Source organism: Paraglaciecola sp. (genome assembly GCF_051252315.1).
Lineage (GTDB): Bacteria > Pseudomonadota > Gammaproteobacteria > Enterobacterales > Alteromonadaceae > Paraglaciecola.
Genome location: NZ_JBPOFP010000026.1, coordinates 1 through 47,243, shown reverse-complemented (window position 1 = coordinate 47,243; position 47,243 = coordinate 1). Strand labels below are relative to the sequence as shown.

The 47,243-nt window shown below is 38.3% G+C and carries 43 protein-coding genes; 33 read left to right on the top strand and 10 right to left on the bottom strand.

Going from position 1 to position 47,243, the window contains the following annotated elements; translation table 11 throughout:
- Nucleotides 1-295: 295 nt before the first annotated feature.
- Both ACSHXM_RS07305 and ACSHXM_RS07300 read right to left on the bottom strand, forming a co-directional pair.
- On the bottom strand, nucleotides 296-1,006 hold the full coding sequence (locus tag ACSHXM_RS07305; RefSeq protein WP_435688094.1) for a pirin family protein: 711 nt from the start codon (nucleotides 1,004-1,006) through the stop codon (nucleotides 296-298).
- 51 nt (nucleotides 1,007-1,057) lie between these two features.
- Complete coding sequence (locus tag ACSHXM_RS07300) at nucleotides 1,058-1,504, bottom strand: DoxX family protein (RefSeq protein ID WP_435688093.1); 447 nt, start codon at nucleotides 1,502-1,504, stop codon at nucleotides 1,058-1,060.
- A 120-nt stretch (nucleotides 1,505-1,624) separates the two neighbouring features.
- Between ACSHXM_RS07300 and ACSHXM_RS07295 the strand changes: the two genes are divergently transcribed.
- A complete protein-coding gene (locus ACSHXM_RS07295; protein ID WP_435688092.1) occupies nucleotides 1,625-2,521 on the top strand; it encodes a LysR substrate-binding domain-containing protein in 897 nt (298 codons plus the stop codon).
- 23 nt (nucleotides 2,522-2,544) lie between these two features.
- Here the strand turns inward: ACSHXM_RS07295 and hemN are convergent, their stop codons facing one another.
- Nucleotides 2,545-3,915, bottom strand: coding sequence for an oxygen-independent coproporphyrinogen III oxidase (gene hemN, locus ACSHXM_RS07290; RefSeq protein ID WP_435688091.1), 1,371 nt, complete (start codon nucleotides 3,913-3,915; stop codon nucleotides 2,545-2,547).
- 191 nt (nucleotides 3,916-4,106) lie between these two features.
- On the opposite strand from hemN, the gene ACSHXM_RS07285 reads away from it, so the two are divergent.
- A complete protein-coding gene (locus ACSHXM_RS07285; RefSeq protein WP_435688090.1) occupies nucleotides 4,107-4,799 on the top strand; it encodes a hypothetical protein in 693 nt (230 codons plus the stop codon).
- 2 nt (nucleotides 4,800-4,801) lie between these two features.
- Here the strand turns inward: ACSHXM_RS07285 and ACSHXM_RS07280 are convergent, their stop codons facing one another.
- From ACSHXM_RS07280 to ACSHXM_RS07265, 4 genes are all read right to left on the bottom strand, one after another.
- The gene (locus ACSHXM_RS07280; RefSeq protein WP_435688089.1) at nucleotides 4,802-5,320 is read right to left on the bottom strand and encodes a CBS domain-containing protein; all 519 of its coding nucleotides are present in this window, start codon (nucleotides 5,318-5,320) and stop codon (nucleotides 4,802-4,804) included.
- A gap of 598 nt (nucleotides 5,321-5,918) precedes the next feature.
- Nucleotides 5,919-6,989, bottom strand: coding sequence for a methyl-accepting chemotaxis protein (locus ACSHXM_RS07275; protein WP_435688088.1), 1,071 nt, complete (start codon nucleotides 6,987-6,989; stop codon nucleotides 5,919-5,921).
- Nucleotides 6,990-7,353: 364 nt separating this feature from the next.
- Entirely contained in the window at nucleotides 7,354-7,683 is a 330-nt protein-coding gene (locus ACSHXM_RS07270; RefSeq protein WP_435688087.1) for an EscU/YscU/HrcU family type III secretion system export apparatus switch protein, read from the bottom strand.
- Between the two features lies 1 nt (nucleotide 7,684).
- The gene (locus tag ACSHXM_RS07265; RefSeq protein ID WP_435688086.1) at nucleotides 7,685-10,174 is read right to left on the bottom strand and encodes a flagellar hook-length control protein FliK; all 2,490 of its coding nucleotides are present in this window, start codon (nucleotides 10,172-10,174) and stop codon (nucleotides 7,685-7,687) included.
- A gap of 170 nt (nucleotides 10,175-10,344) precedes the next feature.
- On the opposite strand from ACSHXM_RS07265, the gene ccmA reads away from it, so the two are divergent.
- The 17 genes from ccmA (at nucleotide 10,345) to ACSHXM_RS07180 (ending at nucleotide 28,353) form a co-directional block, all read left to right on the top strand.
- Nucleotides 10,345-10,974: a cytochrome c biogenesis heme-transporting ATPase CcmA gene (ccmA, locus tag ACSHXM_RS07260; RefSeq protein WP_435688085.1), complete on the top strand. Its 630-nt coding sequence runs from the start codon at nucleotides 10,345-10,347 to the stop codon at nucleotides 10,972-10,974.
- The gene (gene ccmB, locus ACSHXM_RS07255; RefSeq protein WP_435688084.1) at nucleotides 10,974-11,639 is read left to right on the top strand and encodes a heme exporter protein CcmB; all 666 of its coding nucleotides are present in this window, start codon (nucleotides 10,974-10,976) and stop codon (nucleotides 11,637-11,639) included. The genes ccmA and ccmB overlap by 1 nt, the downstream gene beginning before the upstream one ends.
- A complete protein-coding gene (locus ACSHXM_RS07250) occupies nucleotides 11,639-12,427 on the top strand; it encodes a heme ABC transporter permease (RefSeq protein ID WP_435688083.1) in 789 nt (262 codons plus the stop codon). Before ccmB ends, ACSHXM_RS07250 begins: the two co-directional genes overlap by 1 nt.
- Nucleotides 12,428-12,429: 2 nt before the next feature.
- Nucleotides 12,430-12,642 carry a heme exporter protein CcmD gene (gene ccmD / locus ACSHXM_RS07245; RefSeq protein ID WP_435688082.1) on the top strand — a complete coding sequence of 71 codons (213 nt, stop codon included), beginning with the start codon at nucleotides 12,430-12,432 and terminating at the stop codon, nucleotides 12,640-12,642.
- Between the two features lie 14 nt (nucleotides 12,643-12,656).
- Complete coding sequence (ccmE, locus tag ACSHXM_RS07240) at nucleotides 12,657-13,151, top strand: cytochrome c maturation protein CcmE (protein WP_435688081.1); 495 nt, start codon at nucleotides 12,657-12,659, stop codon at nucleotides 13,149-13,151.
- Nucleotides 13,152-13,153: 2 nt separating this feature from the next.
- Entirely contained in the window at nucleotides 13,154-15,202 is a 2,049-nt protein-coding gene (locus ACSHXM_RS07235) for a heme lyase CcmF/NrfE family subunit (protein ID WP_435688080.1), read from the top strand.
- Entirely contained in the window at nucleotides 15,199-15,771 is a 573-nt protein-coding gene (locus ACSHXM_RS07230; RefSeq protein WP_435688079.1) for a DsbE family thiol:disulfide interchange protein, read from the top strand. The genes ACSHXM_RS07235 and ACSHXM_RS07230 overlap by 4 nt, the downstream gene beginning before the upstream one ends.
- Nucleotides 15,771-16,217, top strand: coding sequence for a cytochrome c-type biogenesis protein (locus tag ACSHXM_RS07225; RefSeq protein WP_435688078.1), 447 nt, complete (start codon nucleotides 15,771-15,773; stop codon nucleotides 16,215-16,217). Before ACSHXM_RS07230 ends, ACSHXM_RS07225 begins: the two co-directional genes overlap by 1 nt.
- A complete protein-coding gene (gene ccmI / locus ACSHXM_RS07220) occupies nucleotides 16,214-17,479 on the top strand; it encodes a c-type cytochrome biogenesis protein CcmI (RefSeq protein ID WP_435688077.1) in 1,266 nt (421 codons plus the stop codon). The genes ACSHXM_RS07225 and ccmI overlap by 4 nt, the downstream gene beginning before the upstream one ends.
- On the top strand, nucleotides 17,479-18,243 hold the full coding sequence (locus tag ACSHXM_RS07215) for an MlaA family lipoprotein (protein ID WP_435688076.1): 765 nt from the start codon (nucleotides 17,479-17,481) through the stop codon (nucleotides 18,241-18,243). Before ccmI ends, ACSHXM_RS07215 begins: the two co-directional genes overlap by 1 nt.
- A gap of 291 nt (nucleotides 18,244-18,534) precedes the next feature.
- The gene (locus ACSHXM_RS07210) at nucleotides 18,535-23,646 is read left to right on the top strand and encodes a choice-of-anchor V domain-containing protein (RefSeq protein ID WP_435688075.1); all 5,112 of its coding nucleotides are present in this window, start codon (nucleotides 18,535-18,537) and stop codon (nucleotides 23,644-23,646) included.
- An 11-nt stretch (nucleotides 23,647-23,657) separates the two neighbouring features.
- Nucleotides 23,658-24,995 (top strand): DUF1501 domain-containing protein, encoded by a 1,338-nt coding sequence (locus tag ACSHXM_RS07205; protein ID WP_435688074.1) that lies wholly within the window; start codon nucleotides 23,658-23,660, stop codon nucleotides 24,993-24,995.
- Nucleotides 24,996-25,000: 5 nt separating this feature from the next.
- Nucleotides 25,001-25,489 (top strand): thermonuclease family protein, encoded by a 489-nt coding sequence (locus tag ACSHXM_RS07200; protein ID WP_435688073.1) that lies wholly within the window; start codon nucleotides 25,001-25,003, stop codon nucleotides 25,487-25,489.
- A 48-nt stretch (nucleotides 25,490-25,537) separates the two neighbouring features.
- Complete coding sequence (locus ACSHXM_RS07195) at nucleotides 25,538-26,029, top strand: TlpA disulfide reductase family protein (RefSeq protein WP_435688072.1); 492 nt, start codon at nucleotides 25,538-25,540, stop codon at nucleotides 26,027-26,029.
- A complete protein-coding gene (locus ACSHXM_RS07190; RefSeq protein ID WP_435688071.1) occupies nucleotides 26,026-26,235 on the top strand; it encodes a DUF4266 domain-containing protein in 210 nt (69 codons plus the stop codon). The genes ACSHXM_RS07195 and ACSHXM_RS07190 overlap by 4 nt, the downstream gene beginning before the upstream one ends.
- A 41-nt stretch (nucleotides 26,236-26,276) precedes the next feature.
- Nucleotides 26,277-27,452 carry a DUF3570 domain-containing protein gene (locus ACSHXM_RS07185; protein WP_435688070.1) on the top strand — a complete coding sequence of 392 codons (1,176 nt, stop codon included), beginning with the start codon at nucleotides 26,277-26,279 and terminating at the stop codon, nucleotides 27,450-27,452.
- 31 nt (nucleotides 27,453-27,483) lie between these two features.
- Entirely contained in the window at nucleotides 27,484-28,353 is an 870-nt protein-coding gene (locus tag ACSHXM_RS07180; RefSeq protein WP_435688069.1) for an FAD:protein FMN transferase, read from the top strand.
- A 114-nt stretch (nucleotides 28,354-28,467) separates the two neighbouring features.
- Here the strand turns inward: ACSHXM_RS07180 and galE are convergent, their stop codons facing one another.
- The 3 genes from galE to ACSHXM_RS07165 form a co-directional block, all read right to left on the bottom strand.
- A complete protein-coding gene (gene galE, locus ACSHXM_RS07175) occupies nucleotides 28,468-29,481 on the bottom strand; it encodes a UDP-glucose 4-epimerase GalE (protein WP_435688068.1) in 1,014 nt (337 codons plus the stop codon).
- A 3-nt stretch (nucleotides 29,482-29,484) separates the two neighbouring features.
- Nucleotides 29,485-29,784, bottom strand: coding sequence for a DUF6170 family protein (locus ACSHXM_RS07170; protein ID WP_435688067.1), 300 nt, complete (start codon nucleotides 29,782-29,784; stop codon nucleotides 29,485-29,487).
- A gap of 150 nt (nucleotides 29,785-29,934) precedes the next feature.
- Entirely contained in the window at nucleotides 29,935-31,431 is a 1,497-nt protein-coding gene (locus ACSHXM_RS07165) for a peptide MFS transporter (RefSeq protein ID WP_435688066.1), read from the bottom strand.
- A 310-nt stretch (nucleotides 31,432-31,741) separates the two neighbouring features.
- Here ACSHXM_RS07165 and ACSHXM_RS07160 point away from each other — a divergent pair, with 310 nt between their 5' ends.
- From ACSHXM_RS07160 to ACSHXM_RS07095, 14 genes are all read left to right on the top strand, one after another.
- Nucleotides 31,742-34,468, top strand: a complete 2,727-nt coding sequence (locus tag ACSHXM_RS07160) for an SLBB domain-containing protein (protein ID WP_435688065.1) — start codon at nucleotides 31,742-31,744, stop codon at nucleotides 34,466-34,468.
- 41 nt (nucleotides 34,469-34,509) lie between these two features.
- On the top strand, nucleotides 34,510-34,923 hold the full coding sequence (gene gspG, locus ACSHXM_RS07155) for a type II secretion system major pseudopilin GspG (protein WP_435688064.1): 414 nt from the start codon (nucleotides 34,510-34,512) through the stop codon (nucleotides 34,921-34,923).
- On the top strand, nucleotides 34,923-36,572 hold the full coding sequence (locus ACSHXM_RS07150; protein WP_435688063.1) for a GspE/PulE family protein: 1,650 nt from the start codon (nucleotides 34,923-34,925) through the stop codon (nucleotides 36,570-36,572). Before gspG ends, ACSHXM_RS07150 begins: the two co-directional genes overlap by 1 nt.
- The gene (locus ACSHXM_RS07145) at nucleotides 36,572-37,774 is read left to right on the top strand and encodes a type II secretion system F family protein (protein WP_435688062.1); all 1,203 of its coding nucleotides are present in this window, start codon (nucleotides 36,572-36,574) and stop codon (nucleotides 37,772-37,774) included. Before ACSHXM_RS07150 ends, ACSHXM_RS07145 begins: the two co-directional genes overlap by 1 nt.
- Before the next feature lie 6 nt (nucleotides 37,775-37,780).
- Nucleotides 37,781-38,206, top strand: coding sequence for a prepilin-type N-terminal cleavage/methylation domain-containing protein (locus ACSHXM_RS07140; protein ID WP_435688061.1), 426 nt, complete (start codon nucleotides 37,781-37,783; stop codon nucleotides 38,204-38,206).
- Nucleotides 38,193-38,639, top strand: a complete 447-nt coding sequence (locus tag ACSHXM_RS07135; protein WP_435688060.1) for a prepilin-type N-terminal cleavage/methylation domain-containing protein — start codon at nucleotides 38,193-38,195, stop codon at nucleotides 38,637-38,639. Before ACSHXM_RS07140 ends, ACSHXM_RS07135 begins: the two co-directional genes overlap by 14 nt.
- On the top strand, nucleotides 38,636-39,319 hold the full coding sequence (locus ACSHXM_RS07130) for a PilW family protein (RefSeq protein WP_435688059.1): 684 nt from the start codon (nucleotides 38,636-38,638) through the stop codon (nucleotides 39,317-39,319). The genes ACSHXM_RS07135 and ACSHXM_RS07130 overlap by 4 nt, the downstream gene beginning before the upstream one ends.
- A gap of 4 nt (nucleotides 39,320-39,323) precedes the next feature.
- The gene (locus tag ACSHXM_RS07125) at nucleotides 39,324-40,196 is read left to right on the top strand and encodes a general secretion pathway protein GspK (protein WP_435688058.1); all 873 of its coding nucleotides are present in this window, start codon (nucleotides 39,324-39,326) and stop codon (nucleotides 40,194-40,196) included.
- A 1-nt stretch (nucleotide 40,197) separates the two neighbouring features.
- Nucleotides 40,198-41,307: a hypothetical protein gene (locus ACSHXM_RS07120; RefSeq protein ID WP_435688057.1), complete on the top strand. Its 1,110-nt coding sequence runs from the start codon at nucleotides 40,198-40,200 to the stop codon at nucleotides 41,305-41,307.
- Between the two features lie 98 nt (nucleotides 41,308-41,405).
- A complete protein-coding gene (locus ACSHXM_RS07115; RefSeq protein WP_435688056.1) occupies nucleotides 41,406-41,879 on the top strand; it encodes a hypothetical protein in 474 nt (157 codons plus the stop codon).
- Nucleotides 41,879-42,427 carry a hypothetical protein gene (locus ACSHXM_RS07110; protein ID WP_435688055.1) on the top strand — a complete coding sequence of 183 codons (549 nt, stop codon included), beginning with the start codon at nucleotides 41,879-41,881 and terminating at the stop codon, nucleotides 42,425-42,427. The genes ACSHXM_RS07115 and ACSHXM_RS07110 overlap by 1 nt, the downstream gene beginning before the upstream one ends.
- 27 nt (nucleotides 42,428-42,454) lie before the next feature.
- Entirely contained in the window at nucleotides 42,455-44,485 is a 2,031-nt protein-coding gene (locus tag ACSHXM_RS07105) for a secretin N-terminal domain-containing protein (RefSeq protein ID WP_435688054.1), read from the top strand.
- A gap of 324 nt (nucleotides 44,486-44,809) precedes the next feature.
- Complete coding sequence (locus tag ACSHXM_RS07100; protein WP_435688053.1) at nucleotides 44,810-46,156, top strand: hypothetical protein; 1,347 nt, start codon at nucleotides 44,810-44,812, stop codon at nucleotides 46,154-46,156.
- A gap of 192 nt (nucleotides 46,157-46,348) precedes the next feature.
- A complete protein-coding gene (locus tag ACSHXM_RS07095) occupies nucleotides 46,349-47,227 on the top strand; it encodes a glycosyltransferase family 2 protein (RefSeq protein WP_435688052.1) in 879 nt (292 codons plus the stop codon).
- Nucleotides 47,228-47,243 lie beyond the last annotated feature (16 nt).

The following is a 47,243-nucleotide window of genomic DNA, read 5'->3' as shown; positions in this document are numbered from 1 at the left end:
CAAATCAGATTTTTGGTTGATGTCTACCACAGTGTTGAAGAGTTGAAGGTTATTGATATCAACTATTTTAAGGATTGGTTTAGCAGAGGCTAACCCTGTCGTTGAAAACCCAAGAACACTAAGCAAATATATGAAAAATAGTAATTTTTTTATTTGTCTATATTCGTTTTTTCTCATGAAGAGCTTTAGTTTTGACAGTATTTTAAAATCATAACTTTACATCCAACCAGTGTCCAATTTATCGTATCATTATCCGTTTACCTAAAAGTTATTTGGTCCTGTGTGAAGACTCGCCTTAGTTTGGAACATCCAGTATTAATACTTCTGCGTCTGTTTTAGCTAATATAGTTAGGCTGGTTTGTTCGGTTACTTCAGCGCCATCCCCTTGGTTCATCTCAATATTTTGTGTTTGATTGATTAGCTCAACTTGTCCTTTTGAAACTAAAACATATGCTTGATGAGAAAGTGATTGAGTCAGTTGATAACCTTTACTTATTTTCCCGCCATATATGCGCGTATCTTGATATATGAATAAAGCTTGGCCTTTGTCTTCTTCATAACCCGAAACTAATAAGGGCAAGCCGCGTTTATTGAACTGAGTAGGAAAAGGTTTGGTTTCCCACCTAGGGGTTACGTTATTGATATTTGGCTCAATCCAAATTTGAAACAAAGTAAGAGGTTCATTTGTTTGGTTGTATTCAGAATGTTGAATACCTGTACCAGCGCTCATCACTTGTACTTCGCCTGCCTTCGTTACTCCTTGGTTGCCCACACTGTCTTGATGAGATACTTCACCGCTGCGGACAAAGGTAATGATTTCCATATTGGCATGTGGATGAGTGGGAAAACCCGTTTTCGGTTCAATTTTATCATCATTAATCACTCGTATACTGCCAAAACCCATACGATTAGGATTGTAGTATTGGCCAAAACTGAAATGATGGTTTGCTTGTAACCAACCATGATTGGCCTTACCTAGTGATTGGAAGGAATTGTATTTAATCATAATTTTATGTTCCTATTAGGCCTAGTAATAGGCCTGTAAACTGAAAGATATTTATTTTACTCGCTGATAAATTAGCTGGTCTAAAGAATATTTCCCACCGCCTTGTAAGACTAAGGTTATGGTCAGTGCAAGTAGAGTTAATGCATATTCGTAACCATTATTACTCATGAACAAACCATGACTAATATGTGCGGTTAAAATTGCTACTAGCATAGTAAATGCCAATGCTAATGCTGATGGACGTGTTAAAAGCCCCACGATTAAAAGTAATCCTCCGAAAAATTCCACACTGCCAGCTAATACTGCCATTAAATAACCAGGAGCCAGGCCAATGGAAGCCATATATTGTCCAGTGCCTTCTAGCCCATAACCACCAAACCATGCAAATAATTTTTGTCCGCCATGAGCGGCAAATACTACTCCGGCAACTAAACGTAAGGGGAGTGTCGAAACCATATTTTTGCTGCTTAAGATGTTCTTATATATTGAATTATTCATTTCTATTTTCCTGTTGTTAATCTGAATTTTTTAAAGCACAGAAATAATAGAGCTGAACAATTATTGAAATAAGATGTATATTTTGTTTAATATGTTCAAAATAATTGAACATTTGAAGCCATGTATCATTCTCCTATAACGTTAGAAGCTTTATTAGTCTTAGATGCCATCGAAAGTCGAGGCAGTTTTGCTGCAGCTGCGGAGCAACTTAATAAAGTCCCTTCGGCTTTATCGTACATAGTGCAAAAATTAGAAGAACAACTCTCTGTTACCATTTTTGTAAGGCAGGGAAGACGTTCCGTTTTAACGCCAGCTGGTCGCCATTTACTTGATGAAGGACGTAAGCTAATTGGTGCAGTAAGCAAAATATCTGAACAAACCCAAACAATTGCTCATGGCTGGGAGCCGAAAATACGTATTGCCTATGACTCTATCATTGACGCTGAATATTTGTATGCGCCTATAAAGCAATTTTTGGCAGAGCACCCAAATATAGAAATTGATTTGTCTGAGGAGGTAATGAACGGCACCTGGGAAGTGTTAAAAGAAGACAAGGTGGATTTAGTCTTGGGGGCTCCAGCTCCAGCTCCTTTGCATCAAGGTTTTAGAACCTCTTCCATTGGCAATATTAGCGTCGTTTTAGTTGTGGCAAAAAAACATGAGTTAGCTCGTTTTAAGCAGCCAATAAATAAGTTAGATATTAATCACTATCGAACAGTAGTGGTGCATGACTCTGCAAAAAATGATGTGCCAAGATCAAGCAACATAATTGAGCAAAGTCGACGTTTTTATGTCTCAAGTGTCGAACAAAAAATTCGCTCAATAGTACGAGGAATTGGAGTAGGGTATCTACCAAGACAAAGAATACAGCCTCTATTAAATAGTGGTGACCTGGTTGAAGTAAAGGTTGATGAAGGTGAATTATCCGTCGAATTATTTACAGCTTGGAAGTTAGCGAATAAAGGTAAGGGCATTCAGCGCCTGATTGAAATATTAGAGCAAACGCCATTGATCTAACCTCAATGCAGGTTGGTACTACTCTAAATCACTCGTGAAAACCTCTGTTGGTTGATGTGTTGATTTAAGTATATGTCGAATGACATACATATATTTCTGACTAGTAATCTTGCACTTGGGGATATTTGAATATTTTCAACTCTGTTGATTAATAAGTTGTCTTTTTCAAAAGTGTCTAGACTTGATAATTCTTCAGCAAAATATTGATCGAACTGAATATCAAATAACTTAGATACTTGCTGTTTATCTACAAATAAGTTGCACATTAATTCACTGATCACATATTGTCTAATCAAGTCGTCTGCTGCTAATGTCAGACCTTTTACAACAGCATGATTATCTTGTTCAATATGCTGATAATAGTCTTTTAATACTTTGTTGTTTTGACTGAAGGTATTATCCACGGAGCTGATAGCCGAGACGCCAAAACCTAACAAGTTGCAGTTTTTTAACGTGGTATAACCTTGGAAGTTTCTGTGTAAAACGCCATTTTTTTGAGCTATTGCAAGTTCATCGTTTGGTTTTGCAAAATGATCCATACCAATCAATTCGTAACCTAGTGAACTAAGTGTAACGATAGCTTGTTTCATTAATATGAATTTGTTGTCTGCTGAAGGCAGCCATTCATCCTTTATTTTTCGTTGAGCAGCAAAACGACTGGGTAAATGTGCATAGCTGAATAATGAGATCCTATCGGCGTCTAAGGTTTTGGCATCGACGAGTGTTTGCTTGAAGGTTTCTTGAGTTTGGTGGGGCAAGCCGTAAATAAGGTCGATGTTTACTGAATCAAATCCAAGTTTTTTGGCTCTTTTTATTAACTTTTGAATAAACGCAAAGGATTGTGGGCGATTAATGGCGTGTTGAACTTTGGTATTTGTGTCTTGAACTCCAATGCTGACGCGATTAAAGCCTAATGAATATAGGTGGTCGAGTAAATCTAATTCTATTTCTCTTGGGTCTATTTCAATACTCATTTCAATGTCATTTGAAAAGTTGTACTTCGATTTTAGTAAATTAACAATTCTGCTCAATTGCTTAGCAGATAAGTAACTAGGTGTCCCTCCACCAAAATGTAACTGACGAATAGTTTTGTTTGAACATATCTTGGCTCTATTTGTAATTTCCTGACTTAAGTAATCAAGATATGTGTCTGCTTTATGCTTTTGACGAGTGACAATTTTATTGCAACCACAATAATAACAAAGGCTGTGGCAAAACGGGATATGCACGTACAAGGACAAGTTAGGATTGTTGGATTGACTTAGTGCAGAAGTAAATTTTTCGTTGGTAAACTCGCTATTAAACTCTAAAGCAGTCGGGTAAGAGGTGTACCTTGGTCCGCTAGTGTTGTATTTTTTAAGTAAGCTTTGATCGAAAAAACTGCAATCTGTCATTGTTATTGTCATTAACCTTAATTTATTTAAGGTTATTCTAACTGTTTTTAATTTATTAGGTGTAATTTATTTAAAATAGACAAGGACTTTTGAGCGAATCCCTTTTGTGTCTGAAAAACTGTTTTAATGATATTGTAAGTTAATGGTTACTGTTTTACGGATAGTTACAGTGTTTTAGAAAGGAGTACTCTGTGTTTAAACGATATTGTTTTATTCTGCTGTCTATTTTATGGACGCTTGGTGTGAATGGAGCGGAAGAAGAGCCAAACACTAAGCCATTAATAAAGTTGGTGGGTTTAGATATTCCATATGTACGAAATCATCTCCATAAAATAATTACCAACGCTTATAGCCAGCTGGGTTATCGCGTATCAGTTGATTATGATAATACTTCTAGATCTCAGGTTTTATCGGATTCTGGGTTTTATGATGGAGATATAGGGCGAGTAGAGTCATTCAGTCAGAAGTTTAAAAATTTGGTTAAAGTTGAAGAGTCCTTGGGGAAAATTCAGATTTTTTTAGCCTGCACGAGTAATGTACCTCATTGCGAAAATTCAGTTCTCGATAACCCCAATAACTCATTAGTAACCATGCACGGTAAGCAAGCTTTTGATGATGTTATTAAAAATAAACCAATAAATATTATTAGAATATCTCAGATAGATAAGCTGACCGAGATGTTAAAGAAAAATAGAGTTCGTTACACTCTCGTTATTAAGCATGTAGAATCTGGAAAATTCTTATTGGATGTTTCTAGTTTAAAAGTCTCCTCTGAATATTTACATGAAGAAAACGTATTTCATTTTATTCACAAAAGGCATGCTGCTCTTCAAGCTCCATTAGCAAAAGCAATTCGCCATGAAATTAAAACTGTCGGTTGGTAGCGTTAAGATTTTTGCAGCATTCTCAAAATATCCATACCCGTTAGAACTCCGATTAGTAATCCCCTTTGAGTCACAAAAAGACGGTGGATGTTTTTCTCAACCATTAGTTTATACGCAAGGTCGAGGTTGGATTCTTGGTCTATTGATAATACTTGCTTAGTCATTATGCTGTTAACGGTACAGTATTCGTTTGCCCGTTGCTGAATTCTGGTGATTTCAGTTTCGTCAGCTTCTTGGCCAAACGGACCACAGTATTCACGAATAAGCTTTTGAATTTGTTGTTTATCAGGATCAGAACTTTCAAATTTAATAATGTCTGACTGAGTGACTACGCCAACTAACTCTTCGTCTGCAGCAATAACAGGTGCGCCAGAAATATGATGTTTTCGGAAGAACTGTGACAGGCGCTTTATGGACCAGCCTTCATAAACCGTTAGAATCGTTTTTGACATGACTTCTGAGATCGGTATTTGAGCCAGATTGGTACTAATTATTTGCTTAATATTTTGATTATTAGTCATTTTTATTCCTAATTCACAATTTAATTATTTAGAGTGTAGTCAAATAAATTTACTCAAGCCAACTGAAATAAAGGTATTAGTACTTTGAGTCTTAAGGGGGGGCCTTAGGCTAATTTGAATACTGATATTATTTTGGATTTTTCTATGTGATAATTTTTTGGTTAGCTTGTATAAAAAGGAAGTCGTAAATGAGTGTTGAGATATGTTTTAGGTTCTTGAAATTAAATAAATTGCAAGCCATTACTTTATGCTGGGAAATTGAGGGGGCTAGTTACACTCTCAATGATGGGTGCGATACATTTGAGGCTAGGGTCCCATTACTTGAAGATAAATTCGACGATATTAACTTGTTTTTTATTAGGCAAAAAATTCCTATGCAGGATTGTGACTTATTAATAAATTCTACAAAGCAGTCAAATTCGATTGAAATCCCAGTCCCTATAAAAATTAATCGGTTTTTAAAAGATATCGACTGTAAATTAACGTTAACTTGTGCAAGTTAATTTATGAAAAGTAATAATGCCGTTAAGACAGTTAAATTGATAAAAATACAGTTATTACCTAAATATTTAGATAATAACTGTGGTTTTAAATTGGATTAAGATATTTCATCTAATAATTGTAAAACTTGGCCGCTGGCCTGTTCCATTTTTTCTAGATAGTCTAGGCACTGTTTTGTATTGCCATTCTTCTGGTGAGAAATAGCTTCTAAACCAAATTGGTGGACGTCTGCATGAGGCTTTTCGATTGCTTTAAAAGGTGAGGAGTTGGAATGTTGACTTGCTCCTTCTCCATAATACCATTTACCAAATCGACAACTTCTATGATCCGATAAGGAATCGGCAGATTGATTAGAGTTACTTAACACTAATTCGTACACATCGCCTTTAAACACCACATGATCTAACTTAATCGTTTGAATAAAGGTTCTATCAACAGCAGTAGTGATTGAATCTTTCATAGTACTAATGTTTGCGTTTATACCACCATAACTTTCGTTTAATCCTGAAATGGTTGATGATAACTCAACATTAGATTCTTCAAGTGCATTGGCAAATTTCACACCCGACTCTGTATCTTGTTTTATTCTAGCTATAAGTCCGCCTACTTCTTCGGCAGATTTACTGGTGTTACTTGCAAGGCTTCTAACTTCGTCAGCAACTACAGAGAAGCCTCGACCCGCATCACCTGCTCGAGCTGCTTCAATAGCGGCGTTTAGGGCTAGTAAGTTGGTTTGATCTGATATTTTAGAAATGGTTTCAACGAAAGAATTAATGCTGTCAGCAATTGCCTCCAAATTGGCCATGCTTTGCGACATGTTTTGCATTTTTTCGGTAATTTCTTCCATGCCACTCGCAATATTGCTGATCGATTCTTGACCCGAACCAAGAGTTTCATTTAAGTGTTCAATTGATTGAGATTCGGTATGAATTTGCTCGTATGAATAAGCAACCGATTCTCTTATGCTGGTAATTTGTTGAATACAAGAGAGTAAATTTGGCCAAACTTGGTTATTTAGGTCTAATTCTTGTGTTTCATTTACTGAAGCTTGTAGTGCAGAAATTTGTTGAACATATTGTTGATTTTCCTGTTCAAGTAAATTTTTTTCTCGTACCACATTTGCTAATTGTTGCTCTAGTGCTAGGTATTTGCTTTTACTCACCAACATTATTAATGGCTCCACAATATGTACTGTTAAAATATTTCTTTTATTTACTAAAGAGTATCTCTAGCTTTTGCCTAATATTATTTCGTACTACCTAAAATTTTGTATAAATCTACACACTTTTGTGTGTCTACAATATCTCTAGGTCACTTAAGAAGAATCTTATATTTAATATCACTTTACGTTAGATTTACTTTTCCACAACATATTTATTTTTATTTTAACGAATAAGTCAAGAAGCGTATAAATAACAAAGCGAATCCTTAATAGATATTTCGGCTGACAATCAAATAACTGAAATTAATGATTAAAATAAATTTCAGTAATTCATTAACCTTAGTTTATTTTTTGTAAAACGTTGGTTGAATTATACTTTTTTAGACACTTTTCCATGAGTTTTAGCCCAACTGTCAGGAATTTTCCCTTGTAATACATAAGAAAATGCAATGAGTTCTGCTATCACGTGATAAAGCTGGTCTGGAATCTCTTGGCCTAAATCTAATGTCGCTAAAAAATCACTGAGATAAGGATCTTGATGAATAAGGACACCATTTTGCTGAGCTAGCGTAATAATTTCTTCTGCTAATTCCCCAAATCCTTTGGCAATAACTTTAGGTGCATCTTTGTTGTTATCCTGTTGGTATTTCAATCCAACGGCACTCTTTGTTTTGTTTGTAGAAGAAGCTTGTTTTGTCATGTCACACCTTAGTTTGAAATACGTGATAGGGACGTTGTTGTAATGACACCGGGATTTTTCCAAGCTGGCATTGGCTTTTATTTACTTCAATTCCTAATGATTTAAGTTTTCTTTTGAATAAGGGTAAATAGTTCATGACTTGTAACTTGACCTCTTCATTCGAAGCATAAAAGTTAAGCTCTAGGTTGTCAGGTCTAAGTTTCGCTTTAGTTAATAACTCACCTAGTTCACCTACACTTAGTTTCATTGTCAGTTGCCAAGTTTGATTGGCGTTTTGCTCCGCATCTTTTTGTTCAGACTGTTTTTCTTCTCGTTTAATCAATAATTCGACATCTTTAAATATTCCGCCCATGACAGTAGGTAAGTTGTAATAAAGACTCTCTTGGCCTTGTAACATTTGCTCAGCATTGCTTAATTTATTGGCTTGGTGTCCAGACAATAACCTGCCTATTTCTCGCATTAGTTGGTGTTTTTGTTCTAATTGCGAAAACTCATTTAGGCTTTTTGCCGTCATTTTGTTAGGTGCTTTAGTCATGCTGGGCAAGATCGAGTTTAAAGTTCGAGCTACCAATTCACTGCGAGTATTTTGGTTCTTGGCTAATCGTGCCCCGAGAGATACTTGTAATAGTGCCACTAAACCACTCACTAGTCCTGATTGGTTGGCAGGTGAAGTTAATTGGTTAGCTGATAAATTTAATGCCGGAGAGCTGAGTAATTGTCTAATATTTTGAGGATCTGTTTCTTTGCTTTGAGGTAATGCACTTTTGGTTTGTTGTAAAACCTGTTCCACAAATTGTTTATTGCTTAGGTCTGAGGATGTTTTAAAAAACTCTCCATCAGTTAAGGTTTTCTCTATGTTTATCAGCGTATTACTCGGAGTTTCAGCTTTAGCTTGTACTATTCGAGATAATTGTTGAATCAACTGGTGTTGTTGATTCTTATCCGTTAAAAATTTAGGCGTGATAACACTGTTGGTTCTAGGTTCTAGCTGTACTCTTTGTAGTAATGATTCCGCTAGTTGTTTTAGATCGGGTTTTAACTCTGCTTGTGTGACATTAGGTGCCGCTTTTACAGCATTAGCCAAAGCAGCATTATTATCGGTTTTTACTATTTGGTTTTCTGCTGTCGATTGATTTGGAATGGCTTTGTTTGCCGGTACATTCACATCATTATGGGGCTTTATAGGCGGTGTGTCTGCTTTGGCCGATAATACTCTTTTGGCGTTATCACCTAACTGTTTAATGGCATTAACCAAAATTTGTTGTGGTGTCACTTTGTCACTTGTATCGGGTGTGATTTTAGGGTTTACAGTGCCATCCAATGATGGATTGTTTGAACGCGTAGTGGCTTGCTCTGCATAACGTTGTTGATTAACTAATTTAATTATTTCTTTCTGATTGGGTAATTTTAGTGGTGCAAGTGCTTGTGCGATCTCTTTGTTGATTGGAATGGTCGCAATAGGTTGGTTACTTTCTATCCTGAGTTGTTGTTTGTTTGTTGAACTTAACTCTATGCTCAATTTGTCAATCGACTGATTTTGCAAAGCTTTTACTAATGACTGAATGTCAGCTGATTTATTTTTTGTCAGCAATTGTATTGTTTGTTTTAGCGGGAGCTCTAATTGAGTTACTAAACTTTTAGTGTCACGAACTGCAAAGGCTTTAATAAGTTCAACGCTGTCTTTTTGAGGTACCAAAAATGATTGTCTTTGGTTTTTATCACTAAGTGCTGTTGGGGCTGTAAAATTGCTTGTGCTTGTGCTTGTGCTTGTGGGTTGTGCGTTTACTTGCCAACTTGCCCCGGCCGGTTTTAGTGTTAATACAAGTTTTTCTCCAGGACTAAAAACAGGGTGGGATCGTTTGGGAATATTGAGTGTAATCGGCTGAGTATTGCTAGCAACTTGTAGTTTTAGTATTGAGCTCTCTTTAGCGACTTTTGGCAAGTCAGTGTGAGATCTATCGGGCGCCGTTATGTTTATTTTTGTATTTGGTTGTAACGTCTGTTGCAATTGAATGGTATTAGCTTGGCTTGTGTTTATAGAACTACTCAATACAGTGGCATTGGTCGACAGTGTTTTTTGTAAATTTGCTCCTAGTGCATTAACCAAACTAGCAAATATTTGTTTAGGTGGAAGTTGGAGTAATGATTGAATTTGTTGGTTAGATAAATTTATTAGTTTTTGTTGGTTGACTGAATTAGCAGAATAAAACTCTAGTTGTGGTGAACTTACTATTGATGCTTTAAGTGTATGCGTTTGATTGTTGTTCAACTTACCTTGGATGTTTGCTTGAGGTAAAATCGCTGGCTTATTGAGTAACCCTTTAGTTCGCGTTAGGTTGAGCAAGTTACCACTTAAATGTTTAACCATGACTTCAATAGTTTGGTTGGCTATTTCGGATGAAGCAGCTAATTGACTCAACTGATTTATTTGAGTTGACTGGCTTTGAGTTTGAGGTAAAACCGTATTTGGCGTTTGAGGGATATCAGGCATACACAGGTTATCGGCCTAAATATAAAAGATTGAATCAGTGTACACTAAAAACAATTAAGCCCTAGTTAAACAAAGACAATTTGTTACTAATTTACATTGAGTTAAGTAGGTTAGGGCGAAATGCTGTGATATTATCCATGCATATATAAAACCCATAATTGAGGATTCGCTTGGCGGTACTTTCTACGCATAATTTGTCAGTCATAAAACGCGACAGATTATTATTCGAACAGGTGAATTTATCAGTGGATTCTGGCTCTTTGTTGTATGTAAAAGGACCTAATGGTGCAGGAAAAACAAGTTTATTACGGGTATTGACTGGACTCGTAGAGCCAGAAGATGGAGTTGTGTTTTATCAAGGTGAAAACATCAAAAGCTGTATTGAACTTTATTCTGAAAGCTTAGTGTATTTTGGTCATAAACTCGGTATCAATAGCAGCTTAAGTGCAGTAGAAAACTTACGTTATTGGTGTGACAGCCATCAAGTTGTAGTAAACACTTCAATAATTTATCAAATATTAGAGAAGTTAAATTTAGTTGGTTTAGAAGATATTCCAGTGGCGAATTTATCAGCGGGGCAGCAAAGGCGAACTGCGTTGGCTAGATTTTGGTTAAAAGATCACGCTAAATTGTGGATATTAGACGAGCCATTCACCGCGCTAGATACTCAAGGTATAAAGGTTTTGAGTGACAAACTGACAGATTATTTGTCGAATGGTGGAGCGGTGATCATGACATCACATCAAATGTTGGAATTAGATTATCCCACTCAAGAATTGACGTTGGAGTATCGGATTTAATGGCTGCACTTAAAGCATTATTAAAGCGAGACTTATCTTTGGCTTATAGACAAAGAGCTGAGTTGATGCAGCCATTGTTGTTTTTTATTTTAGTGATTAGTTTATTTCCTTTAGGGGTGGGACCTGAGCCCAATACTCTGCAATTGATTGGCCCTGGGGTTATTTGGGTTGCTGCCATCTTATCTTCGTTATTGGGTTTGGAACGCCTGTTTAGAGATGATTTTCAAGATGGCTCATTGGAACAACTCATATTGTCAGGAGTGCCACTCGCCGCCGCTGCATTAGTTAAAGTATTTGTGCATTGGCTAAGCAGCATTATACCTCTTATTTTGATTTCACCTTTATTGGCATTGTTTTTACACTTAACAGAACCCATGTATTGGGCTTTGGTTATCAGCTTATTAATTGGTACGCCAATTCTAAGTTTAATCGGGGCGATTGCGGTTGGCTTAACGGTGGGGTTAAACCGAGGTGGTGTTTTGTTGGCTTTATTGTTGTTGCCTGTGTTTATTCCGTTACTTATTTTTGCTACATCTGCAGTTGAGTCTGCGGCAATGAATTTACAATATAGCGGGCAAATTGCCATTATTGGCGCCATGTTTCTTTTCTCTTTAGCTTTGGCTCCTTTTGCCATAGCTTACGCACTTAGAGTGAGTCAGACCTAATGTGGAAGTGGTTACATCCTTACGCAAAAACAGAAAGAACCTATCAATTATGCCAACGGTTATTACCTTGGTTTAGTATTTTAGGCCTAGTGGGTTTAGTTGTAGGAGCAGCTTGGGGATTGGCTTTTTCTCCAGCTGATTACCAACAAGGCGACTCATACCGTATTTTCCATATCCATGTACCCACTGCAATTTTATCTAAAAGTTTATACATGGGCATGGCTGTTTCTGCATTTGTGGGTTTGGTGTGGCAAGTCAAAACTTCATATATGTCTATGATGGCTATTGCAGCAGTAGGAGCTGTTGTGACATTTGTTTCATTATTGACAGGTGCCGCATGGGGTAAGCCTATGTGGGGAACTTGGTGGGAGTGGGATGCCAGAATGACCTCTCAATTAGTGTTGCTGTTTTTATTCTTTGGAGTGATTTCACTATATAAATCTTTTGATGATAAACAACAAGCCAGTAAAGCCGCAGGGGTGATGGCCATTGTTGGTATCATCAATTTACCCATAATTCATTATTCTGTTGAGTGGTGGAATACATTACATCAAGGAGCCACCCTGATGAAAATGGACAAACCATCTATGCCACTTGAAATGTTATTGCCATTTTTTGTGTCTTTATTTGGATGGTCAATGGCGTGTGGAGCGATTGTGTTAATACGTTTGCAAAACGAAATTTTAAGACGAGAAATTAAGCGCCCATGGGTGGTTTCTCTTGCACAAAAACATACCGGTATAAATGTTGATGAAGCCTCGTCTCAACCCGCGAAAAAACAGGATTAATTATGTATTTTGATAACATGCAAGATTTTTGGCGTATGGGTGGGTATGGTTTATATGTTTGGTTGTCATTTGGTATTGGTTTAACTAGTTTAACCTTGTTATGGCTGGACTCAATATTTGCCAAACGAAAATTAATGGCTCAAATTTTAAATGAACACGCCAGACAAGTTCGCATAAAATCCGCTAAAGAGAAACAAGCTGAAACATCAGTGTAATTCGGAAAAACAAGATGAATCCTAGACGTAAAAAACGATTGATTACAGTATCCGCAATAGTGTTGATATTGGGCGCTGCCATTGGACTAATGTTATATGCACTTAGTCAGAATATAGATTTGTTTTATACCCCAAGTGAAATTATTGAAGGTAAAGAGGGGGTTATACCAGAAGTAGGGCAAAGGCTCAGGATAGGTGGCATGGTAGTGCCTGGTTCGGTAAAACGGAACGAAGAAACCTTAGATGTAAGCTTTGACTTACAAGATACCGGACCCATTGTAACCGTCAGTTATCAGGGATTATTGCCTGATTTGTTCCGCGAAGGACAGGGGATTGTTGCCACAGGGGTGTTAACTAAAAAAAATCATATACAAGCTCATGAAGTTTTAGCCAAACATGATGAAGAATACATGCCACCTGAATTAGCTGAAAAAATGAAAGGTATAAAACATGTTAATCCTAACCAAGCTAATCCTAATAACGAACAGCAACAGGGAGCTAAATACTAATTATGTTGGCTGAATTAGGTAATTTTTCATTAGTGATGGCATTGGTAACCGCTATTTTGTTATCAATTTACCCGATGTGGGGAGCCTATAAAAATCACCCTCAAATGATGGCAATGGCAAAACCACTCGCTATAGGTATGTTCTTATTCACGGGTTTTTCTTATTTCTGTTTAACCTACGCGTTTGTAACTGACGACTTCAGCTTGGCTTACGTGGCTAATACCTCGAGTACATCGCTGCCAATTCAATATAAGTACACAGGGGTATGGGGTGGACACGAGGGTTCATTTTTATTGTGGGTGATGATCTTTTCCACTTGGACAGTAGCAGTTGCACTGTTTAGCAAAGCCATCCCAGTCAGAATGGTTGCTAGAGTATTAGCTGTGTTAGGCGCAATAGGCATAGGCTTTTATTTGTTTATGTTACTGACCTCTAACCCTTTTGATCGTTTATTACCTTTTTATCCCATTGACGGCAAAGACCTAAATCCACTATTGCAAGACTTTGGCATGATCATTCATCCACCTATGCTTTATATGGGGTATGTTGGTTTTTCAGTGGCATTTTCTTTTGCCATTGCTGCGTTGATTTCTGGTCAGCTAGATTCGACTTGGGCTAGGTGGTCTAGGCCTTGGACAATTGCCGCTTGGTCTTTTTTAACATTAGGTTTGGCTTTAGGTAGTTGGTGGGCATATTACGAACTTGGTTGGGGGGGCTGGTGGTTTTGGGATCCTTCTGAAAATGCTGCCTTTATGCCTTGGTTAGCGGGTACGGCTTTAATGCATAGTTTGGCAGTAACTGAAAAGCGTAAAGTGTTTAAATCTTGGACTGTGTTTTTAGCCATATCAGCATTTTCATTGAGTTTATTAGGTACTTTTTTAATACGTTCTGGGGTGTTGGTTTCGGTACACGCTTTTGCTAGTGATCCTAGTCGAGGATTGTTTATCTTGGGGTTATTAGCGGTAATTATTGGCGGTTCGCTATTTTTATATGCTTTACGCGCCTCACAAGTTAAAAGTAATGGTCAATATAGTTTAGTGTCTCGTGAAGTCTTATTAATGGGCAATAACGTATTTTTAACAGCTGCGACATTGGTTGTGTTGTTGGGAACGTTATTTCCATTGGTGCACAAAGAATTAGGTTTAGGCTCTATTTCGATAGGCGCGCCATTCTTTAATCAAATGTTCACCTATCTTATTGTTCCTTTTGTTTTCTTTATGGGAATTGGGCCGCTTTCTAGATGGAAGAATCAAGCACCAGAAGCATTATATAAACAGTTATTTATTGCTTTGGGTATCAGCTTGAGTGGTGCCATCTTGATCAACCTAAATTATGAACAAGCGAGTTATATGGCTGCGCTGGGCTTAGTCATGAGTTTTTGGATAGTGGTGACCACTATCATGGAAGTGCAACAAAGAATTAGTAAGCCGGGTTCGAACGACGGTGTTGATTTTTCTGAACTGACAAAACTCACTCGTAGTCATTGGGGAATGGTGCTTGGTCACCTAGGTTTTGCCGTTGCTTTAATCGGTATGGCCTTAGTCAGTGCTTATAGTGATGAGCGAAATGTACGAATGACTGCAGGCGATAAAATTCTTGTACAAGGTTATGAGTTTGTATTTAAAGGCGTAACCGCTCATCAAGGACCTAATTACTCTGCTGATTTAGCAAAAGTAGAGGTATTGCAAGACAATCAAAAAATCGTGACGCTAGTCGCTGAAAAGCGTTTTTATCCCATTCAAAGAAACGTTATGACCGAAGCAGGAATTGATTCTGGGTTTACTCGAGATCTATTTGTAGCCTTGGGCGAGCAATTAAAAAATGGTGATTGGTCGATTCGAATTTATGTCAAACCATTTATCACATGGATTTGGGGGGGCGCCTTTATAATGGCTTTAGGTGGTGTTTTATCTATATCTGATAGGCGTTATCGCATGGCTAAATTAGCGCAAAAAGGCAAAGCCAAAAAAACCGAGGCCCCAAAAGTCTATCAACCGACTGAGCAAACAGGTCATTCTCAAACGAAACCGGTATCGGAGCAAGTATCTTGAAAAAAACGGCTTTTTACTTAATTCCGCTCTTTATTTTTTTAGGGTTATTGACCTTTCTATATCAAGGTCTTTTTTCAAACCCAAGAGAACACCAGTCTACTTTGCTCGATCATGAGGTGCCTGAGTTTGTATTGCCAGATTTAATGAACACCCAAAAAACGTATACCCAAGAAGTATTTAAAGGCAAAATTACCTTACTAAATGTTTGGGGAGTCTGGTGTACAACTTGTGCAATTGAATTGCCTTACCTTAAACAATTACAAGTTGAGGGAAAACATATAGTCGGTTTGTATTATGACCAAGATATTGACCCTGATTTTGGCATTAAAACAGTACAACGTGTGCAGCAAGAAGTGAATCAAACGTATAGCCAATTAGGTAATCCATATGCCTTTAATATTTTTGATGTAAAACGAAACTTGTCATTAGATTTAGGGGTAACGGGTGCTCCTGAAACATATTTGATAGATAAACAAGGGAAAATACGTTTACATCATATTGGTGATTTGAACCCTAGAGTTTGGACTAATAAATTTGCTGCTGTATATGCACAACTGGAGGCAGAATAATGTTTAAGCCAGTTTTAATAATTTTGGGATTCTTGTTTACTATCACTTCGAGTATGGCCATGGAAGATAAGTTTAAATTTGACGATCCAAAACAAACAGCCTTGTTTTTAGAGCTCACTAAAGTACTTCGTTGCCCTAAGTGTCAAAATCAAAATATAGCCGATTCTGACGCCATGATAGCGGTCGATTTAAAACGAAAAGTACATGAATTAGTTAAAAAGGGACAGACTAAACAGCAAGTAGTGGACTTCATGAAACAAAGGTATGGTGATTTTGTTTTTTATGAACCGCCAGTTAATTCAATGACAATCTGGTTATGGTTATTACCTTTGTTTTTTGTTGTGGGAACATTAAGTTGGATAGTTCGAAGCCGCAAAAAGAGTGTGCCACAAATTGATAATAGCCAGCTAAAAAAAGCCCAAGAAATTTTGGAGCGTGAAGAGTGAGTGATTATTACATTGGGGTAAGTTTGTTAATTTTGTTAGCAGTACTTATCGCTATTTTACCTTGGGTTCGAAAACGACAGTCTATACAAGAACATAGTTTGACGAATACAAATTTGATCCGTCAGAGAATGTTAGAGCTTAGTGCAGAACAGCAACAAGGTTTATTAACCGAAGAAGATAAACAACAAGCTGAAAATGAACTTAAACTTGCATTGCTAGATGAAGTCAAAGAAAAAGACAAGCTTCAATCTGGTGGTAAGTGGATGTTGTTAATCGGTTTAATGATTAGTTTAGCTGTGGGTGGAGCAACTTATTATCAAGCTAGTCAGCTAAATAAAGTTAAACATTGGCAAGCAGTGCAACTCAAAACCAGTGATTTAGGGCAACGTATTTTACAAGGAGATGAAAATCTAACTTTGGAAGATATGCAAGACTTTGCTTTAGGTCTTAGAAGCCGCTTGTTAGAAAAGCCAGAAGACCCTATCGGTTGGATGTTACTAGGCCGTGTTTCTGGCGCACTTAATCGTATCGATACTTCGATTGAAGCTTTTGAGCGTTCTCTTAAATACGATGCAAATAATACTGGCACGTTAGCAAGCTATGCTCAGGCTTTGTTAATGACCGGGCAAGAGCAAAGAATTTCACATGCCAAAAAAGTATTGTTGCATATATTGTCATTAGAGCCTGATAACACCAGTGCTATGGGCATGTTGGCTGTGGTTGCTTCTGAGTTGGGTGACAAAACGTTAGCGGTGCAAAACTGGCAGAAGTTACTTAATTATGTCGACGAGTCAGACCCTAATTATGCGGCGATTAATCAACGTATTGCTCAACTAAATGGTGAATCACAACCCGCGGCTACTCCTCTAGCCAATAATCCTGAAGCAACTAGTGATGAGTCTAGTGGGGCTGATAAACGTGTGGAAATTACAGTTGATATCGCGCCAGAGCTAAAAGCAAAGTTACCTGAAGCCGGGTTTTTGTTTGTGTTTGCTCAAGCCGCATCGGGGACTAATAGAATGCCTGCCGCTGTGGTTAAGATGCCCTTGGGTGAATTTCCTTTAGTGATAGAATTGTCAAACCAAAATGCCATGATGGGGACGTATACTTTGTCGCAATTAGAGAGCGCTAAATTGGTAGCAAGAGTGTCTGTTGACGGTAATGTTGCTCAAGCGGCTGGTGAATTTCAAGGCGAGAAAATAGTGGATTTGAGTGCCACTGAGTTGAATAAAGAAAGTATTTTAATAAGTAGGGAATTGTAATGAATAGGACGTTTATTTTTGGTTTTATATGTGCTTTCTTGTTGTTAACTGGGTGTGCCAGTACAGATAAAAACCAACAACAAGTGGCAGTTTACGAGGATCCTAAAGATCCTTTTGAGCCGGTGAATAGAGCGTTGTGGGACTTTAACTATGATGTACTTGATGAATATATTTTAAGACCTGTGACGATTGCTTATGTTGATTATATGCCACAGTTTGCTCGTACAGGTTTGTTAAATGCAGCTGAAAACCTTGAAGAGCCATCTTTTGCAATTAACAACTTATTACAAGGTAAACTGGATGGAACCTTTATAAGTTTAGGCCGATTTTTATTAAATTCTACAGTGGGCTTGTTGGGCACTATTGATGTTGCCAGTGAAATTGGATTGCAAACCAAAGAAGAAGAATTCGGTGAAGTATTAGGTAAGTGGGGGGTGCAAACTGGCCCGTACCTAATGATACCAGCCATGGGTCCAAGTGATGTGCGAAGTTCAGTAGGTGATGTTGTTGACAGTGCCTATTCGCCAATTGATAGCTTAAACCTATACCTGTCAGTACTGCGTACCAGTATTAAAGCCATTGAAAGTCGTGCATCTATTATTGAGCAAGAACAACAACTGGCCAATTCTACTGATCCTTATGCCTTCGTTAAAAGTGCCTATTTTCAAAATTTAGAATATAAAGTGAATGATGGCGAAGTGGAACAATCTGAAGAAGAAGCCGCCCTTGATGACGACTTAGATGCTTTTTTGGATGATCTATAACCGACAATCATAATTTAAATTTAAAGGCTATTTACGTCCTATCCTTTATAAAGAGTGAGGTAACATTTTGTAATTCGTGTACCTCACTCCGCTTGCCATCCTACTTTTCAAAACAAATATTATTAATTTTTTAACCTGAGTTTACATTCAATTTAAGTGACTCGGGATTTGTCTGATTATTAGAGACAATATTTAGATATCCATGTAATATTCGTAAATTGGTTAAAATTATAGCAGTCACTATCATTAGCTCTGCTATGATTTCTTAGTTGCGTATTATGGAATTGCGATATGGTTAAACTGAAATTTTTATTAGTCTTGTGTGCGTTGTTTTCTTCTGAGTTATTAGCCAGTGTAAATGGTCAAACAGGTCGTTCGGGCAAACAAGGATTGACTTGTAATACGGGTTGTCATTCCGGCAGTGATTATCAATCTAGTTTAACTTATGACGGTGCTATGACGGTAGAGCCAGGTCAGAGCATAGACATGGCCTTGTTGTTAAAAATCTCCCCTCCTTCTTCTGTTTTTACCCCAATGGCAGGCATTAACATTGCTGTCTCTAGTGGTAGTTTAAATAGCGGTAGTGGCTTGCAAAAAGTATCGGGCGAACTCACCCATACGCCTGACAGTATAAGTAGCCTTTCGAATAAAGAAAAAACCTGGGGTTTTAGTTTTCAAGCGCCGAGTACAGAAGGCACTGTGACCTTGTATGCCTGTGCTGAGGCTGTGAATCGCGATTTTATTAATTTAAACGATGATTCTAAAGCGGCCTGTATTCAACAAAATATTACGGTAGTAAGCTCTGCAGAGCCAGAGCCAGAGCCAGAGCCAGAGCCAGAGCCAGAGCCAGAGCCCATCGCGCCCTCGGTTCAAGGTGATGTTGACCATGATAGCCGAGCGGATTATTTAATTTATCGTCCAGAGACCCAAACGTATTATGGGAAGTCAGTGGCTTCACTGCAAACTACTCACGCTGAGGTAATGGGGCAAAGCAGTTATTCGGTACCGTTGTCAGGTGATGTGGATGGTAATGGCAAAGAAGATATCGTGGTGTGGAGTCCCGAGAGTGGTCAATGGGAAGTGACGTTAGACTCAGGTCAAACAGATAGTTTTATTTTAGGTCAACAAGGTGATTATCCTTTCTTAGGGGATGTTGATGGAGACGGCAAAGTCGACCCCATAGTGCGTAGACCATCAAGCGGAAGTTGGCTGTATTTATTATCATCTCAAGGGCATGCACAAAAGTCTCTATCCTTTGGTTCAGTCGCCACAGATGTGCCAGTGCTGGGCGATTATGATGCTGATGGTCGTGTAGACTTTGCTATCTGGCGCAGTGGTATTTGGTACATGCGTTGGAGTAGTGATGGTAAAACCCGTACTCAGTCATTGGGCACTCAAAGCACTGATATTCCCACGCCAGCCGATTATGATGGTGACGGTAAAACCGATGTGGGTATCTGGCGTCCTACGAGCGGCACTTGGTATATCTATCATTCCAGTACAGGTAAAAGACACGATACTCGTTTTGGCACCCAATCAACGGATATTCCGACCCCGGCAGATTATGACGGAGATGGTAAAGCCGACTTATCTATTAGACGCCCTACTAATGGCAGTTTTTATTATAAAAGTTCGGATTCAGGCAGTGTTGTAGCGGTCAGTTTTGGTTCGAATGCCACAGACATTCCGGTACTGGGTACGTGGAAGGCTAGACAGACCTTAGTGCAAGAGCTCACTCCAGCGGTTAAAGGTGATGTAGATAAAGACGACCGAGCAGACTATGTAATTTGGCGCCCGAGTACACAAACCTATTACAGTAAATCGAGTCAATCTGGCCAAGGCATACATAATGAGACCTTAGGTTTTGCCAATACAGGGGTGCCGTTACTAGGTGATATAGACGGCGATGGTAAAAACGACATAGTGGTATGGCAGCCAGAGTCAGGCAGTTGGGATATTCAATATGCGACGGGTGATTATGACAGTTTGACCTTAGGCCAAGTGGGCGATTACCCATTTTTGGGTGATGTAGATGGGGATGGTAAGGATGACCCTATTGTTCGCAGGCCGTCACAAGGCACATGGCACTATTTATTATCCTCAATTGACCATGTTGAGAAGTCTTTATCTTTTGGCGGTGAAAGTACGGACGTACCAGTACTTGGGGATTATGACGGTGATAGCAAAGTCGACTTCTCTATCTGGCGCAGTGGCAAATGGTATATGCGCTGGAGCAGTAACAAACAAACCAAGGTGCAATCGTTAGGTGGGCAAAGTACCGATATTCCAGTACCTGAAGATTATGATGGTGATGGTAAGACTGACGTAGGCATTTGGCGCCCCACCAATGGCACTTGGTATATTTATCATTCCAGCACGGGGAAAAGGCTCGACACTCGTTTTGGTACCCAAACTACTGATATTCCCACCCCCGCCGATTATAGTGGTGACGGTAAAGCAGATTTAGCTATTAGAAGACCCAACAACGGTAGCTTTTATTATAAAAGTTCCAGTACTGGCAACACCCAAGTGACCAGTTATGGTGGTCATGCAACAGATATTCCTGTTATGGGAGCATGGCGAGCCAAGCAAGGTATATTAGTCAAGCCAATGAATGGTGATACCGTGACCTTATACAATGAGAATGTGTCAGAGCAAGTGGTGCAAAGTAAATGTATCGCTTGTCACACTGCCACTGGCGCGGCGGCCGGTACAAGGTTGCATTTTGAACCCAGTAGTGTGAGCAACTATCAAATGGTTAATCGTGCGGTAATCAGTGACTTTTTGAATCAAACAGACGTGGATAGCAATTATATTTTATCTAAAGCTCAGGGGTTATTATCCCATGGTGGCAGTAGTCAATTAACCTTTGGGAGTAAAGAATATATTGACTTAGGTGAATACTTATCTTCTATCACGGGCGAAGAAGTGGTGACAGAAGCCACCGCTTTTTGGAAAGGAGTCGGTTTTTTAGATAACAAACAAACCTTAAGAAAAGCCGCCATTATAGTTGCCGGTCGATTACCCAGCGATGAAGAGTATGCTGCTGTTGCAGACAATCAAGAGGCCTCTCTGAAAGTGGCGATTAAGGGCTTAATGCAGGGAGAGGGATTCCATGATTTCTTGACCGATGGAGCGAATGATCAACTACTGATCCGTAAGTTTTTACAAAATGGCGGAGACTTTTTAGACTTTAATATTGGCCATATTATTGAAGGCACAAAATTACAATACGACTATTACGTTGAAGAAAGAGGTGATGACTTTTGGCCTGAAATTGTTCAGCCTTCGCGTGATGCATTTGCTTATGCGGCAGAAGAGCTGATTGCCTATGTGGTTGAAAACGATAAACCTTATTCTGAGATTTTAACTGCTGATTACACTATGATGGCGCCTACGTTAAATAGGATTTATAGAGGTGATGCAACTTTCAACGATCCTGATGATAATACCGAGATGCAACCCGGCAAGATCCATGGATATATGTTGTTTGATACCTTTGAATCCGAATATTTTGAAGGGATGGGTCATAAGGTTTCGCAAGAAGGTACAACTATCACTTGGCCCCATGCAGGAATATTGAATGACCCAGGTTTTCTTGAGCGATATCCATCTACAGCAACTAATCGAAATCGCGCCCGCTCACGCTGGACTCAGTATTTCTTTTTAGATTTTGATATAGAAAAATCAGCAGCTAGAACCAATGATCCAGTAGCCTTGGCCGATCGTGATAACCCCACCATGAAAAACCCTAATTGTACCGTTTGTCATATCCCAATGGATCCTATAGCAGGAGCTTTCCAAAATTATGGTGATGTTGGATATTACAGAGACGGTTGGAATGGCAAAGATTCCTTACCTGGTACTTATAAATGGCCAGAAGATGGAGACTCATTGTATCAAGATGGCGATACCTGGTATCGAGATATGCGTACCCCTGGTTTTTATGGTGAAGAAGCGCCAAACAATACCAATTCAATACAATGGTTAGCCCAAAAAATTGTAGCTGATGATAGATTTGCAACCGCATCGGTTAAATTTTGGTGGCCAGCCATCATGGGCGGGGACCCACTGGATGCGCCAGAAAACTCTAGCGATTATGATTTTACCTCAAAGTCTTTGGTGTTCAGTCAACAAAGTTTGTTTATTAATGAACTGGCCAGTGATTTACGTGAACATATGAATTTAAAGGATGTGCTGGTTGATATGTTTGTCAGTGATTGGTTCAGAGCTAATACAATGACAGAAGCTGCCGCCCAAGTTCATGCCAGTAATAAAGTGGGTGTAGGCCGATTGTTAAGCCCTGAAATGTTAGACAAGAAGACCAAAGCCATTACAGGTAAGTCTTGGGGGGAAGAGTATCCAGAATGGAATAACTACCAAAGACGGGCAAGATTAGCTGATGACTACCGTCTGACTTATGGTGGCATTGATTCAGATGGCGTAATCAAAAGGGCTGAAGAAATGACGTCCATTATGTCCCAAGTGGCATTGACTCACGCTGCTGAAATGGCGTGTGGAGTTGTCTTAAGCGATTTTGTTAAAGATAGTAACCAACGTAAGTTATTCGGGAACATATCTAAATATGATGCGCCAGATATAGTAAACAGCCAATCCATCACTTTAGCCAATAATGGCCCTGATAATAGCCAAGCTTATACCTTAAATGTTCCTTTAGATGAAGGACTGCATTATATCGATATTGCTTATTTAAACGATTGGGCTGATTTTGATGACCTTAAAGTTGATGTGGACTTGGTTGTCGATAAAGTTGTCATTGAACATGCTAATGGAAACGTTCTAGCGGAATATGACGGTGAAGGTATATTAGAAATTGTCCCTGATGCACCCTGTTCTGGTGATATAAGAAAACCTCAAACAGGCAGTGATTTAAATATTTATTCTAGCTGTGGCCCTGTATCAATCCCTCTTGACGCAGAAACAGCAGGTAATTATGTCGTAAAAGTTTTTGCCTATGGTGGGTTTCATGATTCTATTGATGGCGAACATAGGACAGAACTAGAAGGTCAACTAGCAAACACTCAAATGCAATTGTCTATTAAGATAAGTGATATTGACTCGCAAAGCAGTGTTAATAAAGTCAAGATTAAAGAGACCATTGTTGATTTACTTAAAAACGCATGGGGGGAGTTTGTGTCTATTGATAATCAACAAGTTGAAGACTTATACCAATTATATATAGCATCTTGGCAAGCGAAACCACAACGCAGTAATTGGCGACATATTCAAGAACAAGATAGCAGTTGTGATTTCGATTATGGAAGTTATAACACTGAAACAGAAGATGGGTGGCTTAAGGGAAATGACCCCAATTATTCCATGAGTGCATGGCGAACAGTAATTGCCTATTTAATGACTGATTATAAATATCTACACGAGTAAGGAATAATAAAATGAATAGAAGAGATTTTATAAGATTATCAGGCCTTACTTCTTTAGCTACTGCGCTGCCAGCTAGTTTAAATTTACATGCCGCTCCACAGGATTTTGAAGGAAAATTTCTGGTTACGTTACAGTTAATTGGAGCTTGGGATGTGAGCAGTATTTGTGATCCCAAAATGAATGTACCCGGTGAAGATGAAATCAATCACTGGGCGCAAAATGGTGAAACTCAAACTGCCGGTAAAATTCAATACGCAGAATTTGCTGGTAATACGTCGTTTTTTGATAAATACCATAACGACATGTTAGTGATTAACGGTATTGATGCCCAAACCAATTCGCATAATGCTGGCGTAACCCATAATTTTAGTGGACGTATTTCGGCGGGGTTTCCTTCTTTAACCAGTTTATATGCGGCCATTCATGGGGCTGATTTACCCATAGCCTATATCAATAATGGTGGATATACTGAAACGGCTGGGGTTATCCGTAATACCCGTTTGGATGATGCCGACTCTATTCAAAATATAGTCAAGCCTACTTCGGCTAGATGGAATCCTACTGATAAGTGGATCCCAGATGAAGATTGGGAATTAATAAACCAATATAGAAACTCCCGTTTAATTGAAAAGTTAAATTCTAGCACTCTTTCTGTACGTGAAAGGTTAGCTGTCAGTAACTACAAATCTGCATTAGATAGCGCTTCTATTCTGACCGACTTCTCTACTGCCTTAGATCAAGCAGGTGATTTACATGAAGTTGAGAGAGGTACTGAATATTGGAGTAATCTAAAACGTCAAATACAGTTGGCTATGATCAGTATGAAATCAGGGGTGTCTATATCTGCAGATTTAAACATACACGGTTTTGACACCCACCAGAATCATGACGTTTTACAAGGTGAGTTATTAGCCCATACCACAGACTGTATTGATTTTTTCTGGGAGTATGCCGAAGAAATGGGCATAGCTGACAGAATGGTGTTGGTGGTTAATTCTGATTTTAGTCGCACGCCTTATTACAATGCAACAGATGGAAAAGATCATTGGCCGGTAGGCAGTGCCATAGTGATGGAGAAAGGTGCTTCATGGGGTAACCGTGTGGTTGGCCTTACAGATGAAGCACAAAATGTTATCCCCATTAACCCCGTTACGTTGCAACCCCAAGAAAATGGCGGGAGCGTTATTTATCCAAAACATGTGATGCAATCATTAAGAGATTATATGGGGATTTCGGATAATCCGTTAGTGACGCCGTTTTTGTTTAACAATGAAGAAAGCTTTGATTTTTTTAGTGCATCTAAAAGTACTCCACAAAACGCAGACCCAAGAAATAGCGTGAGAGTTTAACGTCATTGAAGCAAACTAATTTATTGTTGTTGGCAGTTATATTGTTAGCTGCCTGCTCAAAATCTCCTCCTACTTATACCCTTAAAAAGGTCGTTGATGGTGATACGCTTGTATTCGAAGAGCTGCCAAACGAGCGATATGATTTAGCGTTTATCGATGCTCCAGAACGAGAGCAGCCTTATGGCCGGGAAGCAAAATCTTATCTGACACAGGTGTTTGCAGGTAATCAAGTTGATGTGGTTATCAACGCAAATAACAAAGCAGAGCTATTTATTAATGGTCAATCTATTAATCAACTAATGGTGACCAATGGTTATGCTTGGGCTCAGCTAAATATTGCCGATCCAATTACATCATTAACCTATGTCGAAGCACAAAAAAAGGCTTTTAATCATGGACTTGGACTTTGGTCGTTAGAACATGGTTTAATGGTGTCACCTTGGCAATGGCGTCAACAATCTACACAACCTAACTCACCAGCATTAACAAAATAAATCTTTGGGTTTGGTGCCGAAAAATAGTCTAACAAGCATAGAGGATTGATGAATAAATTACGTGTTCTAATGATGGTTAGTTGTTTAATCTCATTGCAAGTACTCGCTTTAGATAAGGGGGAAGTTGTTCCCCAACTTTCTCTATTAGATTGGAATAATCAATCTGTGGAACTATCTGATTACCAGGGAAAATTGTTATATATCGATTTTTGGGCATCTTGGTGTATCCCGTGTAAGAAGTCTTTTCCTTTTATGAATGAATTGCAGGCTAAGTATCCTGCAGATAAATTCCAAGTTTTGGCTATTAATATGGATGAAAATAGACAAGATGCGCAAGAGTTTTTAAAAAAATACCCCGCTAATTTTGCAGTATTACAGGGTAATAGTGAATTAGCTAAAGCTTTCGGAATTACCGGTTTACCCATGGCTTTTATTGTTGATGAAAATGGAAAGTTAGTGGTTAAACATTCGGGATTTAATCAAAGTAAAGCCAGTAAAAAAATTAAACAAATTGAATATCTATTGGAAAAGAAACAATGAAAAAAGTTGTAATCTTGGTAATTAGCTTCATTTTAAGCGGGTGTGTGTCGACAGTTGAACCTTGGGAAAGAGGTCGTTTAACGAAAAACGAAATGCAATTAGAGCCAGACCCAATGCAGTCTGCGTTTAACCGGCATGTTTATTTTAGTAAGGAAGCCTCAAGTGGTGGAACGAGTACCGCCGGCGGTGGTTGTGGTTGTAATTAAAAATTGTTTAGTCGTTCAAAGTACACAATGGATGTTTAGTCATGAGTAGTAAAAATAATGTATTAGCCATGTTAGGTGTTGCTGCGGGTAACTTAGTGGCCACTCAAGCCAGTGCTATTGAGGTAGCCGATAAATTTCAATTCGGCTTACGTCATCATAATTATGAAGAACAAGGTCTACCAGAGTCATTAGGTGGTTCGACCGATAGATATGATATCAATGTTAACCAGTTTTCAATTGTTTCTCCGTTATCAGAAAAGTTCGATATTGCGCTAACTTATCAGCATGAAAAAATGTCAGGCGCGTCCCCTTGGTACACCATTATGGGGGCAGACGAAAAACCGGTGCAAATAATGAGTGGTGCTTCTATCGAAGATAAACGTACCGATGCCTCTGCTAAAGTGCGTTATGTTATGGGCGCCAGTAGTTATGGATTAACAGCTGCTGTGTCTGATGAAGATGATTATAAATCTCAAAGCTTTGCGCTGGAGTATGTACGTGAAAGTGCTGACAAATTATCAACTTATTCTTTTTCAGCTGATGTCTCTAACGATGATATAAATCCAGTAGATGCAGATATTTATACTACTCGACCCAATACCGAACAATCAAAACGGTCAACATCTGCTTTGATTTCTTACAGTCATATTTTGAATAAAAATACCTTATTACAAGTAGGTGCAGGGGTCAGTAAAAAAAGCGGATTTTTGTCAGACCCTTATAAAATGGTTATTGCTGATCTAGCATTAGTGGCAGATTCTCGACCCAGCAAGCGAATTGCTAAAACATTATCGTCGAGATTACGTTATTTCGTAGATGCGGCAGATTCAGCCATTCATTTTGATTATCGTTATTACGATGATACTTGGGATATTCAATCCCATACGTTGTCGTTTGCTTGGTATCAAAACCTACCAATGAATTTCCAGTTGGTGCCTTCTGTTAGGTTGTATTCTCAATCTGAAAGTTATTTCTATGATGTGTTTTATACGGATACACGAGCCGATGGTTTTTATTCCACTGACTATCGGTTATCTGAATACGGTGCTACCACCTATGGACTTAAAGTGATTAAAGCCTTTGAAAACTGGTCAATAACCTTAAGTGCAGATAAATATAGCAGTGGAGGTAGTACTGGTTTTGCAAGTGAGACATTGGAAAATCCAGCATTATTAGATTTTAAATTAGTCTCCTTGGGATTTGACCTTTATTTCTAAATTGTCACTTTTCCAATACGAATTCAAGGCAATGGGCAGTCCCTGTGCTTTGAGTTTGTATTGTGAATCAAAACTCCAATTTGAAGATTGGGTTGAAAAATGCCTATATCAAATTGAGCGCCTAGAAAACACCTACTCTCGGTTTAAACCAGATAGCTTATTGTCAAAGTTTAATGCTGCAGCTGGCTCTGATGCGACTTTCTCTTTAGACGATGAGTGTTGGCAACTGCTTAACTATGCTGATACCGCTCATAAAATTAGTGATGGCTTATTTGACATAACGTCAGGAGTTTTACGAAAGGTTTGGGACTTTAAAAGTAAACAAGCTCCTCCTATAGAACAATTAGAGTCTATTCTGGCACTCGTTGGTTGGGACAAAATTTGTTTACAACAACAGTTATTCAGATTACCCAAATCAGACATGCAATTAGATCTTGGCGGAATAGTTAAAGAGTACGCCGCTGATTTGGTTGCTAATACTGTTCGTGACTTAGGTGGAAAGTCTGGACTTGTTGATATGGCAGGTGACATTGCCATAGTTGGCCCTCATCCAGATAACTCACCTTGGCATATAGCCATATCAAATCCAGCTAACCCTAAACAGGCCATTGCCACTATCCCTTTAATGAGTGGCGGACTGGCAAGTAGCGGTGATTATGAACGATTTATTGAAATAGATGGTGAACGTTATAGTCATATACTTAACCCAAAAACAGGCATGCCTGTAAAAGGTTTAGCTGGCGTTAGTGTGTGGGCTCCTCAATGTGTTATCGCCGGTACATTAGCGACGGTGGCAATGTTAAAAGGGGAGGTGCCAGGGCAGAAATGGCTTAAACAAGTTGGCTGTAATTACCTGACGATAGATTCGAAAGGTGAACTCAGTTTAGGTGAGAGTCATTGATTAAATTTAACTGGTTTACTTTGGGTTGTGGTATTTGGTTGATTAGATACATAAAAAAGCCCTGACTCAATCAGGGCATTTTATTATCGTTGCTTTGACTTGCACAAATTGAGATTAATAACCTTCTGGGTTTGATGCCTGCCAGTTCCAAGAGTCTCTGCACATTTCTGGTAGTCCTCGAGTGGCCTCCCAATCTAATGCATCTTTAGCCGTTTTGGGATCGGCATAACATGAAGCCACATCGCCACTTCTGCGCTCAACAAATTGATAAGGTATGGCTTTACCACTTTGTTTTTCAAACTCTTTTACCATGTCTAATACACTGTAACCCTGACCTGTGCCAAGGTTATAAGTTACGATGCCAACACCGGTTTTTAACTTGTCTAACGCTTTTAAATGCCCGGTAGCTAAGTCTTCAACATGAATATAATCACGGACACCTGTACCGTCTGGTGTGTCGTAATCATTGCCGTAGATAGAGAGTTGTTCTCTTTTTCCAGTGGCGACTTGAGTGATAAATGGCATCAGGTTATTTGGGATGCCATTTGGATCTTCACCAATTTTTCCTGAAGGATGAGCCCCTGCTGGGTTGAAATATCTTAATAAGGCAATATTCCAATCATTGTCAGATTTGTATAAATCACGCAATACTAGCTCAACCATTAATTTGGACATGCCATATGGATTAGTCGGTTGACCTGTTGGCATATCTTCTCTAAGTGGTAATTCAACTGGATCACCGTATACGGTAGCAGAAGAACTAAATACTAAATTTTTAACGCCAAATTTTTTCATGGCTTCACATAAGGTTAAGGTGCCATAAACATTGTTGTTGTAATAATTTAGCGGTTTCTCAACAGATTCACCTACCGCTTTAAGGCCTGCGAAATGGATAACAGAATCTATTTTATGCTTAGAGAACAACAATTCTAAGATAGTGTGGTCTCTAATGTCACCTTGAACAAATATGGTTTTTTTACCGGTGAGTTCTTCTACTCTATTTAGAGACTCTTGAGATGAGTTGCATAAGTTATCAAGCACTATCACTTGGTTACCGGCTTCTAATAATTGTAAAACGGTATGACTACCTATGTAACCGGCACCACCTGTTACTAGAATTGTTGGCATGTATTAGTCTCCTTGTGTGTGTATATGAGGAATGTATTTTACGCATAAACCAAGATGAACTGGTTTGATGATCAATGGAAAAAGTAAAGTAATCAATAAAGCCCAGATTATTGCCAGCCAATTTGTAGAAATTTGGATAATAAACACAAAAATTGGAATGACAAGTATGAGTTTTAACACGTTAAGTAGTAATTTCTCTGGGCCGGTCAATTTTCGTTGTGCCACTTGAATAGCCGCTAACCGTTCTGTTAAAGGTAGCGCTGCTAATTGCGGAATATGTTTGGTCGAAAAATATATATTCATCTTCAGATAAAGCCTATATCCAAGTGTTGGTTAGTTTGAAGGTGGCAATAAAAACGGCCAGTGAAACGTGTTGTTTTGCTGGCCGTATATTTTAGCATGTCTTTACTAAATCATGCTCAGTAAATAATGAACTTTTGATTACATTGATTGTTATGACTCAGCTAACTTTTCCCATTTTTTGGTTTTCAGCGTTAAGATGGCAATGACCACACCAATTGCGATACTCACTAAGCAAATTTGCATAAATAGCTCAGGCATTTGATCAAGATTGTTTGGATCAAAGTTACCAGCTAATAAACCTGCGACCACATTGCCAATTGAGTACGTTAAAACAAATACCCCCATCATCTGCCCGGCAAATCGTTTAGGTGAAAGCTTGCTCACAGCACTTAAAGCAACAGGACTAAGGCATAACTCGCCGACTGTGTGTAAGAAGTAAGTCGCTACCAACCAATATGGTGCGACTTTCATTCCCGCGGCTGCATATTGTGCTGCAAAAAACATAACCAAGAAGCCTAATGCCATGATAATTAAACCGATAGCACATTTAATACCGTAAGAAGGTGTAATCATTTTCTTTGCTAGGTTGATCCACAATGCGGCAATAAATGGCGCTAATATAATTATGAAAGCAGAGTTAGAAAGTTGAAACCAAATAGTAGGAATTTCAAAAGACCCTATCAGTCGATTGGTATAATCTTGTGCAAATAAATTAAGCGAAGAACCTGCTTGTTCGAAGCCAGCCCAAAAACATGCAGAAGCCACACAGACTAAAAACAATGCGCTTAAGCTACGTTTTTCGTTTCCATTCAAATTCCCTAAGAAAAATACTCCAGCAAAATAAAGTATAAAAATAGAGGTAATAATAACTGCGGCATATTCAGCTGTAGCAACAGGATTTAAGGTCAAGTTCCCTGTCATTATGAGCGTTATAATAATAGCTAGGCCAACTAAAAACGCACTGATTATACTCCAACTGATACGTATCATTTTAGGTGTGCTTTTTACTGTTGGTTCTGCTCCTGCGTCCCCCAGTTTATAGATAGTTCTGCGGTATTGAATGAGACCTAACGCCATACCAAATGCAGCAAGTCCAAATGCCCAATGCCATAAACCTTGTTCTTTTAGTGGCCCCACAGTTAAATAGGCTAAGAAAGAACCTATGTTGATTCCCATGTAATAAAGCGTATAACCAGCGTCTCGTCTTTTATCGTCTTTACTATAAAGTTGCCCAACCATGGCTCCTATGTTCGGTTTAAGTAAACCAGTCCCTAACACAACTAATACTAATCCAATAAAAAATGTAGAGTCATTCGGAATTGCTAAAACCAAGTGGCCGGCGAAAATGATAAGTCCACCGTACCAAACCGTTTTTTGGCAACCTAATAAACGGTCTGCAATCCATCCACCTGGTAATCCCATCAAATAAACTGAACCAGTATACAAACCGTATATTGCTGATGCAGAGGCGACAGTAATGAATAACCCCCCTTCTTGAATACTTGCAGTCATAAACAAGACTAGAAGTGCCCGCATTCCGTAATAACTGAACCTTTCCCACATTTCTGTAAAAAAGAGGGTAGACAGTCCTTTGGGATGCCCGAAAAATCCAGTGTCTAAATCATTAGATGTTGATTCTGTTGTCATTAAAACAGCCTTTTTTATTTTTTATATTGATAACAATTGAAGCTGGTAATTAAAATTCACCTCCCTGTAAGGTGAATTCCGTTATTACTACCGAGTCTTTCTTATAAACGTTTTGTTTATACTAGAGTCGCGGCAACAACTCAAGAAAGCGGTGATTTAAGTTAATGAGGAATAAAAGGTAAATAATTAAAAAATCTTGTTACGAATAAGTGACCTTAGGCATTTCACTCAGCAAACAAATAAGCTATTCTAACGCGGTTTTTGGGCGATCTTTTTGTCATGCTAAGACTTTGAATTTTATGGAAACTACATGTCTCGACTTTGTTTGAAATTAACTCTCTTTATTATCTTATGCAGTTTGGTATTAGGTTCTAATCTTCATGCCCAAACCGCTCAACAGATTCAGCAGTTTAAGAACTTACCTAAAGCTCAGCAAGAGCAACTGGAAAAACAACTCAGAAATGGGATACCAAGCTTCTCTAATGGCTCGTCGAACGACTTGGGAGACAATAATCAACAAGATATTACGTACCCTCGTGGCACACATTTTGATAAATATGGAAATCCTATCAATGTTTACAATGAAGGTTCCGATAAACCCGATGGTAATGAAACCAAAGATGAATTGAGTTTATATGGCTTGGAACTTTTTGCTAACGCTCCCAGTACCTTTACACCTCCGTTAAGTATTCCAGTACCGGCTAATTATATTTTAGGCCCTGGAGATACTTTGCATGTGCAGTTATATGGTAAGCAAAACGATAAATATGAGTTAGCTATTGGTCGTGATGGCAACATTGTCATTCCTAAACTTGGACCTATTAATATCGCCACTAAAAGCTTCTCTGAAGCAAAAGCTTTTTTAACTGAACAAATTAATCAGCAAATTATTGGTGTGAAAGTAAGTCTATCTATGGGAGAGCTGCGTACCATAAGAGTCTTTGTTACTGGAGAAGCGCATAAGCCTGGGTCATACAATGTGAGTTCACTATCAACAATTACACATGCTTTATTTGTCAGTGGTGGCGTCAGTGATATTGCATCATTACGGAATATTCAGTTAAAACGTTCAGGTAAACTGATACAAACTTTAGATTTATATGATTTGTTATTAAAGGGTGACACTTCTGATGATGCGCTTTTGCAATCAGGTGACGCAATATTTATCCCTTCCGTTGTCAAAACGGTCAGTATTGACGGGCAGGTTAGGCGCCCAGCTATTTATGAGTTGAAATCGGAAGAATCAATTAAAGATGTTTTGAACTTAGCCGGTGGTACTTTGGCTGATGGTTTTGTAAAAGCGATAGGTTTACGTCGTTTTGATGATGGTCAGCAAATACAGCTCACTGTAAATGCTGAAGATAAGGTCGCTACCGTGAAAGATGGCGATTTAATTCACGTTCCAAAAATTTCGCCATTTGTTTCTGACTCTGTCACTTTAATCGGTGCTGTTGCAAGACCCGGCCGGTATCAATGGCGCCAGAAAATGTTTGTTTCTGAATTGTTAGGGAATGTAGGCTCTGATTTATTAGAAGAAACTGATTTGACGTATGTTTTAGTATTGCGTCAAATTAATGCAAACCGGGACATTGAAGTTCTTCAAGTTGATTTAACAGAAATAGCCTTAAAGCAAAACGACCTCGCTTTAAAACCTAATGACAAAATAGTGGTGTTTTCTAAAATTGAAACAAATAGTTTAACTGATATTAAGTTAAGTGATTTTGCATTTGAGGAGCAAAAACTTAAAGAAAATGAAAAGGAGCGTTGGCACCAAAGAGTTCAAGAGCAACTATTTTGGGAGAAAGTTGGGGTTTACGATGATTCACTAAAATCTTCTAGAGTTTCTAGTCTAGATGGTGAGTCTGAACAAGACATGTCATTGATAGAATTAACGACCAAAGAGCGTAAACACATGCTCGAATTTAAAGAGGCGACATACTTCTCCCGTAAACGATTGTTAACACCCATTATTCAAAAACTTCAAGAGCAGGCTAAGTATGGTAATCCCTTGCAGCTAGTTGAAGTGGTTGGTGAAGTAAAAGTCCCGGGTGTTTATCCATTGACAAAAAATGGTTCTATTAAGGGGTTAATTAAAGCGGCAGGTGGACTGACGGAGTCGTCATACTTAGCTCGTTCAGAAATTACTCGAACTAGTGTTAGTGAATCAGGTGTTGCAGATGTTGTGCATTTAGACTTTAGTCCATCGGCTATTTTGGAGGATGATAAAGAAAGTTCTATTCGCTTAAAAAGTAAAGATAGAATTAATATTTTAGAAATACCTTCATGGCAAGAAGAACTTAAAGTAACCGTGAAGGGGGAAGTAGAGTTTCCTGGTGAATACACGATTAAGCGTGGTGAAAAACTATCTGGCTTGTTGAAAAGAGTGGGCTTGTTAACTACATATGGTGATCCTGACGCGACTATATTCACTCGAGAGAGCCTTAAAGAGCAGGAACGTCGAAACTTATTAAATATGGCTGAAGAGTTAAGAAAACAAATAGCCTCAGAAAGTTTACGTAAAAGTTCTAATGCCGGCGCTATGGTAAGTTATGACGAAGCAAAAAAGTTATTACGTGACTTAACGAGCGTGGAAGCTATTGGGCGAATGGTCATTGATTTAAAAAGCTTATTGGCTGGGCAGGAGAATTCTGATGTGATGTTGGAAGATGGTGATGCTATTTACGTTCCTACTAAGAGTCAATCTGTAAACGTTATTGGTGAAGTCTATGTGCCTACTTCTCATTTGTTTGACGAAACATTCAGCTTCGAAGATTATATCAATCGAAGTGGTGGATTAAGAGCATTGGCTGACGAGGAAAGAGTTTATATTGTTAGAGCAAATGGCTCGGTAGAAATCCCTGGAAACAATGCGAGTTTTTGGTTTGATAGTGAGAGCGATACTTTAACTATTAAACCTGGAGATACAATCGTTGTTCCGTTTGATTCTGACAATGTAGACAATATGACACTGTGGGCCTCTGCAACTCAGGTGGTTTATCAGTTAGCTGTTGCTGTTGCCGCAATTGGTAGTTTATAAAAGAAACTCATATACACAATTTAAAGAGAGAATTTATTTAAATGAGATTTAACACTAAATCACAACAAAAAGGCTTTTCCCTAATTGAGCTAATTATAGTTATTACAATTATGGGATTACTGGTTTCACTCGTCGCACCGAAAATGTTTTCTAAAGTCAGTTCAACGCAGCGTAAAACTGCCTCGGCGCAAATGCAAATGTTCAGTACGGCTTTAGACACTTACAGACTAGATTTAGGTGTTTACCCTGCTTCTTTAGATGAACTGCGTAGTAGTGATAAGCCTCGTTGGGATGGACCATATTTACCTAAATCAGTGCCTTTAGATCCGTGGGACAATCCTTATTCTTATAAAACACCAGGAGAGGAGGGGCAAGATTATTATTTGGCCTCTTTAGGAGCCGACGGTAAACTCGGCGGTGAAGAAGATAACGCTGATATAGTTTACACATTCTAATGCAGTTGAATGATTTGTTAGTACAAAAATTTCATGTAGATCTAAATGATTTAGGAAAAGCTGAAGAATATCAGAAACGTTATGGTGGGCGTATAGAGCAAGTATTGGTGAACATGGGGAGTTTACCAGATGACCGTCTTCCAGAACTCTACTCAGAATATTTGAATTTGGCACGTTTGGATGTGACAGATTGGATTGAGTCCCCTTTAGTCGATCTCGACAAAGAGCTCATAAACACTATTTTGAGTCAAGGGTGGGTACCTTTATCTAATGTAAATGATGAATTGGTATTGGCTTGTAAAGACCCTTTAGCGCTTGAACTCAATGAGTTTATTAGTTGCTTACCTAAAGAAGCCTCAGTTGTTGTTGGCCTAGAATCTGAAATTGTTAGTTTAGCCGCCCGTTACAATAATGAAAATGGCGTGGATGAGCTCATAGATTTTTCTGACGAAGAAGACAAATTAAGAGAAATGGCTACTGAAGCCCCAACCGTTAATTTATTAAATTCTTTGATTTCTCGTGCTTTAAGACAAGGCGCATCTGATATGCACCTTGAGCCTTTTGAAAATCGTTATCGAGCAAGATATAGAGTGGACGGCGTTTTGCACGAAGCTGAAGTGTTATCGCCTCGTATGCAATTACCCATAGTGACACGTTTAAAAATACTCTCAGGTATGGATATCGCCGAGCGTAGACGACCGCAAGATGGAAAAATTGAAATGCGTATCGCCAATCAAGAGTTGGATATCCGTGTGTCTTCTTTGCCTTTAAATGAAGGTGAATCTATGGTGTTGCGCTTTTTACGCAAAGACAGTGTTAGATATGATATGTCGGTATTAGGATTGTCTAATGATATCCATCAATTAATATTAGAAGACCTAAAGAGAACGTCTGGAGTGGTATTACTGACAGGTCCAACGGGATCGGGGAAAACTACAACCCTATATACATTTTTAAACGCGTTAAATAGTGACAATGTCAAAATTATTACGCTCGAAGACCCGGTTGAATATCAAATGGATGGCATTAATCAGGTACAGATTAATAGCGATATTGGATTTACTTTTTCAAACGGTTTAAGAAGTGTAGTTCGACAAGATCCTGACATCATTATGTTGGGGGAAATACGCGATAATGAAACCGCTCAAATAGCGCTACAATCAGCCTTAACAGGGCACTTAGTTTTTTCGACAGTACATACCAATGATGCAGCAGGTGCCTATACTCGTTTATTAGACTTAGGTGTTGAAGAGTTTTTGTTAAATGCCGCATTAGTGTCCGTGGTTGCTCAAAGGTTAGCCCGTAAAAATTGTCAACACTGTATTCAACCACATCCAGAAGCGTCGAAAATTATTGAAGAATATCAATTACAGGGTTTTGCTGATCGTTTTGGTATCGCTGAAATAAACCTAGTACAAGGCCAAGGATGTGATAATTGTGCAGACTCTGGTTATAAAGGACGTTTAGCAATAACAGAATATTTACGATGTGATGATACTATTAAAGCTATGCCTAAAAATGCTGACTTTATTAATCATGCTAAAGCTCATAATGCCAGTTTAAAAAGGCGAACTTTACTGGAAGATGGGTTACTAAAAGCCGTGTTAGGCGAAACAACCATAGATGAAGTGATTAGAGTAGCAGGGTAATGCCATTATATAGATATCGCGCGTATGATCACGCAGGCGCTAAGTTAGAAGGTCAGCTAGAAGCCAAAGAGCAATCAGAGGCTATCGCTAGACTTAAAAATCAGGGGTTGTTTACAGCTGACATCTTCGAAGTGAAAACAGCTAATCAAAATAGTCTGTTTGCCAATCGAAAAATAACATTGTCTGATATTGAGTTTCTTACTGCAGAGTTAAGCTTACTATTAGCGTCAGGTGTTCGGATTGATAAAGGATTAGACATCATAGCCAAAACCAAGGCAAAACCTGCATTAGCGCAACTGATTGCCAAACTGAGTTTATCATTAAAAAAAGGCAGCAGCCTAGCTGAAGCAGTGGGAGAGCACAGTAATATATTCGAACCGTTATACTGTAATCTAATCCAGTTAGGAGAAGCGTCTGGAAATTTACCTGCAGTGTTTGATGAGTTAGCTAAAGACCTTAAGTTCCGACAAGATTTACAACGTAAAATCATTAGTTCATTAACGTACCCTATCGTTATTTTATTGGTGTGTGTGGCCAGTATCTTTTTTATTTTTAATTTTATAATTCCACAGATGTCCTCCTTGTTTACCGACCTTGAAGCGGTACCTTGGTATACCAAAATGATGATCCAAACCAGTAATTGGATGACTGAATATCAAGGGGGACTTTTTTTAGGGGGGGCGAGCTCAATCGGCTTGGGTATTTATGCTTTTAAACAAACAAAAGTGAAAATATGGTGGTCTGAAACAGTCGTAAAATTACCTGTTCTAAAAGGCGTTGTGGCTCTGACGGAACGAATTCGCTTTTGTAGTAGCATTGCTATGATGCTCAAATCAGGATTACGAGTGGATAATGCTATTGCTTTAGCAGTGGGGAATATTAAAAATTACGTTATTCGTCGAGAAATCGACATAGCGAAGAAAAAAATAAAACAAGGTGATGGGTTAACATTAGCTTTGAGCCAAAGTGTGCTGTTCCCAGATTTTTTCGTTTCATTACTCGATATAGGCGAACAATCCGGAAATCTTGAAAAAGTATTTGACGAAATTACCAACCGTTCGCGCCAGGAATTTGAAACTTGGACACAAAAAGTGACTACCTTAATCGAACCACTTTTGATTTTGTTCATGGGGGCATTTGTGGGCGGAGTAGTGGTAATTATGTTAATGAGCATGATTTCTGTTAACGATGTTAGTTTTTAATATTTAATGAAAACAGCGATAGCTAACCTACGAGGTTTCACTTTAATCGAATTGATGGTAGTTATGGCTATTATTGCAATTTTGATGAGTCTGGTCGGTCCCTTAGTTGTGAATAGTTTACAAAAATCCCAAGCGAAAGTTGAAGTGATGACTATTAAACGCTGGTCTAAAAACATTAGTATTCGCGCATTTATGACACAACAAGTTTTATTATTGGAGTTGAATGGAAAATCGGCAAAACTCATTAATGAGCAAAATGTAGTCATCAAATCTGTTGATTTCGAATATTTATATTTTCAACCACAGAGTATAGAGTTTAATTCGAACGGTTATGCGTTGCAGGGCTCTTTGCAGTATCAATTAAAAGAGAATAGATTTGAATTTTCTCTCGAACAAGGCTCTAACAGTATGAGTCAATATGTTTCTCGCTAAATCTAAATGCCTACAGAGAGGCTTCACTTTAATGGAAGTTTTAATTGCTGGTTTGATTTTATTTATGGCTATTTCCACTACCACTCTGATATATCGCAGTGCAATGATGTCTAGTCTTAAAGCAGAGAAAGTTATCACTATTAATGGTTTTGTCCCTTTCGCCGTTGAGGATATTGAAATACAAATACGTGAGGCAATGAACCCTCAAAAGCTTGCTTTTGAAGGTGAAGGAGAGCTTTTAGACATCACATATACTTGGCAAGCTAATCAATTATTAGCTAAAGGCGCTACCCCTCGTTTGGGTTTTGGTACTAATGAACTGATAATACAGCCTCCTCGTTATAAATTATGGAGGGTTAATCTAACTATGACCTATTCAGGCATGAGTAGGCAGTTTAGTTACACTGAATTTAGTTTTCAGGAACTACAATGAAGCTACAACGAGGTTTTACATTAATAGAATTGATGATTGCTAGCATGATTTTGATAGTCGTGATGTTAGTGGGCACTTATAGTTACAGCTTGTTTTCTGATAAATGGGATAAACAACTCGGTAACGTAGAGCAAGCCGTCAATCGGGTAAAAGACTTATCTTTGCTTAATTCGTTATTGGATGGAGTAGTTCCTTTGGCCTTATTCAATGGCCAGAAGGGCAATGGATTTTACTTCCACGGTGAACAACAGACATTAACCGCTGTTAGTTTGAATGGATTATTTGTACAAGACGCTCCAGTCGTTTTTAGTTTATCTATGCAGCAGATTAATGGAAAAAATGTACTGTTATATCAAGAAACTTCTACAACTAATTCATTGTTGCTCAAAGCTGACGATGTGGTCGAATTTACTCATAGTAAGACACTATTGCCTGGCCTAATTAGTGCTGAATTTACATATTATGGTTGGCCTAGTTGGGAATCGAAGAGAACGTTTAATTTCACTAAAGACTTAGCTGCGTTTAAACTTGGCTGGTTCGACAGTTACGAAGGGATTATAACGGGTCTTCATCCTGAAAAGCTAAGCTTAGCTCTAAACTTTGAAAACGGTAGTTTACATTTAAATAGTCAATACCTCCTAAACAGTGAGTTGCTGTTAAGTGAGCCTGAAGGTGCTTAGTAATATGAGTACTAATAAAGGTATTGCATTGTTGCAAGTATTGTTAATAACAGGTGTTATTTCTATTCTAGCTTTATTTTTCGTTAGTAGTGCTCAAAAGCAAGTCGCAATTGCCCATATGTCTAATGACCGAGTGGAAGCACAGCTTGCGATGAAATCTGCTGAAAGTGAGTTGCTTTTGGCATTGCTAACGGAGTTCCGTGAGTTGGATGTATCGAGTTCATCGAAAGTAAAACAACTATGGAATTTTCATAACGTAGAATTTTCAATGGAAAGCGAGGTTATAGCCCAAATACAAGATCAAGCTGGATTAATTAGTTTACAGTCACTTAATCAGGATTTATTGAGAAAAATATTTAGAGAAAATGGTCTTAATCAAAATGTTGTGCCAAATTTGGTGGATGGTTTGTTAGATTGGCAGGATGCTGATAAACTTCAGCGTTTAAATGGGGCTGAGAGTGGCGACTATATTGTTGGCCCTCGCAATGGCGCTATCACATTGAAAAATGAAATATACAACATAAAAGGCGTGCCGCCTGAAGTTTGGCATGCTTTAGAATCAAGCTTTACTTTATATCGTCGTAGCTCGTTTAACCCCATGTCTGCCACGCCACAAATTTTGAAGGGGTTATTAGGTGAAGACAAAACAACTGAATATATTAAGTTGCGTAATACTTCTACTATAAGCCCAGCTAGTTTCGGTATGATGAGTGGTTTGTCAGAGGAGGAGGGGCAGATCTTCTCTCCCGGGGACGTGATGCAAATAACTCTACGAGTTAAACGTGGTGAAGTGAATTTAAAACGCAAAGTTATGGTTAATCTTATGTCTCATGCCGAAAAGGAAAACAGTCCAGTCGAATTCTTGGAAATACAATAAAATGCCTAAACTGCTTGATAAAATTAAACGGTACGTACTTACAAAAGTTTCAATTGGCTACTTTGATGGTGAATTAAAAAAGATAGTTTTAAAGCGTAGTGATGTCACTGTAGAGTCAATCGATCTTGATAAAGGGCAATTTAAACCTTTGGTACTCATTGTTTCAAGAGATTTTTATCAAGAAAAGGTGCGTAGTTATCCGCTAGTTAATAAGAAAGAGCTCAATAAATTACTCGCTTTGGATAAACATAATAACAACACTTGTTTTTCCATTAACGATATTGAAGATAACCAAAGTTGGGTGAATAAATGGCAATTTGATGCTGATATCCCCAAAGCTAACCTTCTATTACCTGAATCTGTGGTGTTGAGTCATGTTTTTGCTAACTCGGGCGAATTAGAACTTGTAGATAAGTTTGGTAGAAGTAAGCTATTTATTGTAAATAATCTAAAAGGGGTGTATTCGGCTAGACCTACTTCTGTAATTTCAAACCGTGCTTTGTTTCGTCACTCCTGTGGTGTAGGAGAGAGTAATAACCTAAAAACTTTAGAATTCAGTGATGTAGCGAAACACTTAGTTAACGGCTTAATGAACCTCTCTATACCCAAATGGTTAATATTCAATAATTTGAGTAACGAACAAACTAATATTGCAATTCTTTTTAGGCCTATTTTGATTGGGTTGGGAGTTGGGCTGAGTTATTTGATGTTGACTAGCGCGTACCTTGGTTATCGCCATTGGCAGTTGACGGACCAAATCGCTAATACCAGTGGTGATTTGCAACAGGCGTTAACACTGCAAAATAAAAATGATAGCCTGCTGAGTAATATACTGAATTATCAGGCTGTATCTAGTGAATTTAATTATTCGTCTGATATCTGGGGTCTTATGTTGCCTTTATTTAAAAAAGCTAGAATTTCACGAATACAGTTGGAAAATGGTCGTTATATCCTGCGAGGTGAGGCGAAGCAAGCTACGGAGGTTTTGTCTACGATAGCTAACTATAAAGGGGTTAGTGATGCAAAGTTTGATTTACCTGTTTCAAAAACTCGTTCAGAAGAGCGTTTTGTGGTGAGTTTCGTCATGCAAAATACGTTGTCAGTGCAATGATGGATATATTAAAAAAGCAACCCACACTTGTCGGATTTCTAGGCGTTTTATTAACGGTTAAATTTTTCGTGGTACCCATCTTAATTTGGCAAAACGACATGTTGACGCAAATACAAATGCTTGAGAAGAAAAAGCGTAAGTCTTTGGGCGCAATAGCACAAAGGCAGGATAATCAAAAACAGCTTCCAGCATTAACTAAAGACCTTCAATCATTTGAAAAACTATTTTTTTTACCAGGCAATGAAGCCAAATTTAAACTAGAGCAGCAACGCCGTTTTGAGTCACTAATAAAAAAACATAACCTAACAGTCTCTAACATAGGTTGGACAGCTTCCGGAGTATTAGTTAATTCAACGGTTCTTAAACATACGATACAAGTTAGTTTTCAAGGAGATTTAACCTCGCTCCCTGCGTTTATTATTGACGTTGAAAATTTACAGGAATGGATTGAAGTAAATGATTTTTCTGTGTCTTTAAAGTCACAAAGAAAACTCAAACTCGGACAGTTTACTGGCAAATATAGGTTTAACTTGTACCAATTTCCTGATTTAAAAAGCATGGTGGAAGGTTAATGATTAGCGTAAAGTTACTTATCTATGCTGTTTGTGCATTGCTGATTGTAAGTGATCTTGACGATAGATTTTTAGTTGACCAAAAAATAAAACAATCAACTCGGGTTGATGTTAACCTCGCGGGGAAATTGCCCGTTAGGTTGCCTGAAAAGCAAAAAATACTTTTGTTAGACGAATACCACAAATTGTCTACTGAGTCATTAGTGGAAGATTCTAGCCGCGCTGAAGGCAACGACACTATGTCTCTTGAACAGCAAAAGTTGCAACAAGGAAGTTTGGAACAATTGTTTGCTGGAGATAAAATAATTAGTCTTAATGCCTTAATTAATCATGCTCCTAAACCTTTATATGCTTTACTTTCAATACAGAATACTAGTACTGGAAATTCTGAACTTAAAAAACTCCATATTGGGCAAACACTTTTTGGGTATGTTGTTAATGATTTGAGCTTAAAAGCATTAACCTTAAAAAGTATTGAGCAACCTGATCGTATCGTAACCTTGACTATATATAATACTAACCTAAAGGATCAGATTCCTACTGATTAAAATCAGTAACGAGTATTTAAAAATTTTATGCAAAAACTATCAAACTTATTAAGCACCACTATCATCTTAATTGTTGCAGGTAGCTGCAGCTCAATGCAAGAACATCAATATCAATTAGAACGTTCTTATTTGAAGCAGGCGGAGGGAACAACTGAATCGAAAGTAGAGGGGGCAGCAAAGCAAACCCTTAAAGTAAACGATAGTTTTAAAGTGCTACCTCAGATGTCAATACGTGAAACAGCACCCAAAATCACATCAGGATTTTCTAGCCAGTTTAGCGCTGACGAATACGTAGAAATTGTGTCTAATGATTTATCCTTAGAGGATTTTTTGCATTATGTGTTTGGGGAGATACTCACACTTAATTATATTGTTGGAGACAGTGCAAAAAATGCCAGCCAAACTGTTACGCTTAATATTCAACAGAAGATTAGCAAACAAAAATTATTTGCTTTAACTCAAGAGTTGTTAGCTGAAAAAGGTTTTATGATACGCCAAAGTGAAGGTGTGTTTTATGTAAACAATGAGGAGTCTTCTCAAGGTCGAACAGCCATGTCATTCGGGTATGGTAGAGGTGCTGAATCAGTGCCCAACACCAGCGCTGAAATTATGCAAATGGTGCCTTTTAAGTATGGACTTCGTAGTAACTTAAATTTAATCTTGCCAAGCATTGCATCGGTGAAAGTAATACCAGATAGAGAACAAAATAGTGCCATGTTATTAGGCAGGCGAGACGAGATATTAAAAGCACTTGAGTTTATTGACTTGGTTGACGCCCCAGCCTATCGCACTCAGAAAATTTCTTCATTTAAGTCGACATTTGTACCAGCAAAAGAATTGGCGATACAACTTAAAGAGTTACTTAAAAATGATGGTTATGTTGGCGGTTTATCGTCTGTGGTTTTAGATAATCAGGCTAGTTTGGTGCTGTTTTCTAGTGATGGGGATTTAATGTCGCGAGCCAAGTTTTGGTTGGAGCAGTTAGATGTGCCTGCGGATACGGAAGAAAAGCAATATTTTGTTTTTCAACCTAAATATGCGAGGGCTACTGATTTAACTGAAAGTTTAGCGCCTTTATTGGGGAGTGTAACTAACGGTAGTATGTTAGGGCAAGGTCGTAATAATTCTAACGCTAGAGATAGTGAAAGGAGCGATTCGACAAATGTGAAAATGGCGGGTAACGAAAAGGTCTCCATTGTAGTGGATGAACGTTCCAATTCGTTAATTGTGAATGCCAGTGGTAAAGATTATCGCTCATTGTTGCCCTTGATTGAAAGGTTAGATGTATTGCCCAAACAAGTCATGTTAGAAGTGATGATTGCGGAAGTAACCTTAACCGATCAGTTCAAACAAGGGGTAGAATTCTTTCTTACAGAAAATAACTTTACGTTAGGAGATCTAGGTAGCTTAGGACAAGGCGCTATTGGCGGTTTGAGTTATGTGTTAACTGGTAGTCGCCGATTCGATGTTAAGGCAAGTTTGTCGCAAAAAAATACACTGGTTAATATTATATCTCGGCCATCTCTATTAGTACGTGATGGTGTAACGGCCAGTATGAAAGTAGGGACCTCTATTCCCATTAGCTCTAGTATTGTAACGGATATTGGCACAACCAGTTCAGTGCAATACAGAAGGACAGGTCTATCACTTAGTGTTACACCGACAGTTAATAGCCGAGGTGTCGTTATCATGGAAATAGAACAAGAGGTGAGTAACGCCTTAGATCTAGAGGACGGTGTGTCCAGTGCAGGCGCGCCGTCTATTTTTGATCGAAGTATGAAAACCGAAGTGGTTGCTAACTCTGGGCAAACGATTGTGCTGGGTGGGTTAATTAGTGAGAATAGGTCAGATACCCTTAATGAAGTGCCTGGTTTAGGTGGTATACCTTTATTAGGTAACTTGTTTAAAGGCAAAGATAACAGAAAAGACAAAACTGAATTAGTAGTAATGGTGACACCGCGGATTATAGAGTCTTCAGCGCAGTGGAATGACATTAAAACCTCCATGGCTGAGCAACTAGAGCAAATTCAGTTGTCAGAAAATGTTAATAAACCATAAAGGGTATCTATAAGTGTTAGTTCTAACATTCTTTAGGTATGTAATTTCTGTCTATATAGACGAAAGTTATACGTTTTACCAAGTAATTGTGCTTTTAATCAGCAATTACTTGAAAATTAACATAAACTTTTGTTTGTTTAGGGGAATTTGTTTGTTGACAAGTGAACTTGCCCTTGGCTACACTAACCCCAGTTCGAACTACACAGGTGACGGCTTGTGATAATGCGTAAGAACTATAATAATTTGAATTCGTGAACATTACTGTTCACATTACACAATAATGTTCAGAATTTCATGTTTCATGAAACTTGGAGAATGGAAAAAATGTTTAAAAAAACTTTAGTAGCTTTAGCTTTAACTGGCTTGGCTGGTGCAGCGAGTGCATCAACGATTATAACATCGAAAATTACTTACTCAGAAGAAGGTATTGCTAATACAAAGACCTTTGACTTGGATACGGATACAACTACAGTGTCAACTGTTAGTTCAACTGCAGGTTCTGTTATTGTTGCTGTAGGTATTGATAATGGCTACGCTATTGGTGATCAAATTACTTTCACTTTCCCGAATAACGTTTTCGATATTTCAACTAGTGCAACGTTAGCGATTGACTCTGTTGGTACTGCTAGTACAATTACTGTGGGTACTCCTCAGTACTCAAATGGTAATAGCGTATCTTTTACTATCTCAGCTGTAGGTTCTGGTGCATCAGCAGTAGCACTGACTGGTCTAGCAACTGAATTTATTTTAGGTGGAATCATTCTTGAAGATGATGGTTTATCTGACGGTGACGATGTAGATGTTGATTACTCTGTAATTTCTTCAGTAAATAATGGCGCATACGAAGAGAAGTCTGGAACAATTGCAGAAGTTAAAGAAGAACTTTCTGTTAAAGTAACAACTGCATTGAACGGTATTATCAATGTATCAGAAGATCGTGAAGAGTTTACTGTTGCTGATTCAACTGTTGAGCAAGATACATTAGTGATTACACCTGCTGTTGCTGGTTACACATTGCCTGCAACACCGAGCAAAGTTGTGTACACAGTAAACGGTGATTTCTCATTCGTAGATACTGATAGTGACGGTGATGCTGATCTAGCTGTTGCAATTACTGGTGGTACGTCAATTAGCGGTGCAGATTTTGCTGATGACTTCCAGTCATACGAGTTTACTGATACTACTGCTGCTCCTGCTGCAGTCACAGTTGAATTTACAGCTGCTGATGAAACTGTTATTCCAACAGGTTCATTTACAGTAGATGCTGAAGTTGCTTATGCTCCTGATACTGGTTCAGCAACGTCTAAGAGTTTTGACGGTATATCTGCTGGTGAATGGAAACTAGATGGTACTGAGAGTGAGATTAACTTCTTGCCATTGGATAACAATAAGTTTGCATTGTTAGTTAGTGTTGCCAATACAGGTTCTGTTGACGGTGAAATCACTATTGATATTATCACTGAAGGCATGACATATTCTAAAGCAATCGACACAGTTGCAACTGCTAAATCTGTGACTAATATCGGTCCTGATATTGCTGCGTTTGCTGCTGAAGAAGGTTTAACTGGTTTTGCTCATGTTAACGTGGTAGTTAATTCGCCAAGTGCTGATATTGAAACTAAAGCGTTCTACTTATCACGTAGTGATAAAGATCGTGCCGTAGTTAAATAATTATTAGTTACTAATAATTATTTATTAAACGCGAGCTTAGGCTCGCGTTTTTATTTTCAAAATGTCAAAAACAATGATATTTTCTCTGTTGTAAGAATTCTAATTTCCTCGTCTTAATATTTAACGTAGAATACCTACCGTTACTTTTATCGAATACACCCCCTGTTTGAAATATTTTATTAAGAGTTAAATGTGATACTAATCAGTATAGTTGTGCCCTATTTTAATCGCTTTAACTGCTTACCCGACTTGATTAAATCTGTGTTAGAGCAAACCCATTCTTGCTGGGAGCTCATTTTAGTAGACGATTGCTCAAAAGATTCTGAAAAAGCCAAAACTTATATTGAGCAGCTTAATAACCTTCAAATACACTATATTCGACATCAGGTTAATTTGAATGGTGCACAGGCTCGCAATACAGGTATAGATCATGCGCAGGGGCAATATGTTGCGTTTTTAGATTCAGACGATACTTGGAAGCCAAATAAATTAGCAACACAGCTTGCACAACTTGAATCTTTGGTAGACCCCGACAACACTATTTTGTATGGGGCTTTAGAAAAACAATACCCGAATACCCCTACTAAAAACTTAGTCTTGCCAGAACGCGGTAAATATTGTCAGGAATCGGTGAGTGATTATTTATTTCTACATAATGGGTTAATGCAAACCTCAACTTTTTTTCTATCCGTTGAATTAGCAAGGAAGATTAAATTTAATCCAGAATTGGTGCGACACCAAGATTATGATTTTGTTTTGAGAGCTGAAGCATATGGGGCGAAATTTGAATTTACTCAAGATGTATTATGTTTTTGGGTATGTTTACCAGGTGAGGAAAATATTACACGTAAAGGCAGCCATTTAGCCTTTTCGATACAGTGGTATGAGCAATATAAACAATATATGACTAAAACTGGTTGTAGTGGTTATTTAACGAAACAAATGTTTTATATTGCAGTGAAAAGTAAAGAGGTCAGCCAATACTATCGTTATATTTATCGTAGCTTAGGGGGGCTTAAAAGCCTTAAAGTTATTTGGGGCAATATTAAATTTGTAGTGAATAGGCGTTAGTATGAAAGTCCTACAG

Coding starts and splice junctions, on each gene's coding strand:
- ACSHXM_RS07205 (WP_435688074.1), top strand. CDS start 23,658: ATGAATAGAAGAGATTTTATAAGATTATCAGGCCTTACTTCTTTAGCT.
- ACSHXM_RS07180 (WP_435688069.1), top strand. CDS start 27,484: ATGGGCAGTCCCTGTGCTTTGAGTTTGTATTGTGAATCAAAACTCCAA.
- ACSHXM_RS07225 (WP_435688078.1), top strand. CDS start 15,771: ATGTTTAAGCCAGTTTTAATAATTTTGGGATTCTTGTTTACTATCACT.
- gspG (WP_435688064.1), top strand. CDS start 34,510: ATGAGATTTAACACTAAATCACAACAAAAAGGCTTTTCCCTAATTGAG.
- ACSHXM_RS07265 (WP_435688086.1), bottom strand. CDS start 10,174: ATGCCTGATATCCCTCAAACGCCAAATACGGTTTTACCTCAAACTCAA.
- ACSHXM_RS07120 (WP_435688057.1), top strand. CDS start 40,198: ATGCCTAAACTGCTTGATAAAATTAAACGGTACGTACTTACAAAAGTT.
- ACSHXM_RS07275 (WP_435688088.1), bottom strand. CDS start 6,989: ATGTTGGTGAGTAAAAGCAAATACCTAGCACTAGAGCAACAATTAGCA.
- ACSHXM_RS07215 (WP_435688076.1), top strand. CDS start 17,479: ATGAATAGGACGTTTATTTTTGGTTTTATATGTGCTTTCTTGTTGTTA.
- ACSHXM_RS07300 (WP_435688093.1), bottom strand. CDS start 1,504: ATGAATAATTCAATATATAAGAACATCTTAAGCAGCAAAAATATGGTT.
- hemN (WP_435688091.1), bottom strand. CDS start 3,915: ATGACAGATTGCAGTTTTTTCGATCAAAGCTTACTTAAAAAATACAAC.
- ACSHXM_RS07105 (WP_435688054.1), top strand. CDS start 42,455: ATGCAAAAACTATCAAACTTATTAAGCACCACTATCATCTTAATTGTT.
- ccmB (WP_435688084.1), top strand. CDS start 10,974: ATGGCTGCACTTAAAGCATTATTAAAGCGAGACTTATCTTTGGCTTAT.
- ACSHXM_RS07100 (WP_435688053.1), top strand. CDS start 44,810: ATGTTTAAAAAAACTTTAGTAGCTTTAGCTTTAACTGGCTTGGCTGGT.
- ccmE (WP_435688081.1), top strand. CDS start 12,657: ATGAATCCTAGACGTAAAAAACGATTGATTACAGTATCCGCAATAGTG.
- ACSHXM_RS07110 (WP_435688055.1), top strand. CDS start 41,879: ATGATTAGCGTAAAGTTACTTATCTATGCTGTTTGTGCATTGCTGATT.
- ACSHXM_RS07270 (WP_435688087.1), bottom strand. CDS start 7,683: ATGACAAAACAAGCTTCTTCTACAAACAAAACAAAGAGTGCCGTTGGA.
- ACSHXM_RS07145 (WP_435688062.1), top strand. CDS start 36,572: ATGCCATTATATAGATATCGCGCGTATGATCACGCAGGCGCTAAGTTA.
- ACSHXM_RS07210 (WP_435688075.1), top strand. CDS start 18,535: ATGGTTAAACTGAAATTTTTATTAGTCTTGTGTGCGTTGTTTTCTTCT.
- ACSHXM_RS07235 (WP_435688080.1), top strand. CDS start 13,154: ATGTTGGCTGAATTAGGTAATTTTTCATTAGTGATGGCATTGGTAACC.
- ACSHXM_RS07250 (WP_435688083.1), top strand. CDS start 11,639: ATGTGGAAGTGGTTACATCCTTACGCAAAAACAGAAAGAACCTATCAA.
- ccmD (WP_435688082.1), top strand. CDS start 12,430: ATGTATTTTGATAACATGCAAGATTTTTGGCGTATGGGTGGGTATGGT.
- ACSHXM_RS07165 (WP_435688066.1), bottom strand. CDS start 31,431: ATGACAACAGAATCAACATCTAATGATTTAGACACTGGATTTTTCGGG.
- ACSHXM_RS07185 (WP_435688070.1), top strand. CDS start 26,277: ATGAGTAGTAAAAATAATGTATTAGCCATGTTAGGTGTTGCTGCGGGT.
- ACSHXM_RS07280 (WP_435688089.1), bottom strand. CDS start 5,320: ATGACTAATAATCAAAATATTAAGCAAATAATTAGTACCAATCTGGCT.
- galE (WP_435688068.1), bottom strand. CDS start 29,481: ATGCCAACAATTCTAGTAACAGGTGGTGCCGGTTACATAGGTAGTCAT.
- ACSHXM_RS07170 (WP_435688067.1), bottom strand. CDS start 29,784: ATGAATATATATTTTTCGACCAAACATATTCCGCAATTAGCAGCGCTA.
- ACSHXM_RS07295 (WP_435688092.1), top strand. CDS start 1,625: ATGTATCATTCTCCTATAACGTTAGAAGCTTTATTAGTCTTAGATGCC.
- ACSHXM_RS07150 (WP_435688063.1), top strand. CDS start 34,923: ATGCAGTTGAATGATTTGTTAGTACAAAAATTTCATGTAGATCTAAAT.
- ACSHXM_RS07160 (WP_435688065.1), top strand. CDS start 31,742: ATGTCTCGACTTTGTTTGAAATTAACTCTCTTTATTATCTTATGCAGT.
- ACSHXM_RS07195 (WP_435688072.1), top strand. CDS start 25,538: ATGAATAAATTACGTGTTCTAATGATGGTTAGTTGTTTAATCTCATTG.
- ACSHXM_RS07135 (WP_435688060.1), top strand. CDS start 38,193: ATGTTTCTCGCTAAATCTAAATGCCTACAGAGAGGCTTCACTTTAATG.
- ACSHXM_RS07130 (WP_435688059.1), top strand. CDS start 38,636: ATGAAGCTACAACGAGGTTTTACATTAATAGAATTGATGATTGCTAGC.
- ACSHXM_RS07125 (WP_435688058.1), top strand. CDS start 39,324: ATGAGTACTAATAAAGGTATTGCATTGTTGCAAGTATTGTTAATAACA.
- ACSHXM_RS07140 (WP_435688061.1), top strand. CDS start 37,781: ATGAAAACAGCGATAGCTAACCTACGAGGTTTCACTTTAATCGAATTG.
- ACSHXM_RS07115 (WP_435688056.1), top strand. CDS start 41,406: ATGTTGACGCAAATACAAATGCTTGAGAAGAAAAAGCGTAAGTCTTTG.
- ACSHXM_RS07305 (WP_435688094.1), bottom strand. CDS start 1,006: ATGATTAAATACAATTCCTTCCAATCACTAGGTAAGGCCAATCATGGT.
- ACSHXM_RS07190 (WP_435688071.1), top strand. CDS start 26,026: ATGAAAAAAGTTGTAATCTTGGTAATTAGCTTCATTTTAAGCGGGTGT.